We start from the raw sequence: 57,671 nt of genomic DNA, 5'->3' as shown, positions 1-57,671 counted from the left end.
GAGGGGCTCTGCCGGGTCGCCCTGGCGAGGTCGACGGCATAGGCCAGAACATCCACCGTCGCGCCGACGCGCGCCACGGCCGCCTGCGCCTCGTGCAGCTGGGCCGCGCCGAGCACAGCCGTCACGCCGGCACCGCCGAGGTCCCGCGGGTTGAAGCCCGCCGCGTGTCGCGCCAGCACGGCGATCTCGACGTCGCGCTCCGGAATGTCGAGCGTCAACTTGAGCAGAAACCGGTCGAGCTGCGCCTCGGGCAGCATGTACGTGCCCTCGTACTCGATCGGGTTCATCGTCGCCGCCACGAGGAACGGGTCGGGCAGCTGGCGGCTCACCCCGTCGACGCTCACCTGGCGCTCCTCCATCGCCTCGAGCAGCGCCGACTGCGTCTTGGGAGGTGTGCGGTTGATCTCGTCGGCGAGCAGGATGTTCGTGAACACCGGCCCCTCACGAAACTCGAATTCGCCCGAACGCCCGTCGTAGACCAGCGAACCGGTGACGTCGCCCGGCATCAGGTCGGGGGTGAACTGCACCCGCTTCGTGTCGAGGCTGAGCGCCGAGGCGAGCGAGCGCACGAGGAGTGTCTTGGCGACACCGGGAACGCCTTCGAGCAGCACGTGCCCGCGGGCCAGCAGCGCCACCAGCAGACCGGTGACGGCTCCGTCCTGCCCGACGACGGCCTTGCCGACCTCAGTGCGCACTCGAGAGAGCGCGAGACGCAGCTCATCGTTGGTGCTCGCCGGTGCACTGGCCGGAGCTTGAGCTTGAGCCGGAGCGCTCATCGGTTCTGGCACCGGATAGGTCTCAGTCATCAGAGTTTCCCTTGTTCGATTACGTGTGTGCCTGTTCGTGTGTGGCAGTCGTCTGGATCGGAGTGCATCACGACGGCCCTCCGAGCCCGAGCGACGCGCGTACGGCCCGCTCGAGCCCCGCGAGGCGCTGGGCGAGTTCGACGAGATCGCCCTCAGAGCCCGGCACCTGGTTCACGAGTGTGGCAGCAACCTCGGTCGCCGGTATGCCCGTGACCGCCGAGCACTGCGTGATGATCAGTTCGAGCGGTGCCGTCCGAGGCAATCCGAGCATCACGGCCAGGCGCGTACTCGAGCCGATGCGGAGGGCATCGAGCGCGTGTGTGCTGTCACCCGAGCGCGCGTAGAGTCTCGCGCGCCCACCGATGGTCTCGCTGGCCCGAACGATCACCGGCAGGTTCTCCACAACCACCGGCCCGAGTCGTCGCCCACGCCACACAGCCCCTGCCACGAAGACGAGCACGAGCAGACTGAGTGCCGGCGTGACCCAGCCCGGAGTCAGGGCGCCGAGAGAGGGCGGCCCGTTCGCCGTGACATCGGCCGCCGACGGGGTGTACCAGACGACGCTGTTGCTCGTGCCCAGGAGACCAAGCGCGAGGGCTGCATTCCCTGCGAGCGTGATGTGCCCGTTGTCGAGCACTTCGGGAGCACCCAGCACCGTCACCGATCCGGCCCGTACGAGAGAATACGAGGTGCCGAACGACGGAAAGCAGGATTCCGTCACGACTGACTCCCCAACGGAGCGGTACGTCGTCCCAGAGACACTGATCGTGCCGGCAGACCGGGCAGCGGGCAACTCGCACTGGGCACTCAGCGTTGCGCTGTCTGAGCCCGACGACTCGGGTGCACCCGCAGCGGCGATCGTGGGTGCGAGCGCTTCGAGCTCGAACACATCGGGCTCGACCAGCACGAGCCGGCTACCGAGGGCTGCGGCCTCGGTATAGCGGTCACCGGGCAGCAGCTGGTCGGGGTCGTAGATGAGCACCGTCGAATCGGCAGAAACTGCCGCCTGCGCCTCGGCCAGCGAGTGCGCCGCCGTCACGGTCACGCCATGCTGCCGCAGCACCTCGGCCAGCGCCCTGCTCCCCGCCGGTGCCGGGCTGTCGATCGACAGGGGCGCAGCGCTCGCCGTCCCCGAAACACCTTTCACGAGCAGCAGAACGACGCTGGCGACGAGCACCAGGATGCCGGCGACGATCCAGAATCCCGAGCGTCGCAGCGAGGCACGGATGCCCGACGAAACCACGACGGCCCCGCCGTTGTTGCCTGTCGAGGTGTCGGGCGCACCGCGAGTGGTGCCGTCGGGGCCGCCGACAGGGGGAACTCCGCCCGGCGGCGGGCCGCCCACAGCTGCGCCGTCGGTCGCGGAGGGCCGAGCATCCGTCGTCGTCACTGCAGCACCCGCTCCAGCACCGGCTGCCGGGTGACAGGTGGCCGATCACGGAGCTCCCTCTCGAGCGCGACCAGCTGCAGGTAGGCCTCGCGTGTCGCCGCCCCACCGAGGTATCGCACGTCGTCGAAGGTGCGTGCTGCCTGCTCAAGCCCCGGGGCGTGGGCCGGGTAACACTCCGAGGCCTGGGCTGCGAAGCCGTGGGCCGTCGTGCCGGGGGTGAGCCGCACGATCGTGCGTTCCGCCTGGCGGCGGGCCAGGGCGCGGTAGAGCTCCTCGAGTGCGGTGCGGTAGTCGCCGGCGTCGGCGGCGGCCGCAGCCGACGCGCGCAGTTGCGCCGAGGATCGCAGGTCGCGCGACCCGAAGAGCGCGGCCTGGTCGGCCGCGACCTTTCGCGCCAGCCTGGGCCGGCCGAACACGATGAACGCGATGACCACGAGCGCGATCACAATGACGAGCACGACGGCAGGGAGAAACCCGCCGAGGTTGCCGTCGGATGGCACGACAAGCGACGACAGCCAGTTCAGAAAATCTTCGGATGCCCGGTCGAGCCAGCTCGGTTTGGCGGCCTCGTATTCCGGCTTGGCGAGCTCGGTGAGCAGCCACTGCCGTGCGTCAGGAGCGCTCGGGCCCAGCGGTTCGAATGTCAACACGCCCACGGTCACCGACGCTCGGTCACCAGGAACGGGTCATCGCTCGCGGTCGCCCGCCCGGCCTGCCGCGCCTCCACGAACCGGATGAGCTCGAGGTCGAGGCCCTCCTTGCGGATGCGCAGGTCGATGTACACCAACGAGACCGCAGCAGCCTGCACCACCGCGGTGATCGCGCCCACGACGAGTTGCACGACGCCGAGCACCAGGTACGTGATGACGATGTTTGTGAGTTCCGCACCCGAGAGGCCGGCGGTCGAGGTGCCCGTGGAGGTGCTGGCACCGTTGGGGTCGACCAGGTTGAGACCGAGGCCGAGCAGCAGCCCGACCGGTGTGGAGACGAGCTGGGCCGCGAAGTACATGATCACGTTGACGAGCGCGAGCACCCCGAACGTCTTCCAGAACGAGCGCGACGTGAGGCGCCACGAACGCACCATCGCCTGGCGCACGGTCATTCTCTCGAGCACGATCGCACACGGTACGAGAGCGAACTTCGTTCCGAGCCACACCGCGAGGGCCAGGAGCCCGAAGAAGCCAACGATTCCGACGACCACCGACAGCACGATCCCCACGGTTCCGAGGCTCGCCAGCAGCACGATCACGCCGATGACCACGACGAGCACCACTACGATCGCTGCACCTTCGAGCAGGGTCCAGAGCAGCAGCGGCCACACGCGCTTGCCGGCCGCGCGCCACAGTTCGCCGAGCCGGCGTTTCTCGCCGAGCACCTCGCGCGAGACCTCGATCACCAGGATGCCCTGCAGCAGTGCGCTCGCGACCAGCCCAACGGCCAGGGGGATGAGGGCCGAAAGCAGAATGATCACCGTCGACCCGGCGGTGATCGCGTCCTGGTCGCTCGCCGAGGCCTGGTTGATCCTCGTGACGGCCAGCAGCACGGCGCCGCCGATGATCACTCCCGTGACCAGGTAGATGATGAACTGGATGATCAGGGCACTCCCGACCGTCGGCCCCGTGTTGCGCCGCAGCACCTGGAACGGCGACCCGAGCAGTGTGCCGAAGCCCAAGGGTCGCAAGGGGACCAGCCCGGGCTTGGGCGGTGGCGCCCATTGCTGGCCGGGCTGCGGCGCGGCAGGTTGCCCATACGCAGCTTGCCCGTACGCCGGCTGCCCGTAGATCGGTGGGGCGCCGTAGACCGGCGGTGCGCCAGAGGCGGGGGGAGAGCCATAGGCCGGGGGTGCATACTGCCCGTACGCCGGCGGGGGCGTGGTGGGCTGCCCGTATGGCGGCGGGGGAGCGTACTGCCCGTACGCCGATGGTGCTGGCGGAGCGGGTGGCCCCGGGGGAGCCTGCGGCGGCGCGTACTGCCCGTACGTCGGCTGCACGGGCGCAACGGGGCGAGTGGGCGGAACCGGAGCTGCCGGTTGGATGGGCGGCACAGGCGCCGCCGGGTTCTCGCCCTGGGGCACGCCGCTCGGGGGGTTCTCGCTCACCGGTGGATCCTCACGTTTCTGGCGTCCGGTTGCGCACAACCCCAGCCCTTCGCATCATGCTCGCACAATCCGACCACACACATCACGACCGCAACACCAGCTGAGTTTAGCTCAACTGAATGGTGTCCGTGAATGCCCCGCCGATCATCCATCGGCGTGCAGGATGCTTTCGGCAACCCTCCAGTACTCTTACACCCATGGATGCTCGCATACTGGTGGTCGACGACGATCCCGCGCTCGCCGAGATGATCGGCATCGTGCTGCGAACGGAGAACTTCGAACCGGTGTTCTGCGCCGACGGCTCTGAGGCGTTCGCGGCCTTCACCTCGTCGAAACCCGACCTCGTGTTGCTCGACCTGATGCTCCCCGGCATGGACGGCATCGAGGTGTGCACGCAGATCCGCGCCGAATCGGGCATTCCGATCATCATGCTCACGGCCAAGTCCGACACGACAGACGTGGTCAAGGGGCTCGAGTCGGGCGCGGACGACTACATCGTGAAACCCTTCAACCCGAAGGAGCTGGTGGCGCGCATCCGCACCCGGCTTCGCCAGACACCCCAGCCGTCGAGCAGCGACTCGCTGCGCATCGGCGACCTGGAGCTCGACGTGCAGGGCCACGAAGTCAGGCGAGGCGCCGAGCGCATCAACCTCACGCCCCTCGAGTTCGACCTGCTGCACGCCCTCGCAGCGAAGCCCCAGCAGGTCTTCACGCGGGAGATGCTGCTCGAGCAGGTGTGGGGCTATCACTACAAGGCAGACACCCGACTCGTGAATGTGCACGTGCAACGGCTCCGTGCGAAGGTCGAAGAAGATCCAGACAACCCGGCGATCGTCATGACGGTGCGTGGCATCGGCTATCGCGCGGGCGCTGTGGTGTGACGACGACCCGCCCCTCGCTGCAGCTGGCGAGGCGCAGCCACATCGGGCCGTTCCTCGCGCGGGAGTGGCGCGCCTGGCCCCGGCAGCTTGCGGGCGCGTGGCGCAGTTCGCTGCAGTTCCGCACGATCATCATCACCATCACTCTCACCACGGTGGCGCTCCTGGGTGCGGGAATCTACACCTCGGTCAGTATCGGCAACGATCTGTTCCAGTCGAGGCTGAGCCAGGTGCTTCTCGACTCGAACCGGGCGGCGACCGCGGCACAGTCGATCTTCGATGCGGCCGACTCCACGAACGAGTCCTCCGCGAGCACGCTCCTCGACTCGGCCCAGACCAGTATCAGGGCGTCGTCGTCGTCGCGGCTCATCGCGATCTACGCAGCCCCGGGTCAAGATCAGAGTGCGACGACCTTCCTACCGTTCGCGAGCCCTGCTCTCACCGTCGACGGGGTCATCACGGCTGAGCTCCGGCGCGAAGTGACCGACGGTGCCGGCACACAGACCCAGTACTGGCAGTCGGTTGCGCTCGACAACGGCACCGGTGGCACGGAGCCCGGCATCATCGTCGGAACCCCGCTCACGATCCCGGGCGCGGGGCAGTACCAGCTCTATCTCGGCTACAACCTCGCCGACTCCGACCAGACCCTCCGCTTCGTGCAGCAGACCCTCTGGATCGCGGGCCTCCTGCTCACCCTGCTGATCGCCCTCGTGGCCTGGGTCATCGTGCGCCTGGTGATCGACCCCATCCGTGTTGCCGCCGAGACCAGCGAGAAGCTCGCCGCCGGGCAGCTCGAAGTGCGCATCCCGGAGAAGGGCGAGGACATCATCGCCACCCTCGCGCGTTCGTTCAACGGAATGGCCGACAGCATGCAGGGCCAGATCACCCAGCTGGCCGAGCTCTCGCAGCTGCAGCAACGGTTCGTCTCCGATGTCTCCCATGAGCTGCGCACACCCCTCACCACCATCCGTCTGGCCGGTGACGTGCTCTTCGACCACCGCGAATCATTCGAACCGGCGATCGGGCGCACGGCGGAGCTCCTGCACACCCAGACTGTTCGCTTCGAATCGCTGTTGAACGACCTGCTCGAGATCAGCCGTTTCGACGCCGGCTCGGCTGACCTCAACATCGAACCGACGAGCCTTGTGCACCTCACCGAAGACACGATCGAGCAGATGCGCCCCCTCGCCGACTCCACCGGAACGCCCATCCGGCTCGAGACGCCGGGCGGGTACGTCGACGTCGATCTCGATGCCCGCCGCATCCGCCGCATCATCGGCAACCTTCTCGGCAACGCGATCGAGCACGGTGAAGGCCGGCCGATCGACGTCTCGATCGACAGCACTGCCTCGGCGATCGCCCTGTCCGTCCGCGACCACGGCATCGGGATGACCGCGGCCGACGCCGAGCGGGTCTTCGAACGTTTCTGGCGCGCAGACCCGTCGCGCAAACGAACGATCGGCGGCACCGGGCTGGGACTGGCCATCTCGCTCGAAGATGCCGCGCTGCACAACGGCTGGCTCGAGGTGTGGTCGCAGCCGGGGGAGGGCAGCATGTTCCGACTCACGCTGCCGCGCGTGCGCGGGGAGCGCCTCGAGAGCTCGCCGATCCCGATGCCCACAGGCCGCGCCGATGCGGAGGGGAGCCATGATGAAGTCTGAAGAACGAAGAAGACCGCGCCGGGGCGTGAGGGTGGGCAGACTCCGGCTATCCGTTGCCGCGGTCACCATGGTGGCGGGTGTTCTCGCGCTGGCGGGCTGCACGGGCATCCCGGACAACGGCAGCGTGCACGCCCAGGAGGTCAGCGCAACGCCCAATGACAATGACGTGATCCTCCTCCCGGCCGGGCCCGCGCCGGGGGCGAACCAGGTTCAGATCCTGAACGGATTCCTGCAGGCCGCCGCGAGCCCGCAGAAGGACTACGAGATCGCCCGCGAGTACCTCACCGCCGATCTCTCCAAGCAGTGGGACCCCGACGCCGGGGTTCTCATCACCTCGAACCAGCCCGTGCTGACCCCGAGCTCCGACACCAGCATGTCGGTCACCGTGAGCCCGAAAGCGGAGGTCGACCAGACCGGCGAGTACAAGGAGAGCGTCTCGGCCGCATCGGTGACGCTCCCCTTCACCTTCGTGCAGGAGAACGGGCAGTGGCGTATCAGCACCGCCAACCCCGGCATCATTCTCGAGCAGCTCCGCTTCAGCCAGGTCTTCAGCTCGCACCCGTTGTACTTCTACGACCCGACGTACACCTATCTCGTACCCGACGTTCGGTGGTTCGCCAAAGACACCACCACGAGCACGCGGGTCGTGCGAGCGCTCCTCGGGGGCCCTTCGCCGTGGCTCGGGCAGGGCGCCGTGGTCACCGCCTTCCCCGACGGAACGGAGGCGTCTCCGGTGGTCGTCGAATCCGGCACAGCGAACGTTCCGCTCTCGAGCCAGGTGCTCTCGCAGTCGCAGGTGTCGTTGCAGCGCATGCAGTACCAGCTCGACGAGAGCCTCGGCAGCGTGGCCTCGGTCGCGAGCGTGTCGATCTCGGTGAACCAGAACCCCGTGACGGTCGTTCCCGGTACCCCGCCGATCAGCACCCCACTGGTGGACAACAAGGCCCTGGTGCAGCTCTCCGGGGCATTCGGCTACCTGTCGAACAACGCTGTGGTGCCCATCGGTTCGGTCAACGACAAGATCCAGGCGCTCGGCCCGTTGTCGGCGACCTCGTCGTCGGGAGTCTTCGCGGTGGGTACCGCTGCCGGCGTATACGCGGTGCAACCCGGTGGCAACGACCCTGTGCTGGTGGATGCCCGGCCGGGCCTCATCGCGCCGTCGCTCGACCCCGCGGGGTATGTCTGGTCGGTTCCCGCTGGCAGCCCGAACGCCGTGCAGGCCTATGGCAAGGATGGCTCGACCCACTCCGTCGTCGTCAACTGGAACGGCGCATCGGACATCGTCTCCCTCGATGTCTCGCGCGACGGAACGCGGGTGCTCGCCTTCACCGTGGCAGACGGTATGCCGAGCCTTCTTGTTGCCGCGATCATCCGCGACAAAGACGGCGTCCCCCAGCGGCTCGGTGACCCCCTGGTGCTCGCGTCGGGCCCGGGGGCACCGGTCGATGCCACCTGGGTCGACCAGACCGACGTCGCTTCGCTCACCGTGTCGCCCAGCGGCGACGATCGGGTTGTGGCACAGCAGATCGGAGGCATCTCAAGCAATCTCGGGGTACCGAGCAACGCCACCACCCTGAGCGGCGGCAACAGTCTCGACGGGCTCTGGCTGCTCACCTCGGCAGGGGATCTGCAACAGCAGCGCGGCAGCGGCTGGCAGACGATCTCGAAGGGAATCTCCTTCCTCGCCACGCAGACCTGAGGTATGCAGACCTGAGGCATGCGCGTCCGTCGTCCACAATCCGGAATCTTCGTCAGTCTTCCCCCGAATTGTGGCGTGGGAACGGATCGAGTGTTCGAGCGGCCGAGAATACCGGCATGACCGTTCTCCGACACCTCACCCACACATTCTCCGAAGCACTGGCCGCGGCTCTTGCACTCGTGCTGCCCGTCGCCTGCGCTGGCTGCGGCGCTCCCGACCGCTCCGTGTGCAGAGCGTGTATGACCGCGCTCGCAGGCGGAGAAGGCGACGTGGTCCACCTCAGCGTCGACGAACCGGGCTCAGACCCCTTGGAGGTCTGGTCTGCCGTCCCGTACCACGGAGTCGTATCGAGCCTGCTCTCCGGGCTGAAGGAATCGGGTCGCACCGATGTGGTGGGTGTCTTGGCAGAGACGCTCACACCGGCACTCCGGAGTGCATACACCCAGACCCGTGCGAGGCTCCCGCCGGGCGAGCCACTTCACCTCACCGTGGCTCCCTCGTCACGGGCGGCGTACCGAAAGCGTGGGTACAACCCCGTCGAACTACTCGCAGCCCGCGCGCGCAAGGGCGGCACCTTCTGCAAAGACGAAGCCGCGCCGCTGTCAACCACACTGCGTGTACGCGCCGTCATCGCCGACCAGGCCGGGCTCGGGGTTGCCGCCCGTCGCGACAATCTGCAGGGCGCGCTTGGGCTTCGCAGGCGTTTCTCAGGAGGCACCCTCGAGGGGCGGCACTTTCTGCTGGTCGATGACGTGATTACCAGCGGAGCGACGCTGCTCGAGTGTCGAAGGGCGCTGCAGGCGGCGGGCGCTTCGGTCTGGGGGGCGGTGACGCTCGCGCACACAGAAAGCCGCAGCGGACTCTCGGCGGTTCGTCATGTTCACGACGGGTGAACGGCAGGAATACGGCAATCTGGATCGCGCGGGCAAACCCACGGGTGACAGATGCGTGCAGACGCGACTACGGTGGGGGAAAAGGCGCGGAAGAACTCGCTTTGACCCCAGGGCGGCGCGTCTTTTCAGACTAGGAGATCGCCATGGAGATCAACATCACGGGCCGCAACCTAGGAATCACCGATCGGTTTCGCAGTTACGCAACTGAGAAGGCCGAGAAGGTCGAACACCTTGCGGATCGTGCTCTCGCGCTTGAAGTCAAAGTCTGCCGCCACAGCTCGGCGAACACCTCCGGTGGCGACGACCGGGTGGAACTCACTCTCATCGGCCCGGGACCGATTGTGAGGGCCGAGAGCGCCGGCTCAGACAAGTACGTTGCCTTCGATCTGGCGATCGCCAAGCTGCTCGAGCGATTGCGCCGCGCGAAAGATCGAAAGAAGACCCACCGCGGCCAACACCGGCCTGTGTCACTCCGCGAAGCCAGCGCAGCTGATTTCAGTGGCATCGACGTGGTTCCCGCCGAAGCCGAGGTCCTGCTGAGGGCGACGACCGGCGCAGTGCCGGTGCAGCCGGCCAACGCAGAGGCGGAGGAGACAGAAGAGGCGTGGTCGCCGGTGGTGATCCGCAAGAAGGTCTTCGCTGCGGCCCCGATGACCGTCGACGATGCTCTCTATCTGATGGAGCTCGTCGGGCACGACTTCTATCTCTTCATCGACGCCGAGACGCAGCGCCCGAGCGTGGTCTACCGCAGAAAGGGCTGGGATTACGGAGTCATCGGGCTCGACGACAGTGCAGCTGTTGACTCGCCGGCCGAAAGCCGCCAGGCCGAACGGGTCTTCTCCTAGGGCCGGTTCGCTCGACCCTGAATGAAGGGTCGCCACCGAACGCCTGGGGGCACAGCGACACGGTTGCTGTGCCCCCAGTGCTCTGCCGTCCCGTGGGCGTTCAGCTACGACAACTAGTATTGCTATGATTACCGGCTGGATCATGGCTGGTTCGGTAGGAGATTTATTGTGGCTTCAGTTCTGGAAAAGGTTCTCCGGGTCGGTGAGGGTCGGGTACTCCGTCGCCTCGAGAACTACGCAAAGGCAATCAATGCGCTGGAAGAAGACTTCACTCACCTGAGCGACGACGAGCTCAGAGAAGAGACCCCTCGGCTGAGAGAGAGGTTCGCAGAGGGCGAGAGCCTCGACCACCTGCTGCCAGAAGCGTTTGCGGCAGTACGAGAGGCTTCGCGGCGAACGTTGGGACTCCGGCACTTCGACGTGCAACTCATGGGTGGGGCGGCCCTGCACCTCGGCAACATCGCCGAGATGAAGACCGGTGAGGGCAAGACCCTGGTCGCGACGCTTCCGGCCTACCTGAACGCCATTGCCGGCGAGGGTGTGCATATCGTCACCGTCAACGACTACCTTGCCAACTACCAGAGTGAACTCATGGGCCGCGTGTTCCGCGCGCTCGGCATGACCACGGGTGTCATCCTCAGTGGCCAGACACCCGCAGAGCGCCGCGAACAGTACGCCTCTGACATCACCTACGGCACGAACAACGAGTTCGGCTTCGACTACCTGCGAGACAACATGGCCTGGCAGGCCTCCGACATGGTTCAGCGTGGCCACTACTTCGCCATCGTCGACGAGGTCGACAGCATCCTGATCGATGAGGCCCGCACGCCTCTCATCATCTCGGGGCCGGCCTCAGGCGAAGCGAACCGATGGTTCACTGAGTTCGCCTCGATCGCGACCCGCCTCGTGGCCGATGAGGACTACGAGATCGATGAGAAGAAGCGCACGGTCGGTATTCTCGAGCCGGGGATCGAGAAGGTCGAGGACTACCTCGGCATCGACAACCTCTACGAGTCGGCCAACACTCCGCTCATCTCGTTTCTGAACAACTCGCTCAAGGCATCTGCGCTCTTCAAGAAAGACAAGGACTACGTCGTGATGAACGGCGAAGTGCTCATCGTCGACGAGCACACCGGCCGAATTCTGGCCGGCCGGCGGTACAACGAAGGAATCCACCAGGCGATCGAGGCCAAAGAGGGCGTCGTCGTCAAGGCAGAGAACCAGACCCTCGCCACGGTGACGCTGCAGAACTACTTCCGTCTCTACGACAAGCTCGCCGGCATGACCGGTACGGCCGAGACCGAAGCCGCAGAGTTCAACGGAACGTACAAGCTCGGCGTCGTGGCCATCCCGACCAACCGGCCCATGCAGCGCAAAGACCAGCCCGACCTCGTGTACAAGAACGAGCAGGCGAAGTTCGAGCAGGTCGTCGAAGACATCGTCAAGCGTCACGAGACCGGCCAGCCCGTACTTGTCGGCACGACCAGTGTCGAGAAGAGCGAGTACCTCTCGCGGCTGCTGGCGAAGAAGGGCGTGCGTCACGAAGTGCTGAACGCGAAGAACCACGCCCGTGAGGCCGCGATCATCGCCCAGGCAGGCCGCCTCGGCGCGGTGACCGTTGCGACGAACATGGCGGGGCGTGGCACAGACATCATGCTCGGTGGCAACACCGAGTTCCTCGCTGTCGCCCAGATGAACGCGCGTGGACTCAGTCCGATCGACACCCCAGAGGAATATGAGCTGGCCTGGGACGACGTCTTTGCCGAGGTCAAGGCCGGGGTCGAGGAGGAGGCAGAGAAGGTCGTCGAAGCAGGCGGCCTCTACGTGCTCGGCACCGAGCGGCACGAGTCTCGTCGGATCGACAACCAGCTCAGAGGCCGCAGCGGTCGCCAGGGAGACCCGGGCGAGAGCCGCTTCTACCTCTCCCTGACCGACGACCTCATGCGTCTGTTCAATGCTGGTGCAGCGGAGAGCCTGATGGGCCGCGGCAATGTGCCAGACGACCTGGCCATCGAGTCCAAGGTCGTTTCGCGCGCCATCCGAAGCGCCCAGTCACAGGTCGAGGGCCGCAACGCGGAGATCCGCAAGAACGTGCTGAAGTACGATGATGTGCTCAACAGGCAGCGCGAAGCCATCTACAGCGACCGCCGGCACATCCTCGAGGGTGACGACCTGCATGAGCGGGCACAGAAATTCCTGCAAGACGTGGTCGACGACGTGCTCGAGACCCACGCGGGCGAGGGAAATGGGGACGACTGGGACTTCGACGCGATGTGGACCGAGCTGAAGACGCTCTATCCCGTCTCCATCTCCATCGACGAGGTCATCGCCGAGGCGGGCAGCCGGGGCAAGATCAGCCGTGAGTTCGTCGGCCGCGAGATTCTCTCCGATGCCAAACTCGCCTACCAGAAGCGTGAAGAGACGCTGGGCGAGGCTGCGATGCGTGAACTGGAGCGCCGCGTCGTGCTCACCGTCATCGACCGCCGCTGGCGTGATCACCTCTACGAGATGGACTACCTGAAAGACGGCATCGGTCTGCGGGCGATGGCCCAGCGTGACCCACTCGTCGAGTACCAGCGCGAGGGTTACCTGCTCTTCCAGCAGATGATGGGCCAGATCCGCGAGGAGGCAGTCGGATTCCTCTTCAACCTCGAAGTCGAAGTCAACACGCCTGCGGGTTCGGTCGACGCGCCGAGCGTCCAGGCCAAGGGGCTGGAGACGGGCAGTGCAGAAGAGACCGGCCTGAGCTACACCGCTCCGAGCGACTCCGGCGGAGTCGAAGTGCGAAACCAGCGCGGCCAGCTCGAACAGGCCGCCACCGCGCTTGCCCAGCGAGCGCAACAGGATGCCTCACCGGCAGCTTCTGACCTGTCGGCTTCGGCGGCCCAGGGTCGGGGCTCTGCCCCCACCACGCAGCCTTCGCGGCCAGCACCCACCACAACGGGAGCATTCGGCCAGAAGACACCTGCAAATGCCGCTCCAGCAGTGAACCGCGCCGACAGGCGAGCCCAGACCAAGAAGAAGTAGCCGCCTCCTCGCGCGGAGCGCCTGTCCGGTACACCTGGGCCGGCGCTCCGCTCCGAGAGGCTCGTTCCTTCAGTGAGAGTGCGCCTCGCCCAGCAGTCTCACAGCACAGTGATAGCGCTGGCGCGCCAGCGAGGACCGAGTCGTTCAATGCGCAGTGCGACCGCGCGGCTCCGGGCCTTGCCGTGCACAATGACGACACCCTCGATCACCCCGGGGCACGGTTCGGAGAGCAGGGTCCGCCCGATGGTGAATGTCGGGCGGATCGACCGCTGGCCCTTGAGTTGCCTGGCCCGTGTCGACAGCACGACGCGTTTTGACAGGTGCCGGTAGACGTCATCGGAGACCCACCTCGCGAGCTGGTCGAGATCGCGTACGCCCGCCAGGACTTCGAGGACGCACCGCGTGAGGTTCTCGATGAATTCGCGCGGATTCTGGTTCCGACCGATGGGGTGCGGTGCGTTCGGCGGTATCGCGTGCGCCACGGGCATCGGCGTGGGCGTGCGTTCGACGGGCAGTGCTTGGCTCATTGTGTGCTTTCGAGATGTGGCCGTGTCGTAGTGAGGTGCGCTGGGTGGGTGCGCCTCTGGACAGGGTATGGTGTGATGAGAGATCCTCGATTCTGCGGGTGAAGCAACTCAATCAGGTGCGTGTGCCGGTGTAAAGCGTCAGGCATACGCTGTGGATAGATTCCGAGACTCTCGCAGATGTGTGCGGGTAGATCGAGCCTGACCGCCAGGGCCGTATTCTAGGAACTGTGTCCACACTCAGCGATCTCGTCCTGGCGCAGGGCAACTCCACCGAAGCAGACATCGAATGGCTCCATCTCCTGGTCGGGGACTGGCAGCTGCTCGCCGACCTGGCTTTCGCCGACATCGTTCTGTGGGTGCCGTCGAACGACGGCAGTTTTGTTGCCGTCGCTCATGCCCGCCCCTCCAGTTCGGCGACCCTCTTCTATCGGGACTTCGTCGGCCAGGTCGTCAAGGCGGAGTGGCGCAAACAGGTCACTGACGCGTTCGAGAGTGCCCAGATCGTCGACACCGCCGCGCCGGACTGGTATGAGGAGACGCCCACCCGCGTGCGTGCCGTGCCTGTTCTCCGCCGTCTCACGCCCAGCGAGACCGCCACGACCGACAAGCCGATCGCGGTGGTCACCCGGCACACGAACCTGAGTGAGGCCAGGACTCCGAGCCGCCAGGAACTCACCTTCAACGAGTGTGCGAACGATCTCTTCGCCATGATCGCCGCGGGAGACTTTCCTGACCTCGGGGCGCCCACGGGTCCGCGACGAGGCGCGCCCCGGGCATCCGATGGTCTGATCCGCCTCGATGTCGATGGAGTTGTGACGTTTGCGAGCCCGAACGGACTCTCTGCTTTCAACCGCATGGGTTTCGGTGAAGAGCTCGAGGGGCAGTCTCTCGCCGAGGTCACGACGGGGCTGCTCAGTGGAACCCTCGTGGTTGACGAGTCGCTCCCCCTGGTCGTCACCGGCCGCGCACCCTGGCGCACCGATGTCGAAGCCAGGGGGGTCACCGTCTCGCTTCGTGCGATTCCCCTGCGAACCAAGGGCCAGCGTTTCGGTGCGATCGTTCTCTGCCGTGATGTCACCGAACTGCGTCACGACGAGCGCGAACTGATCACCAAAGACGCGACGATCCGCGAGATCCACCATCGGGTCAAGAACAACCTGCAGACCGTCGCGTCGCTGCTTCGCATCCAGGCACGACGTACGCACTCAGACGACGCGAAAGATGCCCTGTCGCAGGCCATGCGACGAGTGGCAGCCATCGCCGTGGTGCACGACACTCTCTCGGAGGGTCTCAGCCAGAAGGTCGACTTCGACGTGGTCTTCGCTCGCGTGCTCATGCTCGTGACCGAGGTTGCTTCGGCTCACAACACCACCGTGCATCCGAAGTTCAGCGGCAGCTTCGGAGTGCTGCCGAGTGAATACGCGACTCCGCTCGCGCTCGCTCTGACTGAGCTTGTGACGAACGCCGTCGAGCACGGCCTCGCCGGCCAGGAAGGCGAGGTCGAGATCGTCGCCAGCCGTTCGGAGGAGACCCTCACGGTCGAGGTTCGCGACACGGGTTCAGGGCTGCCTGAAGGCAAAGTCGGGTCGGGTCTCGGCACCCAGATCGTGCGCACGCTCATTCAGGGTGAACTCGGCGGGATCATCGATTGGCACACGATGGTGGGCAGTGGAACCGTCGTGACCATCGAGATCCCGTTCCGCTGGATCAAGAAGCGCTGACGCACCCACGCGGAGCCGTGGTGTCCACAAAATGGACGAACCTCAGCCTGACCGGCGAGCTATTCGCGTCGGATCGTCTGAGGTTCGTCGGAATGCGGTGCGATGCCGGCGCATCGTCGTGCCACAGGGCACGACAGGCTGGCGGAGGTGACGAGACTAGGAGGCGCGGCGGGCCCGGGCAGCGCGGCGCTTGAGTGCGCGGCGCTCGTCTTCGCTGAGGCCGCCCCAGACGCCGGAATCCTGGCCGGTCTCGAGCGCGTACTGCAGGCAGATCTCGGTGACCGAGCATCGGGCGCACACAGATTTTGCCTTGTCGATCTGGTCGACGGCAGGGCCGGTGTTGCCGACGGGAAAGAAGAGCTCAGGGTCTGCTGTCAAGCAGGCGGCTTTGTCGCGCCAGTCCATGGGGGGTACTCCTTGGTATTGCGGGGTGCTTCGGTCGAGCAGACCTCAGGTTCGGGTTTTTCGTTCGACCGCTCTTCTGCTTGACTTGCCACTACGCGATGCTGCAGGTCGGGTAAGAACCAGCATGTTCGCGTTGTGACCGAATCTCAGACTCGACCGGCGCACCTCAGAAAGATGCGTCTGTAAAGACCAGCATTTGGGTGCTTGGGATAATTCTCACGTCGCACCCCCACGACATTGTGAGCAACAATCGACCTCGAACATCGTCGCATACTGGTAGTGGCAAATCAAGAGTTTTTCGAAGGTGTAGGGCGATGACTGAGCAAGAGAGCATGCCGAATGGGCCCGGATCCGGGCATCCGGAACCCGCTGTGAGGCGACCAGTGCTGCTGCTGGTGCTCACCCTCCTGCTGTTTGCCGAGGCCGTGGCGGCGCTCGGCGTGGGTGTCTGGTCGCTGGTGCAGCTGGTCAGTTCGCCGCCGGCGTCGTATGCGACGGCCATCGCACTCCTGGTGCTGATCTTCGCCGCCGGAGTCTGGCTCCTCGCCATCGCTGTGAGCACGTACCGCATGCGCCCGTGGATTCGCGGTGCCGGAATCACCTGGCAGGCCCTGCAGATCGTGGTCGCTGTGGCGTGCTTCCAGGGAGTGCTGGGTGAACCGGACGACGGCTGGCCACTGCTCATCGTCGCGGTTGTGTGTATCGCCCTGCTGCTGTCGCCCAGTGTGGTCGCTGTGACTCGTCGCGAGGTCTGAGGAGTCGACACGCCCGAGTGGTCGACATACCTGAGGAGTCGACATGCCCGGCGGTCCCAGCCCGAGCGTCGACCATCCTGTCGTTCGACGCCTACGAGTCGATGCCGAGCTTCTTGCGGAGCGATGCCACGTGCCCGGTGGCCTTCACGTTATAGAGGGCCAGGGTCACGACGCCGGACTCGTCGAGAACGAACGTCGAGCGCAGGACTCCGGTGACCGTCTTCCCGTACAGCGACTTCTCGCCGTAGGCGGCGTAGGCGCGGTGAACCTCGAGGTCCACGTCGGAGAGCAACGGGAAGTTCAGTCCCTGCTCCGCGGTGAACTTCGCGAGAGCGGCTGGTTCGTCTTTCGACACGCCGAGCACCTGGTAGCCCGCGCTCTTCAGTGAGTTGATGTTGTCGCGAAAGTCACAGGCCTGTGTGGTGCAGCCCGGTGTTCCCGCTGCAGGGTAGAAGTACACGACGACGTTGGATCCGCGGAAATCGGCGAGAGAGACAGGTGAGCCGTTCTCGTCCGGCAGGGTGAAATCGGGAGCCTGAACGCCGGCAACCAGGCGTTCGGAGGTGTCTGTCACAGTGATTCTCTTTCGTCTCGGCCAGCAGTTCGCAGGCCTTCTGATCTCATGCTAGTGTTTATCCCCGGCTCGGCTTTCACAAAAGTAGCGCTGCGCACCTCTAGCTCAATTGGCAGAGCAACTGACTCTTAATCAGTGGGTTCCCGGTTCAAGTCCGGGGGGGTGCACTTTCCGTCACTGCCTGAGCACGATCTTGTGAGCACCATCTGACCGGTCAAAGGAGACCGCTATGACCCAGAGCCACATCACTGAATCCGACCCGCGCGCGGGCATCAAGAGAGTCTTCACGGCCACGGGGCTGAGTATTCTCACTGCGATCACGGCGGTCCTCGTCGTCGTCGCGGTGCTGCACTAGGCCGACACTGTCAGTCGCCCAGCAGCGGCCAGCCACATGGGAGAGAGCGTGTGGCCCGTCGCCAGCGGGTACCCGGTTCACGTCTGGGTCTGCGCCGATCGCCGCGATTGCACGCGACGAGAGTTGACGGCAGTGAGCGCGAGCATGATGGCGATGATGCCGCCACACGCTGCGACCACCGCCTCAGCATGAACCTCTGCCGAGAGTAATGGCAGCACCCAGGGCAGCAGGATGCCCGCGGGCCCCCAGAGAATGACGTCGCTGCGTGGGGCGCCGTAACGGAGTGACTCGGCTGTGCTGGCCACGAAGAACAGACTGATGCCGGCGCTGAGGCAGACCGCGGCTCCTGCTGGTAGTTGGTGCCCGGCCTCGGCAACCGCTGTGCCGAGAGCGGATGCGAAAAGCGTGACGCCGGCGATGAGCAGGAACGGCAGATACATCACCGTGTCGCGAAGTCCTCCGATGCTCCCGCGCAATTGCAGTTGTCGCAGACCGCGCTCGACGGCGGAGGTCGCGTAGCCGAAGTAGATCCAGGCCAGCATCGCGACGGCTGCAAAACCGAGCACGGCGGCCAGGCCCGACAGCGCAGTCCAATGCGTGTCCAGTTCGGCGATGATGCTCAGGATCGATTCGCCGAAGACGATCACGACGAGCAGGCCCACCCGTTCTGCGAGGTGATCGACATCGAGGGCCGATTGCAGCCACGCCTGCTGGCCACTGAGAAAGCTGAGCAGCACAATCTCGATCGCCACGGCCAGTGCCCATAGTGCGTACTGCCACGGTGGCGCGACCCAGATCGAAGCCAACCACAATGACGCCGGAACAACGCTGTAGAGCACCGGTCGCCACCAGGGCACACCGATCTTTCGTCGATTCGCGAACCACGGCACGGCCCAGATCAAACGGATCACGGCATTACCAACCGCGAACGCGGCTGCCCGTTCCCCGAGCGCGTCCGGAACCGCAGCAGCCATCACACCGATTGCGATCATTGCGATCGTCACCGACAACCAGATCGACGGCGTGATGCGCACTCCGAACAGGTTCATGGTGACGGTGGCGTTCACCCACGCCCACCAGGCCGCGGCCAGGAATGCGACGAATGCGACGGCGTCAAGCCAGGAGGGGTCCCCGTGCATGGTGTGGGCGATCTGGCCGATGTAGGCAGCCATGACCAGGTCGAAGAAGAGTTCGAGCCAGTGCACCCGTCGACCCGGGTGTGTTGCCGCCGATGTGGTCGAGATGGCGAGAACCTCCTGTGCGAGCATCCGGTGAAGGAGCGGTCAGGGGAATCGTATACCGAGCCTTCTATGCACGAGTACGCCACGTCGCCTCGGACTGGTCGGCCGGCTACGGGCTGCGCGGTCAGACGGAGCGATAGTTTCACCACTACGGCGATCGACGGCCACCCAGCGGAGTGTGTGGGCCCCCAGCAGCTCGAGATCCACGTTCTGATTACACTCGACGCACCTGACCATTGGCGCAATGATGTGATGGGGAAGGGAGACGGGTGTTCACCTGGTTCGATTTTGCCTGGCCCTGGATCGGCCTGGGATTCGCGGCAGTCCTCGCCGCCCTCCTCGCTACGGATCTGTTGCGGGGTGATCATTCCCTCCCCCGGTGGCGAGACCTCCGCTGGCTCTCCTTCCTCGCTGTCGTGGTGTACCTGGTTCACAACGTCGAGGAGTACGCAATCGCGGCCAACGGGGTGCCGCACGCGTTCCCTGACTCGCTCTGTGTCTTGCTGGGTCAGCCGAGCTTCCCGGCCTGCGGTATCCCGCCAGCCTTCTTCCTTGCCGTCAACATTCCCCTGGTGTGGGTTGCGGGCCCCCTCGCGGCGTTGCTCTCCACCCGCTTCAGGCTTGCGGGCCTCACGCTGTGGGGAGTGATCGGGGTCAACGCAGTCGTTCACGTCGTGCCCGCCCTCGCGCAGCGGGCCTATGACCCCGGGCTGCTCACCGCGGTCATCGTCTTCATGCCCTTGACTGTCATGGTGGCGGTTGCCACCGTTGGTCGGCGCGGCCCCTACCGTCGACGAGCAGGCGCGCTGCTGTTTGCGGTCGGTGCACTGATGCACGTCGTGCTCGCAGCCAGCGCGATCCTGTTCCTGAGGGGGCTGATCCCCGAATGGTTGCTGCTCGTGGCCCAGCCTGCCGTGATCGCCGCCGGTTACTTCATCGTGGCGGCGTGTGACCAACGATTGCGCAAGTCCGCGTACGTCTGGCCGGGCTCTGTGACTGGCCCGGCGCACCCGTGATCCGGCCGGATGCTCGCCCCACCCTATAGGGTCAACTCATGTCTCCTGGTGCCGACCACTTCGCCCGAACAAGTGCGAGCAGCGGCACCACCGAAGAACTCCGGCGAAGCAATCTCGCCCGCATCCTCACGCTGATCCACCGGGGTGGAGCCCTCTCCCGCGCCGAGCTCACCCGTCTCACCGGCCTGAATCGTTCGACGATCGGCGGACTTGTGGCGGAGCTTCGCGAACTGGGTCTCGCCTTCGAGACCATGCCCGGCAGCGGCGAGGGCAACAGGGCCGGCCGGCCGAGTCCGGTCGTGCATCCATCGCAGTCTGTCGTGGCGATCGCCGTGAACCCTGAGGTCGACGCGATCCACATCGGCCTCGTCGCGCTCGGTGGGCGCGTGCTGAAGCGGATCAGGCTCGAGACCGAGGCTGCGCCGACGTCACGCGAGGTCGTCGAGATGACGCGGGCAGCGATCGCCGGCCTCGTCGCCGGATCGGAACAGGAATTGACGATCGTCGGCATCGGCCTCGCCGTTCCGGGCCTCGTGCGACGCAGCGATGGCCAGGTGCGCATTGCCGACCACCTCGACTGGATCGACGAGCCCCTGACCGAGATGATGTCCGCGGCCACCGGGCATCGATCGGTGGCGGCCAATGCGGCACAGCTCGGCATGCGCGCCGAGAGTCTCTTCGGCGCCGGCAGGGGAGTGGATGACCTGGTCTACCTCATCGGGGGCGCGAGTGGCATCGGCGGCGGGGTGGTGATGGGTGGTCACCTGCTCACCGGCGCCGACGGCTATGCCGCGGAGTTCGGCCACACGTTCGTGACGTCGAACGGGGCCGACTGCACCTGCGGCTCGCAGGGGTGCCTGGAGGCAGAGGTGACACAGTCTGAGCTTCTGGATGCCGTGGGCCTCAGTACAGCGCAGGCCGAACTGCTCGCCGGGCTGCTCGAGGCATCGGACGACCCGGCTGTTGCGGCACTGGTCGCCAGGGATGTCGCGCTGGTGCGAGTGGCCGTGCGGAACGCCGTGAACCTGTTCAACCCGAGGTTGATCATCGTTGGCGGGTTCCTGACCGCGCTGTTTCCGACCGGTGACGGGCTCGCGGCTGAAGCTCTGACCACTCCGCGTGAAGAGCTCACGGTGGCACTGGCGGAGCTGGGCGCTGACCAGCTCCTGATCGGGGCCGGCGAGCTGGTCTTCTCCCAGCTCCTGCTCGATCCGGCATCATCGATGGGCGTCGAGCTCCCTTTGGTAGCAATGTAACCGCTCTCTTTGCCCCGCGATTTACGATTGTTTATGTAACAAACTTATATCGGGCATGATGCTCTTTTCCCTGTGAATCCCTGATAATTCGGGCTTCATGACCACTTTTGTCTCACTACCGCCTCGAGCGCGGGGAAGATTCGACTTGCGCGCGGCCCAGTCCTCTGCGTATGTTGTGGATATCAACAAACGGCATCGGAGTGGCTGCCCAGCACACGCAGCATCCACTCCTTTTTACAAGGAGGTATGTGATGCGAAGAAGACTTCTCGCGACAGGCGCCATTCTGGCGGCCAGCGCTCTACTGCTCGCCGGCTGCTCTGGGGCAGCCAGCAGCGGCTCCAGCAGCGACACGGTGAACACCAGCCCCGACGGCAAGGGCAAGACCCTGACCCTGTGGGACTACGAAGACGACACCAGCGCGATGGGTATGGCCTGGAAGGCCTCCATCGCTGAGTTCGAGAAGGAGACCGGCGCCACAGTGACGTTCGAGGCAAAGAGCTTCGAAGGAATCCGTTCGACCGCGAGCCAGGTGCTGAACTCCGACGCCGCCCCCGACATCCTCGAGTACAACAAGGGCAACGCCACGGCCGGCCTGCTCGCCAGCCAGGGCCTCCTGTCGAACCTCGACGCGGCCGTCGCCGCCTACGGCTGGGACAAGAAACTCGCCCCGTCACTGCAGACCACGGCGAAGTATGACGAGAAGGGCATCATGGGCTCGGGGAGCTACTACGGTATTCCCAACTATGGCGAGTTCGTCGACGTCTACTACAACAAAGACATGTTCGCGAAGTACAACCTCGCGGTTCCCACCACCTTCGCCGAGTTCGAGACCGCGCTGAAGACCTTCAAGGACGCCGGCATCACCCCGCTCGCAGAGTCGGCGGCCGAGTACCCCCTCGGCCAGCTCTTCTACCAGCTGGCCCTGTCGAGCGCCACGCGCCAGTGGGTCACCGACTACCAGACGTACACCGGCACGGTCGACTTCCAGGACAAGGACTTCACCTTCGCCGCCAACACGATCAAGGACTGGGTCGACAAGGGCTACATCTCCTCCAGCGCCACCGGCCTCAAGGCTGAAGACGCCGGAACCGCCTTCGAGGCGGGCACCAACCCGATCTTCTACTCCGGCTCCTGGTGGTACGGCCGCTTCGTGAAGGAGATCACGAACTTCCAGTGGTCGTCGTTCCTCTTCCCCGGTTCCACCATGGCTCCGGGCTCCAGCGGAAACCTCTGGGTCGTCCCCGAGAACTCGAAGAACAAGGACCTCGCGTACAAGTTCATCGACATCACCATGAGCGCTCCGATGCAGGCCCTGATCGGCAACAACGGCGGCATCCCCGTGGCCGCGACCGCGAGTGACATCACCGACCCGAAGAGCAAAGAGCTGATCGACAACTTCAACACGCTCACCGCTCGCGACGGTCTCGCGTTCTACCCCGACTGGCCCACCCCGACCTTCTACGACCAGCTGAACGCCGGCCTGCAGGAGCTCGTCAACGGCACCAAGAGCCCGACCGACTTCCTCACCGAGATCGGCACCGAGTACCAGGCGGGCGTCGACACCATCACCAAGGGCTGACGCCAGCGGGTTTCGATACGCGGCTTCGCCGCTACTCAACCAGCGCCGGCACGAGTCTCCGCCGGTTGAGTAGCCACGCGGAGCGTGGCGTATCGAAACCCTCCAGACCCCCGATCATCCATTCGTTTGAAAAGAAGGTAGAGCCATGGCGACACTCACCGCGACAGGCAAGCTGCCGCGAGCGAAGAAGGAGCGGGTTCGGGAAGAACCCCTGCTGCCGAACAGCGGCAAGGGCGGCGGTGGGTTCTGGCTCTACCTGATCCCGGGGTTCGTGTTGCTCACCGCCATCGTGATCGTGCCGCTGGTGTGGAACATCTACCTGAGCTTCACCTCGTACCGCGGCATCAAGCCGCCGAAGTTCATCGGGCTCGACAACTGGGTCGAGCTGATGGGCGACACGAAGTTCTGGACGAGCTTCGGCAACAGCATCGCCATGATCGTGGCCATGGTGATCATCCCGACGCTCGTCGGCCTGGTGCTTGCAGCGATGCTGTTCGACCTGGTCGGCAAGAAGTTCGGCGGGCGGGTGGCCAGCTTCCTGCGGGCGACCTACTACCTGCCGCAGATTCTGCCCGTCGCCATCGCGGCGGTCGTGATCGGCTGGATCCTCCGGCCCGACAACGGGGCCCTCAACGAGGTGCTCGCGGCAATCGGCCTCGGTGACCTGCAGCACAACTGGCTCGGCAGCCCCGACACCGCGCTGCTCAGCATCATGTTCGTGATGGTGTGGGTGCAGCTGGGGTACCCGGTCGTGATCTTCATGGCCGCGCTGCAGCGGGTCGACCCTGAGCTCTACGAGGCTGCGGAGCTCGACGGGGCGAACTGGCTCCAGCGGTTCCGCTCGATCACCGTCACGATCATCCGGCCCGAGATCTTCGTGGTGACCCTGACCAGCACGATCGCCGCACTCAAGGTGTTCGGGCCGATCTACACGCTGACGCGCGGTGGCCCCGGTACCTCGACGATCGTGCCGAGCTACTACTCGTACAGCGAGTTCTTCCAGAGCCAGCAGGTCGGCTACGGCGCGACCATCGCGACGGCGCTCACCATTGTCACCATCGTGGTGGCCGTGTTCTTCATCAAGGCCCAGAACCGGGCAGAGCGAGCGGAGAGTGGGCGCTGATGGCGAGCATCATCACTGACCAGGCGTCAGACGGCCGAAGCGGTCGGGGCTACGACGGCAGGCGTTCGGCTGCGGCGAAGGCTGGGGTTGCCGATGGCGGCAGCGGCGCTGGCGGCAAGACCGGTTCGCCCTCGAATGTGAAGTACGTGCCGCGTAAGAAGAAGTCGAAGCGCAGCGCGGGTGACTGGGCACTGCTCGCCGCGGCGATCCTGATCGGCATCGCCATCGCGATCCCGTTCTACCTGATCCTCATCAACTCGTTCAAGTCGCCCGCCGACTACGCCTCGGGTGGCCCGCTGCAGTGGCCGACAGCGCTGAACTTCGACGGCCTGGCCAAGTTCTGGAACCGGGTGAACTTCCCCGAGAAGCTCTGGAACAGCTTCTTCATCTCGGGCCTCGTGGCGATCTTCGCCGTCATCGTCTCGGTGCTGAACGCCTACGCGATCGGCATCGGCCGGGTTCGCGGCCGCACCTGGATCGTGGTGCTCTTCCTGCTGGCGAACGTTCTGCCGCAGGAGGCGCTTCTCTACCCGCTGTACTTCATGTTCAAGCAGGTCGGGCTGTACGACAACGTCTGGAGTGTGATCATCATCTTCACGGTCATCCAGAGCGCCTTCGGCACGTACCTGCTGTCAAGTGTCTACGGAACCTTCCCGAAGGAGATCCTCGAGGCAGCCGCGCTCGACGGGGCCAGTCGCTGGACCATCCTGTGGCGCGTGATCGTGCCGATCAGCCGCCCAACGCTCGCCGTCATCCTGATCTTCTTCTTCATCTGGACCTGGAACGAGTTCCTGATTCCGCTGACGTTCCTGGTGAGCAACGCGAACCAGACCGTGCCGGTCGCGATCGCCGTGCTGCAGGGCGACCGGCTGATGGATGTCACGACGACGAGCGCGTCGGCCCTGCTCGGCCTGATTCCGACGCTCGTGTTCTTCCTCCTCTTCCAGCGCACACTGACCCGCGGCATCACCGCCGGCGCCGTCAAATAGTTCGACTCCCCAACGTAAGGATCCACCCGCTCATGAAGTTCACCGACGGTTTCTGGCAGACCAGGCCCGGGGTCACGCCCCTGTACGCGCAGGAGGCCTTCGACATCGTCGCCGGCGAGAACTCGCTCGTCGTCTCAGCGCCCACCAGGGTGATCGCCACCCGCGGCGACACGCTCAACAGGCCGCTGCTCACTGTCACCCTCAGTTCGCCCCTGCCCGACATCGTCGGGGTGAAAATCGAGCACTTCCAGGGCGGGCTCGACCAGCCGGGTTTCGAGCTGGTCGGTGCTGAGTCGGGCCACGGCGAGGTGACGGTGGTGGATGATCGGGGCTCCCTCACCTCGGGATCCCTCACCGCGACCGTCACCCGCGGCGCCCCCTGGGACCTGACATTCTCGGCCGACGGCCGCGTGCTCACGTCGAGCGGAGCCAAGTCGGTCGGGTACATGGAGCTTTCGGGCGACGCCCAGGTCAGCACGGGGCTCGTCGGATATGCCCGGATCGGTGCGGCCACGGGCATCCGGTCACCCGTTTCGGCGCAGCCCACCTACGTGCACGAACAGCTCTCACTCGGTGTGGGGGAGCTCGTCTACGGGCTCGGCGAGCGCTTCGGGCCTGTCGTGAAGAATGGCCAGGTCGTCGACATCTGGAACGCCGACGGCGGAACGTCGAGCGAGCAGGCCTACAAGAACGTGCCGTTCTACCTGACGAACCGTGGATATGGTGTCTTCGTCAACTATCAGGGTCACGTCTCGTACGAGGTCGGCTCCGAGTCGGTCGAGCGTGTGCAGTTCTCGGTGCCGGGGGAGAGCCTCGAGTACTTCGTGATCTACGGCGCCACGCCGAAGGAGATTCTCGAGCGCTACACCGCGCTCACGGGGCGCCCGGCTCAGGTTCCGGCTTGGTCGTATGGTTTGTGGTTGACCACCTCATTCACGACGAACTACGACGAAGAGACGGTGACCGGTTTCATCGACGCGATGGCCGAACGCGAGTTGCCGCTCAGCGTCTTCCACTTCGACTGCTTCTGGATGCGCGAGTTCAACTGGAGCGATTTCGAATGGGACACGCGGGTCTTCCCCGACCCCGAGGGCATGCTGGCCCGCCTGCACGAGAAGAACCTGCACGTCTGCGTCTGGATCAACCCCTACATCGCGCAGCGCTCGCAGCTCTTCGCCGAGGGCAAGGCGCTCGGCTACTTCGTGATGCGGCCCGACGGCAGCGTCTGGCAGTGGGATCTCTGGCAGGCCGGCATGGCTCTTGTCGACTTCACGAATCCCGACGCGACCGCCTGGTACCAGTCGAAGCTGCGAGTGCTGCTCGACCAGGGCGTCGACGCGTTCAAGACCGACTTCGGTGAGCGCATTCCGCTCGAGGTCGACTACTTCGACGGGTCAGCGCCCGAACGCATGCACAACCACTACACGCACCTCTACAACCAGGCCGTGTTCGAGGTGCTGCAGGATGCCCGGGGCGAAGGTGACGCGGTACTGTTCGCTCGCTCGGCCACCGCGGGCGGGCAGCAGATGCCCGTGCACTGGGGCGGCGACTCGACCTCGAGCTACGAATCGATGGCCGAGACCCTGCGTGGCGGCCTCTCGCTGGCGTTCAGCGGGTTCGGGTTCTGGAGTCACGACATCGGGGGGTTCGAGGGTACGCCAGACGCCGGCGTGTTCAAGCGCTGGACGGCGTTCGGCCTGCTGTCGTCGCACAGCCGCTTCCACGGCTCGGATTCGTATCGGGTGCCGTGGGTCTTCGACGAAGAGGCGGTCGACGTCACCCGCGTCTTCACGAAGCTGAAACTCGCGCTCATGCCCTACCTGTACGCCGCAGGCCTCGAGGCGACAGCCGTCGGTACCCCGGTGCTTCGGCCCACCCAGCTGGAGTTCCCGTCGGACCCCGGCACCGGCCACCTCGAAGCGCAGTACCTTCTCGGTGCGGAACTACTCGTGGCCCCGGTGTTCACGGCAGGCGGTTCCGTCGAGTTCTACCTGCCGGCGGGCACCTGGACGAACTATTTCACCGGAGAGACCGTGGCCGGGCCCGTCTGGCGTTCGGAGCAGCATGGGTACCTGACCCTGCCGCTGTATGTGCGTGATGGTGCCGTGTTGCCGGTGGGCGCCCGCACCGATCGGCCCGACTACGACTACCTCGACAGGCTCACCCTCGAGCTCTACCCCTCCTCGAGCGCGGAGCAGGCGACTCGTGAATTGGTGGTGACGAACCCCGACGGTACAACTGCACAGTTCCTGATCGAGCGAAGTTCTGAACAGCTTCGCGTGACCTCTTCGTCAGATCGCCCGTGGAGCATTAAAGTCGTAGAGCACGGTCAGGTTATCGAGGCCGTCAACGGAGAGGCAGTGTTTTCGCTATGACGTCAGGTACGCCCGGTACAGGGACTACGGCAACAGGCAACGCAGACTACCGTGACGGTGGGCTGGAGTTCCCCGCATCGTTCATCTTCGGTTCGGCGACGGCGTCGTACCAGATCGAGGGTGCAGTGAACGAAGACGGGCGTGGCCCCTCGATCTGGGACACCTTCAGCCACACGCCAGGGCTCGTCGTCAACGGCAACACCGGCGATGTGGCCGACGATCACTACCACCGGCTCGAAGAAGACCTCGACCTGATGAAATCCCTGAACCTGCAGGCGTACCGCTTCTCGATCGCGTGGCCACGCATCCAGCCGACGGGTCGCGGCCCCGCGAACCCGGCCGGGCTCGACTTCTACTCGCGGCTGATCGACGGGCTGATCGCCCGCGGAATCAGACCTGTGGCGACCCTCTACCACTGGGACCTCCCGCAGGCTCTCGAAGATGAAGGCGGCTGGCGTGTGCGGTCGACGGCCGAGGCCTTCGGCGACTACGCACGCATCGTCGGTGAGGCCTTCGGCGACCGCATCCACACCTGGACCACGCTCAACGAGCCGTGGTGCTCCGCGTACCTCGGCTACGGTTCCGGGGCGCACGCTCCGGGTGTCACCGACCCCGAGTCGGCGCTCCGTGCCGTGCACCACCTCAATCTGGCCCACGGGCTGGCCATCATGGCCATCCGCGAAGTGGCGAGCAACAACCCGCAGTTCTCGGTCACCCTCAACCTCCACGTCGTGCGGCCGGCGACAGGCTCAGACGAAGACGCCGACGCCGTGCGGCAGATCGAGGCCCTCGGCAACCGTGCCTTTACCGGCCCGATGCTGCTCGGGGCGTACCCCGCCGACCTGTTCGAAGACACCAAAGAGATCACCGATTGGTCGTTCGTCTTCAGCAACGACCTGCACATCATCAACCAGCCGCTTGACGTTCTCGGTGTGAACTACTACTCGACGAACCTCGTGCGCGTGTGGCCCGGCGATGGCCCCAAGCAGAACGCCGACGGTCACAAAGACGTCGGTGGCTCGCCGTGGCCGGGGGCCGGGCGCGTCGAGTTCCTGGCACAGCCCGGGCCGTACACGGAGATGGGATGGAACATCGAGCCTTCCGGGCTTGAAGAACTGCTGGTGTCGCTGCATGGCCAGTTCCCCGGCCAGCCGATGATGATCACCGAGAACGGTGCGGCGTTCGACGACGTCGTCGAAGACGGCGCCATCCACGACGTCGATCGCATCGACTACCTGAGGAGACACCTGACGGCAGCCCACCGCGCCGTTCAGCAGGGGGTCGACCTCCGCGGCTACTTCGTCTGGTCGCTGATGGACAACTTCGAGTGGAGCTACGGCTACTCGAAGCGCTTCGGCATCGTGCGGGTGGACTATGACACGCTGGTGCGCACCAGGAAAGACAGTGCGCTCTGGTATGCCGAGCTGGCTGCCTCGAACCGGCTGCCCGACTGACTCGTTCCGGGTGCGCGGCTCGGTAGGGTGATCACATGAGTCAATTGATCGGCACCCTCATCATTCTCGGTGCCAGTGGAGACCTGTCGGCGCGGCTGCTTCTTCCAGGCCTGGCGCAGCTTCTGACCGCCGATCCCGAGCGGAAGATGGTGCTCATCGGCGCGGGTGCCGAGGAGTGGGACGACACGAAGTGGCACGAGGTCGTGACCACCTCGTTCGCTGAAGTGAATGCTTCGGGTGATACCGTCGCGGGCATCCTCGAGGGGTCTCACTACTTCCAGGTCGACGTCACCAAGCCCGACGACCTCGCGAAACTGATCGGCGCATGCGAAGGAGTGCCGGCGATCTACTTCGCACTACCTCCCGCTGTCGCGGCTCTGGCCTGCGCGGCACTGCAGAAAGTGACCCTGCCCGCCGGAACGACGCTTGCCCTCGAGAAGCCCTTCGGCACCGACGAGCAGAGCGCCGTCGCCCTCAACGAGCTGCTGCTGAAACTGGTACCAGAGGAGCAGATCCACCGGGTCGACCATTTTCTGGGCCGGTCGACCGTACTCAACCTCCTCGGGTTGCGTTTCGCCAACCGTATCTTCGAACCGGTCTGGAATGCCGAGCACGTCGAGAAGATCGAGATCATCTACGACGAACAGCTCGCTCTCGAAGGTCGAGCGCGCTACTACGACAAAGCGGGTGCGCTGGTCGACATGATCCAGAGCCACCTGCTGCAGGTCATGGCGGTCGTCGCCATGGAACCACCGTCGACCCTCGGCTCGCGTGATCTGCGCGACGCCAAACAACTCGTGCTGCGGGCCACCCAGGTGTGGCAGGGCGACCCGATCGCCGCGAGCCGTCGTGCCCGGTACACGGCAGGCGAGGTGCAGGGCCGCGAGCTGCCGTCGTACGTCGACGAACCGGGTGTCGACCCGGCCCACGAGACCGAGACGCTTGCCGAGGTGACCTTCGAGATCAACACCTGGCGGTGGGCCGGGGTGCCGTTCACGCTGCGCTCGGGTAAGGCGCTCGCCGAACGCCGGCGCGAGATCGTCATCACCTTCCGCCCGGCGAGGCAGCTGCCGGTCGGGCTCAAGGGTCACAACGACCCCACCGTGCTGCGGGTCTTCCTCGCCCCCGACGAGATGTCGCTCGAGATCAACATCAACGGACCTGGTGACCCCTACGAACTCGAGCGCATCAGCCTCGACGCCCACTTCGGTGACGGGCAACTGCTGGCCTACCGCGAAGTGTTGGCGGGCATCCTCGACGGCGACTCGTCACTGTCGGTGCGCGGCGACTCCGCGGTGGAGGGCTGGCGAATCGTCGGCCCGGTGGTGAAGGCCTGGCATGAGCACGAGGTGCCGATCGACGATTATCCCGCTGGCAGCGCGGGCCCGACTCTCTGGCCGCGCATCTGAACCGTCGCTGCCCAGCTGGGCTGATGGTTCAGTTCGCGATGCTGAGGTCGGGAGCGCCGTCGGAGACCGCTTCGTCTTCTGAGTAGGCCGATTCCGCGTGCGCCAGACCAGCCAGAACAAGGTCGGCGTGAGTCCGGCCGGGCAGTTCGGCCTCGAAGCCGGATTCGACGCGCGCGGCCCCGGCGATCATCTCGTCGGCTCGCGACGCGGACTCGTCGTGCCCGGGCTCGCCGGGGATCGTCACAGTGGCGAGGGTGATCGCCACGTGCCTGACGTGCACATCGCGGCCCAGCGAGAGCTCAGAGACGGCCGCAGCGAGGTCTGGCGGCACTGGTACGACGTCGATCGGCGCGAGCGAAAACGGTGCATATGACGACGGGCGCGGCGGAGCGGGTTTCGGCGCACTCGGCTTCGGTGCGGTCGGCTGCGCCACGTCGGCGGCCGCGGGGAGTGCTGCGTCTGCCACGATGACGACCTTGTGCTCGATCAGGCTCGACACGATGTTGCGGGCGACAGAGGAGGCGAGCATGGTGTGGAAGATGTCATCGCAGTCACTGGCGGACCGGCGCGCGATGGCGTACGACCCGAGGGGCCCGAAGTTGCTGAGCAGCGCCTGGTTCACCAGGTCGTGGAGACGCTCGGAGCTGATCACGTTCTCGCGCTCGGCTTTGGCTTTACGACGCCAACTGAACATGATGAGCACCTCTCACAGCGTTACATTTGTATCAGTTTGCGCCGACTCCGCCCGGAACCTCGGTGACACGCCGCAGCGTTACCCGACCGAACGCTGCGCTCACGCGCGTGGATGCCCGCTGGAGTCGAGGTCCTCGGCGATGATCTCCGCCTCGATGGCGCCGCCGTACCCGTCGATTTCGGGGTCGCCGTGGAGCCCGCCGCTCAGGGCGTACTCCTCTTCGGGCGACAGAACGAGGCGGTGGCGGCCGACGAGCGCGAAGATGATGAGACCGATCACGAAAATCACGATGAACGTGATCACGGCGAGCTGGAAGGTCGCATTCGCCAGGATTCCTATGAGCGCTGCGACAGCGATCAGACCCGCGACAACGGCCCCCGCGACACCGGTGGGGCTCGTGTACGGCCGCTTCGCGTTCGGGAACTTGCGACGCAGCACGACGAAGCTGACCATCTGCATCACATACGAGATCACCGCTCCGAAGACCGCGATGAACAGAATGACACCGGTCGCAGCGCCAGCCGCATCGGGGTTCACCTCGGGGATTATCTTGGCCACCACGATCAGGATGACGAACCCGATCACCCCGCCGACGAGTAGTGACACCCACGGCGTCTGGTGCTTCTTGCCGGTGAGCGAGAGGAATTTCGGGTAGTAGCCGGCCCGTGAGAGCGAGTACATGTTTCGGCCATAGGCGAACATGATGCCCTGGAGAGACGCCAGTAGACCGATCAGCGCGAAGAGTGCGAGCAACGCCGCAACGTTGTCGGGAAGGAATGCGCGGAAGCCGGCGAGCAGCGGCTCGTCACCGTCTCCTGGCGAGACGGTCAGTGCCTGTGAACCCGTGACCGCGGGGTTCAGAAAGAGAATCAGCAGGCCAAAGAATGCGAGGCTGATGATGCCCCAGACGCCCGCTTTCGGTATGTCCTTCGTTGGGTTGTGAGCCTCCTCCGCCGCCAGCGGAAGTTCTTCGATTCCCAGGAAGAACCAGATAGCGAACGGCAGCGAGAACAGAATTCCGACGGCACCGAACGGCAGGAAAGTCGAGTTGCCGTCGGCGGGCGCGATGTCGAGGAGCCGCGAGAAGTCGACAGCATTATTTGCGAACGCCAGCACTGCGAACAGCAGGATGACGCCCATCGAGATGATCGCAACGATGAGCGCGAAGCGGAATCCGACGGCTGCGCCGAGGGAATTCAGCCCGATGAAAACGGCGTACAAAACGATCCACCACACCCAGGCGAAACCGTCTCCTGCCAGGTCGAAACCGAGTAGCTCGGAGACGATCGAGTTGAGGTATGAGGCCGAGAACAGTACGACGACCGCGGTCGTCACAACGTATTCGATCGTTTCGGCGATTCCGGTGACAAAACCTCCCCACGGGCCCATCGCTGCGCGCGAGAAGGAGTAGGCGCCCCCTGTGTGCGGCATTGCCGCCGACATCTCGCCGATCGAGAAGATCATGGTGAAGTACATGATGATGATGATGATCGTGGCGATCAGCAGGCCGCCCCATCCTGTGGTGCTGAGGCCGACGTTCCATCCCGAGAAGTCGCCGGAGATGACGGCGGCGATGCCCATTCCCCAGATGCCCCAGAACCCGGCGGTTCGCTTCAGGCTTCGCTTTTCGAAATACCCTGCGCTCGCCTGTGTGTACGTGACACCCGAAACGCTGCTTGAATCAGTCATGGCCATACAGTAGCGGTCTATAGGTATGCTGAGTCTACCTTTGGATGTAAATTGCTCGTTAACTCGAGCTCGGCAAATCTGCGCACAGTCCGTGCGCGGCGACAGGAGCACAATGTCATCGGGTGCAGGAAATCTCACGATGGAGTCGCTCTCCGATCTGGTGGCCGCGAAAGAGATCGACACGGTGATCGTCGCGTTCACCGACATGCAGGGCCGTCTGGTCGGCAAGCGGGTGTCTGCCAGGCTCTTCGTCGAAGACGTGGCCTCGCACGGCGCAGAGTGCTGCAACTACCTGCTCGCCGTCGACGTGGAGATGAATACCGTCGACGGCTACGCCATCTCCAGTTGGGAGCGCGGCTACGGTGACATGGCGATGATTCCGGATTTCTCGACACTTCGACTCGCGCCGTGGCTGGCGGGCACGGCTCTGGTGACGGCCGATCTGCACTGGCTCGATGAGACCCCGGTCATCCAGTCGCCTCGCCAGATTCTGAAGGACCAGCTGGCGCGCCTCGCCGAACGGGGATTGGGTGCGTTCGTCGGCACCGAACTCGAGTTCATCGTGTTCGACGACAGCTATCGTGACGCGTGGGCGAAGGGCTACGTCGGCCTCACGCCGGCCAGCGACTACAACATCGACTATGCGCTGCTGGCGAGTACTCGCATGGAACCCCTTCTGCGTGACATCCGGGTGTCGATGGATGGCGCAGGCATGTACTGCGAGGGTGTGAAGGGCGAGTGCAACCTCGGCCAGCAGGAGATCGCTTTCCGGTACGCCGACGCGCTCGTCACGTGTGACAACCACTCGATCTACAAGAACGGTGCGAAAGAGATCGCCGACAAGCACGGAAAATCGCTCACATTCATGGCGAAGTTCAATGAGCGCGAGGGCAATTCGTGCCACATCCACATCAGCCTGCGGGGCTCGGACGGGTTGGCGGTGTTCGCCGACAAGGAACGCCCCAATGGTATGTCGAAGCTCTTCGAACACTTTCTGGCCGGCCAGCTGAAGACGATGCGCGAGCTCACACTGCTCTTCGCGCCCAACATCAACTCGTACAAGCGGTACGTCGACGGCAGCTTCGCCCCCACGGCGGTGGCGTGGGGGCTCGACAACCGCACATGCTCGCTCCGGGTCGTGGGTCACGGGCTCGGTATGCGCGTTGAGAACCGTGTGCCGGGGGGAGACGTCAACCAGTATCTCGCCGTCGCTGCCCTCATCGCAGGCGGGCTTTACGGGATGGAGAACGAGCTCGAACTCGAGCCACTCACCTCTGGGAATGCGTATACCGGCCAGGCTCCGCGGGTACCGACGACGCTTCGTGAGGCGGTGGCGCTCTTCGCCGAATCGGCGATCGCTCGCGCTGCGTTCGGTGACGAGGTCGTCGACCACTACGTGAACAATGCCCGCGTGGAGATCGCCGCCTACGACGCCGCGGTGACCGACTGGGAGAGAGTGCGCGGTTTTGAAAGACTCTAGTTCCACCCTTGAGAACAGTTTCGGCGGCGAAGTGGGTGATCGCAGCCGGGTCAGCGCGCCCATCATCGGCCTCACCACGTACCTCGAGCAGGCACGGACCGGGGTGTGGGACGTACAGGCGGCCTTCCTGCCCAAGGTCTACTTCGACGCAGTGAACCGGGCTGGCGGCATCGCCGTGCTACTGCCGCCGCAACCGGCCTCTGCGACGATCGCCGGCCGGGTGCTCGACACGCTCGACGGGCTCATCATCACTGGAGGAAAAGATATCGACCCAGCGCTGTATGGGCAGCAGGCGCATCCATCGACCGATTCACCCCGTCGTGACCGCGATGCCTGGGAGCAGGCCCTCGTCCTGGGCGCTCTCGAACGCGAGTTGCCCTTTCTCGGCATCTGTCGCGGGGCGCAGGTGCTGAACGTCGCCCTCGGCGGCACGCTCAACCAGCACCTGCCCGACCTGGTCGGCAGCTCGAGGTATCAACTGGGTGGAGGCAAATTCACCACCGTGCCCGTCGACATCGATCCCACCTCGAAACTCGCCAGTATGCTGCCCGATGCCGCGTCGCTCGAGGTGCCGGTCTATCACCACCAGTCGATCGACAGGGTGGGTGATGGCCTGCGAGTCACGGCGGCAACCGATGACGGCGTCGTCGAGGCCGTCGAGCTCGAGGGCTCATCGTTCGCCGTCGCTGTGCAATGGCACCCCGAAGAGTCGCCCGATGATCTGCGGCTCTTCGCCGGGCTCGTCGACGCAGCGCGTGACTACCGCGACGCTATCTCGACCCAGGAAGCCCCATGACCGCTTTCACCCTTCTCAACCCCGCCGACGAGACTGTGGTGCAGTCGGTTGAGCAGCTCGAGATCGAGCAGGTGGATGAAGCCATCGACCGCGCGCGGCATGCCCAGCGCCGATGGGCGAGGCTCGCGCCGGTCGAGCGGGCGGCCGCTCTCCGGGCTTTTGCGGCCACCGTCGACGCCGACGCCGAGAACCTGGCTCAGCTTGAGACACGCAACTCCGGGCATCCGATCGCTCTCTCGCGGTGGGAGGCGGGACACGTGCGCGACGTGCTGAACTACTACGCGGGCGCGCCCGAACGGCTCTTCGGCTCACAGATTCCGGTGGCCGGCGGCATCGACATCACCTTCGCAGAGCCTCTTGGCGTCGTCGGCGTCATCACCCCGTGGAACTACCCGATGACGATCGCGTCGTGGGGGTTCGCTCCCGCCCTCGCGGCAGGCAACGCCGTGGTTCTGAAGCCGGCCGAATGGACCCCGCTCACCTCGATGCGCCTGGCAGAGCTCGGTGTGCAGTCAGGGCTGCCAGAAGGCCTGTTCCAGGTGCTCCCGGGCAGAGGTACTGTCGTCGGCAACCGGTTCGTCACCCACGAAGCGGTCCGCAAGGTGATGTTCACGGGCTCGACTGCTGTCGGCAAGCGCATCATGGCCGGATGCTCGGAGCAGGTCAAGCGTGTCACCCTCGAACTCGGGGGTAAGAGCGCGAACATCGTCTTCGCCGACTCCGACCTCGAAAGAGCCGCAGCTTCGGCCCCGGGTGCCGTGTTCGAGAACTCGGGCCAGGACTGCTGCGCCCGAAGCCGGATCCTTGTCGAGCGTGGTGTCTATGACCGCTTCCTCGAGTTGCTCGAACCGGCCGTCGCGGCCGTCGCAGTCGGCGACCCGACGTCTGAGAGCACCGATATGGGGCCCTTGGTCTCTGCGGAGCATCTGGCGAAGGTCGAGAGCTACCTGCCCGACGATTCCACACTGGCGTTTCGCGGGTCGGCCCCGGCAGGCGCGGGGTTCTGGTTCGCGCCCACCGTGCTCACCCCCGAACGCAACTCTCGGGCGGCGACGGAGGAGATCTTCGGCCCCGTGGTCTCAGTTCTCCCCTTCGACGACGAGGCCGACGCGATCGAACTCGCCAACGCGAGCGAGTATGGGCTGAGTGGCTCGATCTGGACGCGTGACGTCAGCCGCGCCATCCGGGTCTCCCGCGCTGTGGAGTCGGGCAATCTCTCGGTCAACTCGAATTCGTCAGTTCGGTATTCCACCCCGTTCGGCGGCTTCAAACAGTCAGGCCTCGGCCGCGAGCTTGGGCCGGATGCCGCGCTCGCCTTCACCGAGACGAAGAACGTGTTCCTGGCCGTCGATGACCTCTGAGACCCGCCCCCGCTGGTTGAGTAGCTCCCCAGGAGCGTATCGAAACCCGCCTCCGACCCTGATCCAGTGCCTGTTTTCCTCTTTCGCCCCTCAACTCCTCAAGGAGAATCCATGACCCGGATCACACCCATCGATCTCACCCAGCGACTCGCCGGCAAGATCGCCGTCATCACCGGCGGTGCAAGCGGAATCGGCCTTGCGACCGCACGCCGGTTCGCAGCTGAAGGAGCCACCGTGGTAATCGCCGACCGCGATGAGGTCGCAGGCCCGGCGGCTGCTGCGGAAGTCGGTGGACTGTTCCTGCGGGTCGATGTCACCGACGAAGCGGAGGTCAACCACCTCTTCGACACCACCAACCAGACCTACGGTTCCGTCGACATCGCCTTCAACAACGCCGGGATCTCGCCGCCCGACGACGATTCGATCGAGACCACGGAACTTCCGGCGTGGGAGAAGGTGCAAGACGTGAACCTCAAATCGGTGTACCTGTGCTCGCGAGCGGCACTTCGCCACATGGTCGCCCAACAGAGCGGCTCGATCATCAACACCGCGTCATTCGTGGCCGTGCTCGGGTCGGCGACCTCGCAGATCTCCTACACGGCATCGAAGGGTGGCGTGCTCGCCATGACCCGCGAGCTCGGTGTGCAATTCGCCCGTCAAGGGATCCGCGTCAATGCCCTGTGCCCGGGGCCGGTGAACACGCCGCTGTTGCAGGAGCTCTTCGCGAAGGACCCGGAGCGCGCGGCCCGGCGACTGGTGCACGTTCCGACCGGGCGGTTCGCCGAACCAGACGAACTCGCGGCAGCGGTCGCGTTCCTCGCCAGCGACGACGCCTCGTTCATCACCGCCTCGACGTTCATGGTCGACGGCGGTATCAGCGCTGCGTATGTCACACCGATCTAGGGCCAGACCGTGTCAGAGCCAAACGATGGGCCGGATGCCCTGCCGAGCTCTGCTGAATCCGAAGACCTCGGAGTGCCTGAGTCGTCAGTCGTCCCGGTCGATCTCGTCGAGTTCGCAATGCTGCGCCCGGTGCGCCCGGGCAATGCCTTCGAGGAGACGGTTTCGCGGCTGCTCCAGACGATCCGGCTGGGAGTGATCGCTCCGGGTGGCCAGCTGCCGCCGGAGCGCGAGCTGGCCGCACTGCTCGACGTGAGCCGCGACACTGTCCGCGACGCGATCCGGTCCCTCAGCACGGCCGGGTACCTCGTCTCGAAAAGAGGTCGCTATGGCGGAACGTTCGTGCGCGAGGTCGTGCCGAGCGGGCCGATCGACAGTGAGCTCACCCGCAGACCCCCGACGGCAGCGGAGATCAACGACGTGCTGGTTCTGCGAGAGATCCTCGAGGTCGGTGCCGTACGGGCTGCTGCCGCAATGACTCTTTCGGCTCCCGAACGAGTCGAACTCTGGGCGCAGCTCCAAGCCGTCACGACTGCTGACCCTGCAGACTACCGGCGTCTCGACTCCCGTTTCCACCTCACGGTCGGGGAGCTGGTGGGCTCGCCCTCGTTGGTCACATTGCTGGCCGACAGCCGCACGCAGGTCAACACGCTGCTCAACCAGATTCCGCTATTCGAGCGCAACATCCGTCATTCGAACGAGCAGCATGAGCGCATCGCCATTGCGATTCTGACGGCGGATGCTGAATCAGCCGCACGAGAGATGAGAGAGCACCTCGAAGGAACCGCGTCCCTGTTGCGCGCGTTCCTCGCTTAGCGTGTGGTCCGGACGGACAGTACGTTCGCCATCACACCTCAGCCGGGAAGCTGTGGGTGCTCAGCTGTTCAGCTCGAGGGCATCTCTGTCGTCTTGCAGGACGCTGCCGACCGCGAGCGCGACCGTGAGCCCCCAGCTGATCCACATGAGAACGAGGCGCCAGTCGCGCGGGCCCTTGCGGGAAGTCTGGATGACCGCAAAACCGCTCGCAACGGCACCGATGATGCTGGTGTTGAAAATGAACTTACGCATGGCGAGCCTTTCGTTGTGACCGTCGAAGAACAACGTTATCCAATCAGCGCGATGACCGCTGATCCTGCAGGCGGGGGTTTCGCTTCGGGCAGCCTTCAGGCAGACTGGCCGGCCCGGCGTGCCTGCTTGTGCGCCTTCTTCACCGCTTTGGCGCGCCGTTTCTCCCGTTTCTCCTCAGACCTGGCGCTCGTGTCATCGCCTTCGGCCTTCGTGCCGTGATTCTTGACGCCCGAGTCGACCTGCAGCTTCGAGGCTGCACGGGCCGCCTTCTTCTGGCTCCGCTTCTTCTGCGTGTGCTTCGTTCCGTCGGCCGCATCGGCGTTCGGCCACTCTTCACCGCGACCGAACGCGGCGGTCTCGCGCAGGAGCTCGAGCCGATCATCCTCGGTCTTCGCCTTTCGGGTATTGACCTCGGCGACGATGTTGCCCGACCAGCCGCTGCTGTGGAGGAACTGGAGCACTTCGCGCACGGGCTGGCTGCCGTAGCCCGGCAGCAGGTGTTCGTCGAAGATGCGACCCTCGTCGAGCGAGGCAGAGCCGTCGCAGAGGTGCACATGCCGCAACCTGGAACCAAGCGCCTCAGCCATCTCGAGCGAATCCCGACCAGAGAGCGCTGCGTGCGAGAAGTCGAGGGTGACCGCGTCGCAGTCCATGACAACAGGGTCCCAACCGGGCGAGTAGGCCTTCACGCTGGTGTTCTTGACCTTCCACGGGAACATGTTCTCGACGGCGATCTCGACGCCGAAGGTCTCGGTCGTCTCACGCACGATGCGCAGGAAGTTCTCGGCGTACCCGGCCTGCCAGCGGAACGGTGGATGCACGACCACCGCTGTGGCGCCGACCGACTTGGCCAGCTCGGCCGACTTCTCGAGTTTGATCTGCGGGTCCCTGCCCCACACGAAGTGGGTCAGCAGCAGCACAGGCGCATGGATCGAGAGAATCGGCATGCCGTACTTCTCCGAGAGCGCGAGAAGCGTGTCGGGTGACTGTGTCACCTCATCCCGGGTGACCATCACTTCGACCCCGTCAAACCCCGCAAGACTGGCGTGCCGAAAACCCTCTTCGACCCCCAGTGGGTAGACGCACGACGTACTCATCCCTACACGAATCATCGTGTGAAGCCTAAACCTCAGGGGCTGGCAGAAGACAGGGATGTTGGAATATTCACTGCCCTGACACCGTCTGTTGGGTGCCTGATACCGTGGAGGGACAACTTTCGAACCCCAAAGGACGCTCCTCATCACTTCAGCCGCCCCCCAGCAGACAGTCGACCACTTTGACTTCGTCGTCGTCTCCAACAGGCTGCCCGTCGACAAGGTGGTCGCCGACGATGGCACGAGTTCGTGGCGTGCGTCGCCCGGGGGATTGGTGACCGCACTGGAGCCGGTCATGAAGGCCAGCGAAGGTGCCTGGGTGGGGTGGACGGGAGTTCCCGACGACGACTCGGAGCCCTTCGAACACGATGGCATCTCGATCGTTCCGGTCGCCCTCAGCCACGACGACGTCGAGCTCTATTACGAGGGGTTCTCCAACGACACTCTGTGGCCGCTCTATCACGACGTGATCGCGCCCCCCACGTATCACCGCGACTGGTGGGAATCGTACCTGGCGGTCAACCAGCGCTTCGCCGATGCTGCCGCGGCCGTCGCCTCCCACGGGGCCACTGTCTGGGTGCAGGACTACCAGCTGCAGCTTGTACCGAAGATGCTGCGCCAGCTGCGGCCCGACCTGGTGATCGGCTTCTTCAATCACATTCCATTTCCGGCATATGGAATCTTCTCCCAGCTCCCGTGGCGCACGCAGATCATCGAGGGCCTGCTCGGCGCCGACGTGATCGGGTTCCAGCGCGTGGCTGACGCGGGCAACTTCTCGCGTGCCGTGCGACGTCTGCTGGGTCATACCAGCAAAGGCACCAACATCGACGTGCCGATCGACGACGAAGCAGAGGTGCAGGGCAACCCGGCCAGGGCGAAAGTGTCGCGCCGGGGCATCCGGGTTCGCACCGTCGTCGCACGCGCGTTTCCGATCTCGATCGACGCGGCGAGCTTCGAAGATCTGGCGCGGAGCCCGGAGATCCAGGCGAGGGCCCGGGAGATCAGGCACGACCTGGGCGACCCCGACGTCGTGCTGCTGGGCGTCGACCGCCTCGACTACACGAAGGGCATCGGCCACCGGCTCAAAGCCTATGGCGAGCTTCTCGAAGACGGCAATCTCAGCGCCGAAGACACCAGCCTGATCCAGGTGGCCAGCCCGAGTCGCGAACGGGTCAAGACCTACATGATGCTCCGCGACGAGATCGAACTCACCGTGGGCCGCATCAACGGTGACTTCTCGACCATCAGCCACGCGGCGATCAGCTACCTGCACCAGGGTTTTCCCCGTGAAGAGATGGTGGCCCTCTACCTGGCTGCCGACGTCATGCTCGTCACCGCGCTCCGCGACGGCATGAACCTCGTTGCCAAGGAATACGTCGCGAGCCGGTTCGACAATGACGGCGTGCTGGTGCTGAGCGAGTTCGCCGGTGCCGCTGACGAGCTGAAGGCCGCACTACTGGTCAACCCGCATGACATCGAGGGCCTGAAGGAAGCGATCCTGAAGGCGATCGCGATGCCCCGCCATGAGCGCTCGCGCCGAATGCGCAGTATGCGCCGACGTGTGATCGAATTCGATGTCGCCCGCTGGTCGAAGTCGTTCCTCGATGCCCTGGCCGCGCAGACACTCGCCCAGAGTGCCGCCGACGCGGCGGCAGAGGCGGCCGACGCCGAGAACGACGAGCATGCCCGACGGGTTGGCGGCGAGGGCGGCGAGGTCGATTCGAGTCGCACCTCTGACCTGCAGGGCGCTGACCAGTGACGGTATCGGCGGCCCTTGCCCAGAGACTGACTGAACTCGCGGCGACTCCGCGACTGCTGGTCGCCCTGGACTTCGACGGCACGCTGGCACCCGAAGTGGATGACCCCGAGAACGCCCGCGCACTGCCAGAGGCCCGCGCGGCCATCCTGCGCCTGGTCGCCCGGCCTGACACGCGCGTCGCGCTCGTGTCAGGCCGGGCCATGGCCAGCCTTCAGCACGTCGCCGAGGCACCCGACTCTGTGCTGCTCGTCGGTTCGCACGGAGTCGAGTTCCGACTGGATTCACCGGACGTCACCCTCGACCAGAGCGAGGACGAACGCAAGCAGGTCGGCAGGCTCGGCGACGTACTCGAAGCCGTTGCGGCCCGCTTCGACCAGGTCTGGGTCGAGATCAAGCCCGCCGGTTTCGCGTTGCACACCCGGCTGGCGTCAGACGAAGACAGCCGTGCCACGCACGAGGCGGCGCTCGCAGAGACGGCCCACATCGACGGCCTCACGGTTCGCGAGGGCAAGAATGTGATCGAGTTCTCGCTGCGTAGTGCCACCAAGGGCGACGCGCTCCGGCACCTCGCAGAGTTCACCGGCGCAACGGCGGTCTTCTATGCAGGCGATGACGTGACAGACGAAGACGCCTTCCGGGTGCTCGGGCCCGCGGACCTCGGCCTGAAGTGCGGTCTGGGAGCCACCGCTGCAGGATTCAGCGTGGCGAATCCCGGCGAGGTGGCCGGGGTGCTCGCCGACCTCGCGTCGCTTCGGGAGGAACAGGCGATTCTGCCCTCCTGAGCAGACATGATGCTGCCCTCGCGCGTTCTAGACTCGTAACATGCCCGAAATAGACATGAAGCCGCGCAGTCGCGTCGTCACCGATGGAATCGAAGCCACCACCTCACGCGGAATGCTCCGTGCCGTGGGCATGGGTGACGCCGACTGGGACAAGCCGCAGATCGGCATCGCGAGCTCGTGGAACGAGATCACCCCGTGCAATCTCTCCCTCGACCGTCTGGCGCAGGCCTCGAAAGAGGGTGTGCACTCCGGCGGCGGCTACCCGCTGCAGTTCGGCACGATCTCGGTCTCTGACGGCATCTCGATGGGCCACGAGGGCATGCACTTCTCGCTCGTCTCACGCGAGGTCATCGCCGACAGCGTCGAGACCGTCATGCAGGCCGAGCGCCTCGATGGCTCCATTCTTCTGGCGGGCTGTGACAAGTCGCTACCCGGAATGCTCATGGCAGCGGCCCGGCTCGACCTCGCGAGCGTGTTCCTCTACGCGGGCTCGATCGCTCCGGGCTGGGTGAAGCTCAGCGACGGCACCGAGAAGGACATCACGATCATCGACTCGTTCGAGGCGGTCGGCGGCGTCAAGGCCGGCACCATGAGCGAGGCCGACGCCAAGCGCATCGAGTGCGCCTTCGCCCCGGGCGAGGGCGCCTGTGGCGGAATGTACACGGCCAACACGATGGCGAGCGTCGCAGAAGCACTCGGCATGAGCCTTCCCGGCTCGGCCTCGCCCGCCAGTGCCGACCGCCGCCGCGACTACTACGCCCACCGCTCCGGTGAGGCCGTCGTCAACATGCTGCGCCTCGGCATCACGACCCGTGACATTCTCACCAAACACGCCTTCGAGAACGCCATCGCCGTCGCCATGGCGCTCGGGGGCTCGACCAACGTCATCCTCCACCTGCTCGCGATCGCCTACGAGGCAGAGGTCGACCTCACCATCGATGACTTCAACCGCATCGGCGACACCATCCCGCACCTCGCCGACATGAAGCCGTTCGGCCAGTACGTCATGAACGACCTCGACCGCCGTGGCGGACTGCCGGTTCTCATGAAGGCCCTGCTGGATGCTGGGCTGCTGCACGGCGACGCACTCACCGTCACGGGCAAGACCCTGGCCGAGAACCTCGCCGAGATCGACATCCCCCCGCTCGACGGCAAGGTGTTGCGCATGCTCGACAACCCGATCCACGCGACGGGGGGGCTCACCGTGCTCAAGGGGTCGCTGGCGCCCGAGGGCGGCGTGGTCAAGACGGCCGGGTTCGACGCATCCGTCTTCGAGGGCCCCGCAAAGGTGTTCGAGCGGGAACGCGCCGCCATGGATGCCCTGACGAACGGCGAGATCAAGCACGGTGATGTGGTGATCATCCGGTACGAAGGCCCGAAGGGCGGCCCCGGCATGCGCGAGATGCTCGCGATCACCGCCGCCATCAAGGGTGCAGGGCTCGGCAAAGATGTACTACTCTTGACAGACGGCAGATTCTCAGGCGGCACAACCGGACTGTGTATCGGCCACATAGCACCCGAAGCAGTCGATGCAGGTCCGATTGCCTTCGTGCGCGATGGTGATCTAATACGGGTCGATATCGCAGCTCGCTCGCTTGACCTACTGGTTGAGCCCTCAGAGCTTGCAGCCCGCCGAGACGGCTGGGCTCCGCTTCCTCCGCGCTATACCCGTGGCGTTCTGGCCAAGTACTCGAAACTCGTGCATTCTGCAGCAGAAGGCGCGATCACCGGGTAACGAAGCCCCTCACCAGGTTGCGTCGGTGCGTGTGCACCGGGCAACACTTCGCTTGCAAGTAATAGGACCCCTCACTATGTCCACGGAATCACTCCCCGTGCCGTCGAATTCCGCGCATCCCGGTGCCCGACCGACGGCCAGGCCGGCTGCTCCGAAGCTGGAGCCAGAAGTACTCACCGGGTCGGGCGCGATCCTGCGCTCGCTCGAGATCCTCGGCGTCACCGACGTCTTCGGCCTCCCGGGCGGTGCGATCATCCCGTTCTACGACGAGCTGATGGCCTCGTCGACGATCAGGCACATCCTCGTGCGCCACGAGCAGGGTGCCGGGCACGCTGCCGAGGGGTACGCGTCATCGACGGGCAAGGTGGGGGTCGCCATCGCGACCTCGGGCCCGGGAGCGACGAACCTCGTCACCGCGATCGCCGATGCCTACATGGACTCGGTGCCGCTCCTGTGCATCACCGGACAGATCTTCTCGCACCTGATGGGAACGGACGGTTTCCAGGAGGTCGACATCGTCGGCATCACGATGCCCATCACGAAGCACTCGTTCCTGGTCACCAAGCCCGAAGACATCCCCGCAACGCTCGCTGCGGCGTATCTCATCGCGTCGACCGGCCGACCGGGGCCCGTTCTCGTCGACATCACCAAGGATGCCCAGCAGAACAAGGCGCCCTTCGTCTGGCCGGCCAAGGTCGAGCTGCCGGGGTATCGTCCCGTCGTCAAGGCGCACGGAAAGCAGATCCAGGCCGCGGCACAGCTGCTGGTCGAAGCCAGGCGGCCAGTGTTCTACGTGGGTGGCGGTGTCATCCGCGCGGCGGCATCGGCCGAACTGCTGGCTCTTGCCGAGCTCACCGGTGTGCCTGTCGTCACGACGCTGATGGCCCGCGGCGCATTCCCCGATTCGCACCCGCAGGCCCTCGGCATGCCGGGCATGCACGGCACGGTTCCCGCTGTGCTCGCGCTGCAGGAGAGCGACCTGCTCATCTCTCTCGGCGCGCGTTTCGACGACCGGGTCACGGGCAAGGTCAGCGAGTTCGCTCCTGATGCGAAGGTCGTGCACGTCGACATCGACCCGGCCGAGATCTCGAAGATCCGTACGGCCGATGTTCCGATCGTGGGTGACGCCAAAGACGTCATCATCGACCTGATCGCCGCCTTCACCGTTGCGGCGGCTGAGGCCGCGGCCGGTGCTGCCAGCGCAGCGGCCGCCGCCGCGGAGGTCGCCGGCCCTGACGATGACACGCTGGCGTCGCCGGCGATCGACGCGGTGCCTGACATCTCCGACTGGTGGGATCGCCTTCGTGAACTGAAGCGCCAGTACCCGCTGGGCTACGACGAGCCTGAAGACGGTCTGCTTTCACCGCAGTATGTCATCGAGCGCATCGGCCAGATCACCGGCCCCGAGGGCGTCTACGCCTCGGGTGTCGGCCAGCACCAGATGTGGGCCGCCCAGTTCATTAAGTACGAGCGACCCAACGCCTGGTTGAACTCGGGAGGCGCGGGCACCATGGGCTACGGCGTTCCTGCAGCCATGGGCGCGAAGGTCGCGAACCCCGACCGCACGGTCTGGGCGATCGACGGCGATGGATGCTTCCAGATGACCAACCAGGAGCTGGCCACCTGCACCATCAACAAGATCCCGATCAAGGTCGCGATCATCAACAACTCCTCGCTCGGCATGGTGCGGCAGTGGCAGACGCTCTTCTACGACGGTCGCCACAGCTTCACCGACCTCAACACCGGCGACGGAACGATCATGATCCCCGACTTCGTGAAGATGGCTGACGCGTATGGCGCGCTGGGCATCCGGGTCACCAAGAAGGAAGACGTCGACGCAGCGATCAAGCTGGCGATCGAGACCAACGATCGCCCTGTCGTCATCGACTTCGTGGTGAGCCGTGACTCGATGGTCTGGCCGATGGTTCCCCAGGGACTCAGCAATTCATCAGTTCAGTACGCGCGCGAGCACGCCCCAGAGTGGGAAGAGGAGTAAAGACCATGAGCCACGTACTCTCCCTGCTTGTCGAAGACAAACCGGGTCTGCTGACCCGCGTCGCCGGCCTGTTCGCCCGTCGCGGCTTCAACATCGAGTCGCTCGCCGTCGGTGCGAGTGAGATCGAGGGCCTCTCGCGCATCACCGTGGTGGTCGACGTCGAAGACGCCCCGCTCGAGCAGGTCACGAAGCAGCTCAACAAGCTCGTCAACGTGATCAAGATCGTCGAACTCGACCAGAGCCAGTCGGTGCAGCGTGAGCACCTGCTGGTGAAGGTCAAAGTCGACAACTCGACACGGTCGCACGTGCTCGAAGCCGTCAACCTGTTTCGTGCCAGGGTCGTCGACGTGTCGAGCGATGCGCTCGTCATCGAGGTGACCGGCGACACGGGTAAGACGAACGCGTTCCTGCGCGTGGTCGAGCCCTACGGAATCAAGGAGCTGGCGCAATCGGGCCTCCTGGCCATCGGGCGCGGCAGCAAGTCGATCACCGAACGCGTCTACAAGAACTGATTCACACCCCCCAGCCGGTTGAGTAGCTCCGCAGGAGCGTATCGAGACCAGCACCCCCGCATACCTGGTTGAGATACGCGGCTCCGCCGCTACTCAACCAGCGAATACTGCACCAGCCCAAACAAGGAGAAGGAAACACAGTGACTGAAATCTTTTATGACGCAGATGCCGATCTGTCGATCATCCAGTCGAAGAAGGTAGCCGTCGTCGGTTACGGGTCCCAGGGACACGCTCACGCACTGAACCTGCGTGACTCCGGTGTCGAGGTCGTCGTTGCCCTCAAGGCTGGCTCGAAGTCGATCCAGAAGGCAGAAGAGGCCGGCTTCACGGTTCTCTCCGTCGCCGAGGCAACCGCCTGGGCCGACGTGATCGTCATCCTCGCACCCGACCAGCACCAGCGCGGCATCTACAAGGACGACATCGCCCCGAACCTCAAGCCCGGTTCGACGCTCGTCTTCGGCCACGGCTTCAACATCCGCTTCGGCTACATCCAGGCGCCAGAGGGCACCGATGTTGTTCTCGTCGCACCCAAGGGCCCGGGCCACACCGTGCGCCGCGAGTTCGAAGCCGGCCGTGGCGTTCCCGTCATCGTCGCTGTCGAAGAAGACGCCTCGGGTTCGGCCTGGGCGCTCGCCTGGTCGTACGCCCGCGCCATCGGCGGCCTCCGCGCCGGCGGAATCAAGACCACGTTCACCGAAGAGACCGAGACCGACCTGTTTGGCGAGCAGGCCGTTCTCTGCGGTGGCACCTCGCAGCTCGTGCAGTACGGTTTCGAGGTTCTCACCGAGGCCGGCTACCAGCCGCAGATCGCCTACTTCGAGGTTCTCCACGAGCTGAAGCTCATCGTTGACCTCATGTGGGAGGGTGGCATCGCCAAGCAGCGCTGGAGTGTCTCCGACACCGCCGAATACGGCGACTATGTCTCGGGCCCGCGCGTCATCACACCCGACGTCAAGGAGAACATGAAGGCCGTTCTGGCCGACATCCAGTCCGGTGCCTTCGCTGAGCGGTTCATCGCCGATCAGGATGCCGGAGCCCCCGAGTTCCTCGCCCTGCGTGAGAAGGGTGCCCAGCACCCGATCGAGGAGACCGGCCGCGAGCTGCGCGCCCTCTTCGCCTGGAAGCAGACCGACGCTGACTACACCGAAGGTAGCGCTGCGCGCTAGACCCTGCCTGAACGCTGGTTGAGTAGGCCCGTCAGGGCTGTATCGAAGCCCCCCGATTGCTGGCGGGGTTTCGGTACGCTCCTCCCGGAGCTATTCAACCGGCGACGCGAAAAACCGACGAACCTCAGCCCGACCTCCTCGCTCTGTGCGAGGGAGGGGCTGAGGTTCGTCGGTTTTTGTCGTTACGGCTCGGGGTACGCTGAAGTCATGCCCCGCGACACTGATGACGACGCCCTCAGCTGGGGTGACGAGAATGACCCGAGCTACGCATTCGACTCCCGCGCGGCCGCGAAGGCCCCCACGGCTCCGGATGCTCCTGCCGTCGTTGCGGCACCCGACACGGTTCCGGCTGCAGAGCCTGCACCGCTCGTCACCCCGCCCTCAGCTGACGCCGCGAAGGCAGCGGCGGCGCTCACCGCCGCCAACGAGGCCGCAGTGGCAGACGCCCGTGTAAAGCAGGCCGAAGCGGCAGAAGACGCCGCTGCAGACGACGAACTGGCTGCCGCTGAGAAAGCCGGCGCCCAGCTGAGCTCGCCCGCACTCATCGCCTTCGGGGTGATCGGCGGTGTCTACCTGCTCTACACCGTGGGCTGGCTCGTCGTCTTCACGCGTACCTGGCTGGCGCCGACCGGCCTCGCCGAGATCGTGCAGGATATGCAGGGTGTGCTGGCCATCGCCGCTCCCTCCCTCTGGTTCCTGGCGACGCTGCTCCTCGGGGCGCGGCGGAGAGTTGCGGTGAGACTGCTGTGGCTGATCATCGGGGTTCTTGTGCTCATCCCCTGGCCGTTCATCACCGGAAGGTAGAAGCGATGACCAATTCTGAGAACCGTGACTCTGGTGCGGCAGCTGCCACGACCGCCCGGAGCGATCCAAGCGCACCCGCGAAACGCGTGCGCGGCCGCGGCGGGTGGATCGTCGCGATCGTCTTCGCCTTCCTGTTCGCCATCGCTGCTTTCGAGGCCCTCTCGAACCTCATCGGCCTCACCCAGTCGTTCGCGTCGGTCGACGTCGCGATGCCCACAAGCGCCCTCTGGGCGCTGGTCGGGCTGATTGCCGCACCGTTCATCGTCTACGGGCTCGTGCTCTGGGGCACTCGCCGGGTCGGTGCCGGCCGGGCCGCGCTCGTGTTCCTCGTCGGCTTCGCCGTCGTTGCCGTCATCACCCTCGACCTGCAGAGCCTCTACCGCGGCATCGTTCCGTTCGTGATTCCTGCCTAAGCGAAGGCCACGAAGAGCAGCACGGCAATGAGCACGACCTGCGCGATCGCACGCGGCACCAGCGGGATGGCCAGGGCGCCGAAGCGGTCCTTGCGGGCAGCCGCATAGGCGTTCGCCGGAAACACAGCCACGAGGAACACTGCGAGAGCGACTGCCGCGATGGGTCGCGTCGCCGGGATGAACAACCCGACTCCGCCGGCGATCTCGCAGAATCCGGTGAAGAGAACGAGGTTCGATGGGCTGAGCATCCCGGCCCGCCTCATTGAGGGCGGGATCATCGCGGCCATCGTCCGGCGCCCCGCCGGCAGGAAGTGATTGATGCCCATTCCGACAAAAGCGATGCCGAGCACGATGGCCGCGCCGAGTTGCACGGCCGTCACGGTTTCTGGGTTCATACTCCCATTCTGCGGTGTACCCCACCCGGCCGAGCGTTCTGTCACAGTGCGACCCGCCGGGGCGGCAGGCACTAAAGTTGAGGGGTCACGCCCCCGTGCCGCGTGTATCCAGCGCCGCAGCCCGGCGCACCCACCGTAAGGAACCCACTCTCGTGTCAAAACCGATCGTGTTGATCGCAGAAGAACTTTCGCCCGCCACCGTCGACGCGCTCGGCCCCGACTTCGAGGTCGTCACCGTCGACGGCACCGACCGACCGGCCCTGCTTGCCGCGCTGGCGAATGCCAGTGCCATCCTGGTGCGCTCGGCGACGAAGGTCGACGCCGAAGCAATCGCGGCAGCGCCCCACCTCAAGGTCATCGCCCGCGCAGGTGTCGGTCTTGACAACGTCGACATCAAGGCCGCGACGGTCGCCGGTGTCATGGTCGTCAACGCCCCCACGTCGAACATCATCTCCGCAGCCGAACTCACCGTAGGCCACATCCTGAGCCTCGCCCGCCACATCCCTGCGGCGCACGCGGCCCTCGCCCAGGCCCAGTGGAAGCGCTCGAAGTACACCGGTGTCGAGCTCTACGAGAAGACCCTCGGCATCATCGGCCTGGGCCGCATCGGTGCCCTCATCACCGCCCGCATGCAGGCCTTCGGCGTGAACGTCGTCGCGTACGACCCCTACATCACCTCGGCCCGCGCCCAGCAGCTCGGTGTGACCCTGCTCAGCCTCGAAGAACTGCTTGCCGAGTCGGACTTCATCACCATCCACATGCCGAAGACGCCGGAGACCACCGGAATGATCTCGGATGCCCAGCTCGCCCTCATGAAACCGACAGCCTTCATCGTGAACGTCGCCCGCGGCGGCCTCATCGACGAAGACGCGCTCTACCGGGCCCTCACCACCGGGGTGATCGCAGGCGCAGGACTCGATGTCTTCGTCAGCGAACCGCCGAAGGACGAGAAACTGCTCAGCCTCGAGAACGTTGTCGTCACCCCCCACCTGGGTGCGTCGACCGATGAGGCGCAGGAGAAGGCTGGCGTCTCGGTCGCTCGTTCGGTGCGCCTTGCCCTCTCTGGCGAACTCGTTCCTGACGCGGTCAACGTCGCCGGCGGTGTCATCGATCCGTCGGTGCGCCCCGGTATCGCCCTCATCGAGAAGCTCGGCCAGGTCTTCTCGGGCCTTGCCAAGAGCCCGCTGACGAGCGTCGACGTCGTTGTTCGCGGTGAGATCGCCGCCTTCGACGTCAGTGTGCTCAAGCTCGCAGCACTCAAGGGCATCTTCACGAACGTCGTCAGCGAGAGCGTCTCATACGTCAACGCACCCCTGCTCGCCGATCAGCGCGGAGTGACCGTGCGCCTGATCACCGATCCGGTCAGCGAGGAGTACCGCAACATCCTGACCCTCACCGGCGCTCTGAGCGACGGTTCGCAGCTCTCTGTCTCGGGCACCCTCACCGGCACGAAGCAGATCGAGAAGATCGTCGAGATCAACGGCTACGACGTCGAGGTGCCCTTCGCCGAACACCTGCTCGTGATGATCTACGACGACCGCCCCGGCATCGTCGCCATCTACGGCAAGGAGTTCGGCGACGCATCCATCAACATCGCCGGCATGCAGATCGCGCGCACCAACGCCGGGGGCAAGGCCCTGAGCGTTCTCACGATCGACTCGCCCGCACCAGACGCCCTGCTCGAGCGTGTGCGGGTCGCAATCGACGCCGACGTGCTCACCGAGATCGACATCACCGACTGACCGCGCACGACCTCGTGACGGGCGCTTCCCGTCGAAGAAGTGACGCGATCTGCGCTCCGGATGGGCGGCTAGAGCAGTTCGCGTCACTTTCTTCGTCCGGCGGCCCATCCGCGATGCGTTGCGAGCGATGCGCAGCGCGCACGGCTCCGCTCAGTGCGGTTGCTTTGTGCCCGTGCGGCGCGACGCGACCAGGCCCTCGGCGATCGCAACGAGTTCGTCCATGTTCGCCGTGACCCGGCTCGACGTCTCGGTGAGGGCAGGGGGCAGAAGCGCCGAATTGTAGTACAGCCCATCGCTGATGAGCATGATCGTTCGAGCAACCGCGTCGTCACCCACGGCCGCGGCCAGAACGTCGAACCAGTCGCGCTGCATGGACTTCAGCGCCTCCTGTGCCTTGGGCTGTGAGCCCTGGGCGAGCCGGGTCGCCGAGATGATCGCGCGGTCGAGCGGGCTCTCGATGTTGACCGAACTGCGAATGAAGTAGTCGACGACACCGGCCTCAGCCGTGCGGATGTTCTCCACGTCTTCGGTGACCAGAGCCGACAACCGCTCGATCAGGCCGTCGACAAGGGCCTCCTTCGATCCGAAGTGGTAGAGCAGCCCGCCCTTGCTCACGCCCGCCTCTGCTGCAACGGCGTCGAGCGTCGCTGCACGCTCACCCTGGTTGATGAGAATCGTCTCGAAGGCGTCGAGAACCCGATCACGAGCAGACGGGGCTGAGGTCATCGTCACATCGTACCGACCCGCGCTGTGCGCGTCCGTGGAGTCGACACCTGGAGAGCAGTCTCTCCCGAATGGGCCATACTGTACCGACTAGACGGTATACTAGAGGATGATCAACCCGGGCATCGCCGAGAACACGCCCTGTCCGGGCACCACCCGCATCACCGAAGCAGAACGCACACCAGGTCACCTCATGTCCAGCTCACTCCTCACCTCGAACCCCGTCTCGACCACGATCCCCATCTCCGCGGCGAATTCTGTCTCGGCGCCCACTCGCGCTCGCAGTCTTCCGGCCCAGGGCCAGTCCGTTCGTCGTGCGCGCCCCAACGCGGTCGCATCCGGCCACACGACCGCCTCATCGCACCCCGACCTCCGCGTGGGCCTCCGTGGCTGGCTCGCGCTGGCCGTCCTGATGCTGCCGGTACTCCTCATCTCAGTCGACAACACCGTGCTCAGTTTCGCGCTGCCGGTCATCTCCGAGTCACTGCACCCCAGCGCCACCGCGCAGCTGTGGATCATCGACATGTACCCGCTGGTGCTCGCCGGCCTGCTCGTCTCGATGGGCAGCCTCGGCGACCGCATCGGTCGTCGCAGGCTTCTGCTGATCGGTGCCGTCGGCTTCGGAGTCGTCTCGATCGTCGCTGCGTTCGCGCCAACAGCCGAACTGCTCATCGCCGCCCGCGCCGCCCTGGCCTTCTTCGGCGCGATGCTCATGCCCTCGACGCTCTCGCTGCTGCGCAACATCTTCGCCGACCGCCAGCAACGCCGTCTCGCCATCGCGATCTGGGCCTCCGGCTTCGCGGCGGGCGCGGCCCTCGGCCCGATCGTCGGCGGTCTGCTGCTCGAGCACTTCTGGTGGGGTTCCGTCTTCCTCATCGCCGTGCCGGTGCTGATTCCCCTGCTGATCTTCGCCCCGCTGCTGATTCCCGAATCGCGCGACCCGAACCCGGGCCAGCTCGACCTCGTGAGCATCGGCCTCTCGCTCGTGATGCTCGTGCCGATCGTCTACGCGATCAAGGAGTTTGCCATCGAGGGGTTCAGCTGGGCATCCGTCGGCCTGTTCGCCCTGGGGCTTGCCGCAGGGTACGCCTTCGTCCGTCGCCAGCTCTCACGGGAGAACCCGATGCTCGACATGAGGCTGTTCCGCGTCGGTGCCTTCAGTGGCGCAGTGCTGGTCAATCTGCTCAGCGTCGTCTCGCTGGTCGGCTTTCTCTTCTTCGTCTCGCAGCACCTCCAGCTGGTGCTGGGGCTCCGGCCGCTGGATGCTGCGCTCGCCCTGGTGCCGGGCCTCATCGTAATGGTCGTGGCCGGCCTTGCCGTCGTTCCGCTCGTGCGCCGGGTGAAACCGGGCATCGTGGTTGCCGGCGGGCTGATGCTCTCGGCGACGGCCTACGTGATCGTCATGCTCACCGGCGCCGGAGCGACGGCCGGGACCCTCGCCATTGCCTTCGCGGTGCTCGCCCTCGGGATCGGGGCTGCGGAGACGATCTCTAACGACCTGATCATCTCTGTGGTGCCAGAAGACAAGGCAGGAGCGGCCTCGGCCGTGTCTGAGACCGCCTATGAACTCGGTGCAGTGCTCGGCACGGCCGTGCTCGGCAGCATTCTCACGGCGTTCTACCGTTCGAGCATCGTGCTGCCGCACGGGCTCACGACCGAGCAGGCCACTTCGGCGTCAGAGACGCTGGGCGGAGCGGTCGGTGTTTCGGGCGAGATCCCGTGGAGCCTCGGCACGGTGCTGCTCGAGTCCGCGCGACAGGCCTTCGACAGTGGTGTGGTCACCACCTCGGCCATTGGCGCTGCGCTCATGGTCGCCGCGACCATCCTGGCCCTGGTGACGCTGCGCAAGGCGCGCGCCTGATCACTCGCCCGGGAAGGTCACCGCAGGTGCCAGAAGGCGGCGGGCTGTAATCTGGGGTGAACCTTTTCATTCCAGCGTTGGAGCCAGTCATGCCTCGTGTCATTCGCCTAGCCGTCATCCCCGGAGACGGAATCGGCCCCGAGGTCATCGCCGAGGCACTGAAGGTGCTCGATGCGGCGGTCGGAGCATCCGGTGCCGTGGTGTCCGACGAAGCAGTGACCGTCGAGAAGACGCACTTCTCGCTCGGGGCTGCGCGTTACCTCGAGACCGGTGACGTGCTCACCGACGACGATCTCGCCGCCATCGCCTCGCACGACGCCATTCTGCTCGGTGCGGTCGGTGGGGTGCCGGGCGACCCGCGCCTGAAAGACGCGAACATCGAGCGCGGATTGCTGCTGCGGCTGCGTTTTGCCCTCGACCACTTCGTGAACCTGCGACCCACCACGATCTACCCGGGTGTGACGAGCCCGCTCTCGAATCCCGGCGAGGTCGACTTTGTGGTCGTGCGCGAGGGCACAGAGGGGCCGTACGTCGGCAACGGCGGCGCGATCCGCGTCGGCACGCCGCACGAGATCGCCAACGAGGTCTCGGTCAACACGGCCTACGGCGTCGAACGCGTGGTGCGCTTCGCCTTCGAACTCGCCGCCAGCCGCCCCCGAAAGAAGCTCACGCTCGTGCACAAGACGAACGTGCTGGTCTTCTCGGGCAGCCTCTGGCAGCGCACAGTCAACGCAATCGCAGCCGAGTTCCCCGACGTCTCGGTCGACTACCTGCACGTCGACGCAGCGACCATCTTCTTCGTGACGAACCCTGCTAAGTTCGACGTGATCGTCACAGACAACCTCTTCGGCGACATTCTCACCGACCTGGCCGGCGCAATCAGCGGCGGCATCGGGCTGGCGGCCTCGGGCAACATCAACCCGACCGGCGTCTTCCCCAGCATGTTCGAGCCCGTGCACGGTTCTGCCCCCGACATCGCAGGCCAGCAGATCGCCGACCCGACCGCCGCGATCCTGTCGGTGGCACTCCTGCTCGACCAGCAGGGGCTTCCTGAGGCAGCGGCCCGCGTTCGGGATGCTGTGACCGGCGACCTTGCGAGTCGGGCTCGTGCAGCATCCGGAGCCTCGGGTGCAGACGCACTGCCTGCACGAAGCACCGCAGAGGTGGGTGACGCGATCGTGGCGGCGCTCGGCTCGCTTGCGGTCGCCGCGCACTGACCCTGATCGGCGCACACCCAGCCAGCCCTACCGGCGCTGCACCACCCCTCGAACTCCATCTCCTGACCTGAGGACACACTCCATGACGACCACCGCTTCGACACCAGCCCCCACAGCCGGCGAATCGGCAACCGAATTCCCGCTCGCCTTCCAGCTGACTCCGTCGACGGATGCCCGGGCAGAAGCCGAGCGCGAGGCCATCCTTGCCGACCCCGGCTTCGGCAAGCACTTCACCGACCACATGGTGTCGATCGAATGGACCATCGAAGACGGCTGGCACAACGCCGAGGTGATCCCCTACGGGCCGATCTCGCTCGACCCTGCGGCCTCGGTGCTGCACTACGCGCAGGAGATCTTCGAGGGGCTGAAGGCCTACCGCCACGCCGACGGGTCGATCCACACCTTCCGGCCCGAGGCGAATGCGGCACGGCTGCAGCGGTCTGCGGCCCGGCTCGCGCTGCCCCAGCTCTCCACCGCGGACTTCGTCGAGTCGCTCAAGCAGCTCGTGGCCGTCGACGGCTCGTGGGTTCCCGATGCCCCGGAGACCAGCCTGTACCTCCGGCCGTTCATGTTCGCCACCGAGAGCTTTCTCGGCGTGCGTGCAGCTCGCAAGGTCGGCTTCTACGTGATCGCGAGCCCGGCGGGCACCTACTTCACCGGGGGAGTTGCCCCCGTGAACATCTGGCTGTCGAAGGAGTTCAACCGTGCCGGTCGCGGGGGAATGGGTGCGGCGAAGACCGGCGGCAACTACGCCTCCTCGCTGCTGCCTCAGGAACTCGCGTACGAGAAGGGCTGCGCCCAGGTTCTCTTTCTCGACTCGCAGGAGGGCAAGTACCTCGAAGAGCTCGGCGGAATGAACCTCTTTCTCGTCTACAAAGACGGCACGCTCGTCACGCCTGCGTCGTCGAGCATCCTCGAGGGCATCACGCGTGACAGCATCATGCAGCTCGCGCGGGATCGTGGCCACACCGTCGAGATCCGACAGGTCGAGATCGAGGAGTGGAAGGCTGGCTCGGCGTCGGGCGACATCGTCGAGGTGTTCGCCTGCGGTACGGCAGCGGTGATCGCGCCCGTCGCGCAGCTGCTCGCCGACGACTTCGCTCTCGGCACCGCTGGGGCTCCGGCAGGCGAGCTGACGATGTCGCTGCGCCAGGAGCTCACCGACATCCAGTACGGCCGCATCCCCGATCGCCACGGCTGGCTGACGCGGCTCGACACATAAGCGAGCGCGGCGGGCGCCCTGAACGGGCGCTCGCTCTAAGCGCGGCGCGTCTCGCGCGGCGGGCGCCTTGAATGGGCGTTCGCTCTAAGTGGGGCGCGTCTCGCGCGGCGGGCGCCCTGAACGGGCGCTCGCTCTAAGCGCGGCGCGTCTCGCGCGGCGGGCGCCTTGAATGGGCGTTCGCTCTAAGTGGGGCGCGTCTCGCGCGGCGGGCGCCCTGAACGGGCGCTCGCTCCAAGCGCGGCGCGTTGCTGGCCCGCGCAGGGCTCGCCTCCTCTGGGTCACCCAGTACTTGGGGCGGAGCAGGGGCGCTATGGGCGCGCAGGGAGGCGTATGTTAGCTCAGCTCCGCCCGAAGTCCCCGGTGGATGCACGGGGATAGGCTGAACGGGTGAAGATTGTGCGATTCAGTGCGGGCGACGACCCGCGGTACGGCATCCTCGACAGCGGCCCCGACGGCGACGACCTCGTGGTGCTCGTCGGCGACCCGATGTTCCAGGGGTTCGAGACCACGGGGGAGCGGGTGCCGCTTGCGGGCGTGAAACTCCTGGCCCCGGTCATCCCGAGGTCGAAGGTGGTCGCCGTGGGCAAGAACTACGCGGACCACGCCAAAGAGATGGGCGGGGAGGTGCCCGATCATCCGATCATCTTTCTGAAGCCCAACACCTCGGTGATCGGTACCGGCGATGCGATCGTGCTGCCGCCCGACAGCAAGCAGGTCGAGCACGAGGCGGAACTCGCGATTGTGATCGGCAGCGTGGCCAAGAACGTGCGCGCCGAAGACTACGCCTCGGTGGTGTTCGGGTACACGGTGGCGAACGACGTGACGGCGCGCGACATCCAGAAGCTCGACGGCCAGTGGGCCAGGGCGAAGAGCTATGACACGTTCTGCCCCCTCGGCCCGGTGATCGAGACCGAATTCGACTTCACGGATGCTCGGATCGAAGCCCGCGTCGACGGAGTTGTGAAGCAGCAGGGCACCACAGCAGACATGATCTTCGGCATCCCCGAGATCGTGGCCTTCGTGTCGCGCGTGTTCACGCTGCTGCCGGGCGACGTGATCCTCACCGGAACTCCCGCAGGGGTCGGGCCGATCATCAGCGGCCAGGTTGTCGACGTCACCGTTGCGGGAATCGGCACACTGTCGAACCCCGTGCGTTAACCCTTGCCATTCGAGTTCACACCCCCGCGTTTGCGCTCAGCTTCTCCCTCACAGCCGACTGAACTGAACTCTTTTCGAACAGCTTCGGTCGGGCATCCGCTCGTGCCGGTGGCATCAGTACGCTGGGCTCCACCAACTCTTCCGAAAGCAGAAGCGCTCCATGACCTACCTGGCAGACCCCACCCGTTACGACGACATGCAGTACCGCAGGGTTGGCCGCAGCGGTCTCAAGCTCCCGGCGCTCTCGCTCGGGCTCTGGCACAACTTCGGCCACACCAAGCCGCTCGACGTGCAGCGCGCCATCGTGCGCCGGGCATTCGACCTCGGAATCACCCACTTCGACCTCGCGAACAACTACGGGCCGCCCTACGGTTCGGCAGAGGCGAACTTCGGCCATCTGTTCGCCGAAGACCTGAAGTCGTACCGCGACGAGCTCATCATCTCGTCGAAGGCCGGTTACGACATGTGGCCGGGCCCCTATGGCGACTTCGGCTCACGCAAGTATGTTCTCTCGTCACTCGACCAGAGCCTCGGCCGCCTCGGTCTCGACTACGTCGATATCTTCTACTCCCACCGGCCCGACCCAGTGACCCCCATCGAAGAGACCATGGGTGCGCTCGCCACGGCCGTGCACCAGGGCAAGGCTCTCTATGTCGGGGTGTCGAACTATTCGCCCGAGCAGACCCTCGCAGCCAAGGCTGCCCTCGCCGAGCACAAGGTGCCGCTGCTGATCCACCAGCCCCGGTACTCGATGCTCGACCGCCGCCCCGAAGAGTCTGGCCTGCTCGACACCGTGCGTGCTGAAGGCATCGGCGCGATCGTGTTCTCTCCGCTCGAGCAGGGGTTGCTCACGGGCCGCTACCTCGACGGCAACATTCCCGAGTCGTCGCGAGCAGCGGTGGGGCACTTCCTCACCCCTGAAAAGGTGCAGAGTTACCTCAGCAAGGCCCGCGCGCTGAACGAGATCGCGGATGCCCGGGGCCAGACCCTCGCCCAGCTCGCCCTGCTCTGGGTGCTGCGGCAGCAG

At 65.4% G+C, this 57,671-nt stretch carries 50 protein-coding genes and 1 tRNA gene (2 of these 51 cut by a window edge); 37 read left to right on the top strand and 14 right to left on the bottom strand.

Annotated features, from left to right (window positions below):
* The 4 genes from JOE66_RS14500 to JOE66_RS14485 all read right to left on the bottom strand — a co-directional run.
* A protein-coding gene (locus JOE66_RS14500) for an AAA family ATPase (RefSeq protein WP_239518831.1) crosses the window boundary here: on the bottom strand, nucleotides 1-776 show its 5' portion. Its footprint begins 226 nt before the window's first position; the window shows 776 of its 1,002 coding nt (coding positions 1-776); it begins with the start codon at nucleotides 774-776; its stop codon lies off the left edge, out of view.
* A 97-nt stretch (nucleotides 777-873) separates the two neighbouring features.
* Nucleotides 874-2,196 (bottom strand): DUF4350 domain-containing protein, encoded by a 1,323-nt coding sequence (locus JOE66_RS14495; protein WP_205110567.1) that lies wholly within the window; start codon nucleotides 2,194-2,196, stop codon nucleotides 874-876.
* A complete protein-coding gene (locus JOE66_RS14490) occupies nucleotides 2,193-2,843 on the bottom strand; it encodes a DUF4129 domain-containing protein (RefSeq protein WP_239518323.1) in 651 nt (216 codons plus the stop codon). Before JOE66_RS14490 ends, JOE66_RS14495 begins: the two co-directional genes overlap by 4 nt.
* An 11-nt stretch (nucleotides 2,844-2,854) precedes the next feature.
* Nucleotides 2,855-4,294: a DUF7847 domain-containing protein gene (locus tag JOE66_RS14485; RefSeq protein WP_205110563.1), complete on the bottom strand. Its 1,440-nt coding sequence runs from the start codon at nucleotides 4,292-4,294 to the stop codon at nucleotides 2,855-2,857.
* Between the two features lie 197 nt (nucleotides 4,295-4,491).
* On the opposite strand from JOE66_RS14485, the gene mtrA reads away from it, so the two are divergent.
* From mtrA to secA, 6 genes are all read left to right on the top strand, one after another.
* Nucleotides 4,492-5,175: an MtrAB system response regulator MtrA gene (gene mtrA / locus JOE66_RS14480; RefSeq protein ID WP_205110561.1), complete on the top strand. Its 684-nt coding sequence runs from the start codon at nucleotides 4,492-4,494 to the stop codon at nucleotides 5,173-5,175.
* Complete coding sequence (gene mtrB / locus JOE66_RS14475) at nucleotides 5,172-6,833, top strand: MtrAB system histidine kinase MtrB (RefSeq protein ID WP_307827223.1); 1,662 nt, start codon at nucleotides 5,172-5,174, stop codon at nucleotides 6,831-6,833. The genes mtrA and mtrB overlap by 4 nt, the downstream gene beginning before the upstream one ends.
* A gap of 25 nt (nucleotides 6,834-6,858) precedes the next feature.
* Entirely contained in the window at nucleotides 6,859-8,532 is a 1,674-nt protein-coding gene (locus JOE66_RS14470; protein WP_205110559.1) for an LpqB family beta-propeller domain-containing protein, read from the top strand.
* Between the two features lie 116 nt (nucleotides 8,533-8,648).
* The gene (locus tag JOE66_RS14465) at nucleotides 8,649-9,425 is read left to right on the top strand and encodes a ComF family protein (protein ID WP_205110556.1); all 777 of its coding nucleotides are present in this window, start codon (nucleotides 8,649-8,651) and stop codon (nucleotides 9,423-9,425) included.
* A gap of 143 nt (nucleotides 9,426-9,568) precedes the next feature.
* Nucleotides 9,569-10,270, top strand: coding sequence for a ribosome hibernation-promoting factor, HPF/YfiA family (hpf, locus tag JOE66_RS14460; RefSeq protein ID WP_205110554.1), 702 nt, complete (start codon nucleotides 9,569-9,571; stop codon nucleotides 10,268-10,270).
* 168 nt (nucleotides 10,271-10,438) lie between these two features.
* Nucleotides 10,439-13,297: a preprotein translocase subunit SecA gene (gene secA, locus JOE66_RS14455; RefSeq protein ID WP_205110552.1), complete on the top strand. Its 2,859-nt coding sequence runs from the start codon at nucleotides 10,439-10,441 to the stop codon at nucleotides 13,295-13,297.
* Nucleotides 13,298-13,395: 98 nt separating this feature from the next.
* Here the strand turns inward: secA and JOE66_RS14450 are convergent, their stop codons facing one another.
* The gene (locus JOE66_RS14450; protein WP_205110550.1) at nucleotides 13,396-13,824 is read right to left on the bottom strand and encodes an Rv3235 family protein; all 429 of its coding nucleotides are present in this window, start codon (nucleotides 13,822-13,824) and stop codon (nucleotides 13,396-13,398) included.
* A 227-nt stretch (nucleotides 13,825-14,051) separates the two neighbouring features.
* Here JOE66_RS14450 and JOE66_RS14445 point away from each other — a divergent pair, with 227 nt between their 5' ends.
* Nucleotides 14,052-15,545, top strand: a complete 1,494-nt coding sequence (locus tag JOE66_RS14445; protein ID WP_205110548.1) for a sensor histidine kinase — start codon at nucleotides 14,052-14,054, stop codon at nucleotides 15,543-15,545.
* Between the two features lie 156 nt (nucleotides 15,546-15,701).
* On the opposite strand, the gene JOE66_RS14440 is transcribed toward JOE66_RS14445, so the two are convergent.
* On the bottom strand, nucleotides 15,702-15,950 hold the full coding sequence (locus JOE66_RS14440) for a WhiB family transcriptional regulator (RefSeq protein WP_085020097.1): 249 nt from the start codon (nucleotides 15,948-15,950) through the stop codon (nucleotides 15,702-15,704).
* Between the two features lie 314 nt (nucleotides 15,951-16,264).
* On the opposite strand from JOE66_RS14440, the gene JOE66_RS14435 reads away from it, so the two are divergent.
* Complete coding sequence (locus tag JOE66_RS14435) at nucleotides 16,265-16,705, top strand: hypothetical protein (RefSeq protein ID WP_205110546.1); 441 nt, start codon at nucleotides 16,265-16,267, stop codon at nucleotides 16,703-16,705.
* A gap of 91 nt (nucleotides 16,706-16,796) precedes the next feature.
* Here the strand turns inward: JOE66_RS14435 and bcp are convergent, their stop codons facing one another.
* Nucleotides 16,797-17,279 (bottom strand): thioredoxin-dependent thiol peroxidase, encoded by a 483-nt coding sequence (gene bcp / locus JOE66_RS14430; RefSeq protein WP_205110544.1) that lies wholly within the window; start codon nucleotides 17,277-17,279, stop codon nucleotides 16,797-16,799.
* Nucleotides 17,280-17,373: 94 nt separating this feature from the next.
* Here bcp and JOE66_RS14425 point away from each other — a divergent pair.
* Together JOE66_RS14425 and JOE66_RS17495 are read left to right on the top strand one after the other, a co-directional pair.
* Nucleotides 17,374-17,446: transfer RNA gene (locus JOE66_RS14425), tRNA-Lys, on the top strand.
* Nucleotides 17,447-17,508: 62 nt separating this feature from the next.
* Nucleotides 17,509-17,634, top strand: a complete 126-nt coding sequence (locus JOE66_RS17495) for a hypothetical protein (RefSeq protein WP_275576822.1) — start codon at nucleotides 17,509-17,511, stop codon at nucleotides 17,632-17,634.
* Nucleotides 17,635-17,711: 77 nt separating this feature from the next.
* Here JOE66_RS17495 and JOE66_RS14420 read toward each other — a convergent pair whose 3' ends face one another.
* Nucleotides 17,712-18,902: a low temperature requirement protein A gene (locus JOE66_RS14420; protein ID WP_205110542.1), complete on the bottom strand. Its 1,191-nt coding sequence runs from the start codon at nucleotides 18,900-18,902 to the stop codon at nucleotides 17,712-17,714.
* Between the two features lie 242 nt (nucleotides 18,903-19,144).
* Here JOE66_RS14420 and JOE66_RS14415 point away from each other — a divergent pair, with 242 nt between their 5' ends.
* From JOE66_RS14415 to JOE66_RS14380, 8 genes are all read left to right on the top strand, one after another.
* On the top strand, nucleotides 19,145-19,891 hold the full coding sequence (locus JOE66_RS14415; RefSeq protein ID WP_205110540.1) for an HXXEE domain-containing protein: 747 nt from the start codon (nucleotides 19,145-19,147) through the stop codon (nucleotides 19,889-19,891).
* A gap of 38 nt (nucleotides 19,892-19,929) precedes the next feature.
* Complete coding sequence (locus JOE66_RS14410; protein ID WP_205110538.1) at nucleotides 19,930-21,147, top strand: ROK family transcriptional regulator; 1,218 nt, start codon at nucleotides 19,930-19,932, stop codon at nucleotides 21,145-21,147.
* A gap of 251 nt (nucleotides 21,148-21,398) precedes the next feature.
* On the top strand, nucleotides 21,399-22,727 hold the full coding sequence (locus JOE66_RS14405) for an ABC transporter substrate-binding protein (protein ID WP_205110536.1): 1,329 nt from the start codon (nucleotides 21,399-21,401) through the stop codon (nucleotides 22,725-22,727).
* A 145-nt stretch (nucleotides 22,728-22,872) separates the two neighbouring features.
* Nucleotides 22,873-23,850: a carbohydrate ABC transporter permease gene (locus JOE66_RS14400; protein WP_205110534.1), complete on the top strand. Its 978-nt coding sequence runs from the start codon at nucleotides 22,873-22,875 to the stop codon at nucleotides 23,848-23,850.
* On the top strand, nucleotides 23,850-24,839 hold the full coding sequence (locus JOE66_RS14395; RefSeq protein WP_205110532.1) for a carbohydrate ABC transporter permease: 990 nt from the start codon (nucleotides 23,850-23,852) through the stop codon (nucleotides 24,837-24,839). The genes JOE66_RS14400 and JOE66_RS14395 overlap by 1 nt, the downstream gene beginning before the upstream one ends.
* A gap of 32 nt (nucleotides 24,840-24,871) precedes the next feature.
* Entirely contained in the window at nucleotides 24,872-27,214 is a 2,343-nt protein-coding gene (gene yicI / locus JOE66_RS14390) for an alpha-xylosidase (protein WP_205110530.1), read from the top strand.
* Nucleotides 27,211-28,668, top strand: a complete 1,458-nt coding sequence (locus JOE66_RS14385) for a GH1 family beta-glucosidase (protein ID WP_205110527.1) — start codon at nucleotides 27,211-27,213, stop codon at nucleotides 28,666-28,668. Before yicI ends, JOE66_RS14385 begins: the two co-directional genes overlap by 4 nt.
* 35 nt (nucleotides 28,669-28,703) lie before the next feature.
* On the top strand, nucleotides 28,704-30,077 hold the full coding sequence (locus tag JOE66_RS14380; RefSeq protein ID WP_205110524.1) for a glucose-6-phosphate dehydrogenase: 1,374 nt from the start codon (nucleotides 28,704-28,706) through the stop codon (nucleotides 30,075-30,077).
* A 28-nt stretch (nucleotides 30,078-30,105) separates the two neighbouring features.
* On the opposite strand, the gene JOE66_RS14375 is transcribed toward JOE66_RS14380, so the two are convergent.
* Both JOE66_RS14375 and JOE66_RS14370 read right to left on the bottom strand, forming a co-directional pair.
* The gene (locus JOE66_RS14375) at nucleotides 30,106-30,771 is read right to left on the bottom strand and encodes a hypothetical protein (protein ID WP_205110522.1); all 666 of its coding nucleotides are present in this window, start codon (nucleotides 30,769-30,771) and stop codon (nucleotides 30,106-30,108) included.
* Between the two features lie 99 nt (nucleotides 30,772-30,870).
* Nucleotides 30,871-32,460 (bottom strand): amino acid permease, encoded by a 1,590-nt coding sequence (locus JOE66_RS14370; RefSeq protein WP_205110520.1) that lies wholly within the window; start codon nucleotides 32,458-32,460, stop codon nucleotides 30,871-30,873.
* A 112-nt stretch (nucleotides 32,461-32,572) separates the two neighbouring features.
* Here JOE66_RS14370 and JOE66_RS14365 point away from each other — a divergent pair, with 112 nt between their 5' ends.
* The 5 genes from JOE66_RS14365 to JOE66_RS14345 all read left to right on the top strand — a co-directional run bounded on the left by JOE66_RS14365 (nucleotide 32,573) and on the right by JOE66_RS14345 (nucleotide 37,813).
* Nucleotides 32,573-33,940, top strand: a complete 1,368-nt coding sequence (locus JOE66_RS14365) for a glutamine synthetase family protein (protein WP_205110518.1) — start codon at nucleotides 32,573-32,575, stop codon at nucleotides 33,938-33,940.
* Nucleotides 33,941-33,971: 31 nt separating this feature from the next.
* Nucleotides 33,972-34,736 carry a gamma-glutamyl-gamma-aminobutyrate hydrolase family protein gene (locus JOE66_RS14360; protein ID WP_205110516.1) on the top strand — a complete coding sequence of 255 codons (765 nt, stop codon included), beginning with the start codon at nucleotides 33,972-33,974 and terminating at the stop codon, nucleotides 34,734-34,736.
* On the top strand, nucleotides 34,733-36,097 hold the full coding sequence (locus JOE66_RS14355) for an aldehyde dehydrogenase family protein (protein WP_205110514.1): 1,365 nt from the start codon (nucleotides 34,733-34,735) through the stop codon (nucleotides 36,095-36,097). The genes JOE66_RS14360 and JOE66_RS14355 overlap by 4 nt, the downstream gene beginning before the upstream one ends.
* 111 nt (nucleotides 36,098-36,208) lie before the next feature.
* Complete coding sequence (locus JOE66_RS14350; protein WP_205110512.1) at nucleotides 36,209-37,000, top strand: 3-oxoacyl-ACP reductase; 792 nt, start codon at nucleotides 36,209-36,211, stop codon at nucleotides 36,998-37,000.
* A 9-nt stretch (nucleotides 37,001-37,009) separates the two neighbouring features.
* On the top strand, nucleotides 37,010-37,813 hold the full coding sequence (locus tag JOE66_RS14345; protein WP_307827221.1) for a FadR/GntR family transcriptional regulator: 804 nt from the start codon (nucleotides 37,010-37,012) through the stop codon (nucleotides 37,811-37,813).
* Between the two features lie 60 nt (nucleotides 37,814-37,873).
* On the opposite strand, the gene JOE66_RS14340 is transcribed toward JOE66_RS14345, so the two are convergent.
* Together JOE66_RS14340 and JOE66_RS14335 are read right to left on the bottom strand one after the other, a co-directional pair.
* Nucleotides 37,874-38,065, bottom strand: coding sequence for a hypothetical protein (locus tag JOE66_RS14340; protein WP_205110510.1), 192 nt, complete (start codon nucleotides 38,063-38,065; stop codon nucleotides 37,874-37,876).
* A gap of 95 nt (nucleotides 38,066-38,160) precedes the next feature.
* Nucleotides 38,161-39,177 (bottom strand): sugar phosphate isomerase/epimerase family protein, encoded by a 1,017-nt coding sequence (locus JOE66_RS14335; RefSeq protein ID WP_205110508.1) that lies wholly within the window; start codon nucleotides 39,175-39,177, stop codon nucleotides 38,161-38,163.
* A 127-nt stretch (nucleotides 39,178-39,304) separates the two neighbouring features.
* On the opposite strand from JOE66_RS14335, the gene JOE66_RS14330 reads away from it, so the two are divergent.
* The 8 genes from JOE66_RS14330 to JOE66_RS14295 all read left to right on the top strand — a co-directional run bounded on the left by JOE66_RS14330 (nucleotide 39,305) and on the right by JOE66_RS14295 (nucleotide 48,326).
* Nucleotides 39,305-40,918, top strand: coding sequence for an alpha,alpha-trehalose-phosphate synthase (UDP-forming) (locus JOE66_RS14330; protein WP_205112030.1), 1,614 nt, complete (start codon nucleotides 39,305-39,307; stop codon nucleotides 40,916-40,918).
* Nucleotides 40,915-41,700 (top strand): trehalose-phosphatase, encoded by a 786-nt coding sequence (gene otsB, locus JOE66_RS14325; protein WP_205110506.1) that lies wholly within the window; start codon nucleotides 40,915-40,917, stop codon nucleotides 41,698-41,700. Before JOE66_RS14330 ends, otsB begins: the two co-directional genes overlap by 4 nt.
* A gap of 40 nt (nucleotides 41,701-41,740) precedes the next feature.
* Nucleotides 41,741-43,435 (top strand): dihydroxy-acid dehydratase, encoded by a 1,695-nt coding sequence (ilvD, locus tag JOE66_RS14320; protein ID WP_205110504.1) that lies wholly within the window; start codon nucleotides 41,741-41,743, stop codon nucleotides 43,433-43,435.
* 76 nt (nucleotides 43,436-43,511) lie between these two features.
* Nucleotides 43,512-45,431, top strand: coding sequence for an acetolactate synthase large subunit (locus JOE66_RS14315; RefSeq protein ID WP_205110502.1), 1,920 nt, complete (start codon nucleotides 43,512-43,514; stop codon nucleotides 45,429-45,431).
* Nucleotides 45,432-45,436: 5 nt separating this feature from the next.
* A complete protein-coding gene (gene ilvN / locus JOE66_RS14310) occupies nucleotides 45,437-45,943 on the top strand; it encodes an acetolactate synthase small subunit (RefSeq protein ID WP_205110499.1) in 507 nt (168 codons plus the stop codon).
* A gap of 140 nt (nucleotides 45,944-46,083) precedes the next feature.
* Nucleotides 46,084-47,109: a ketol-acid reductoisomerase gene (ilvC, locus tag JOE66_RS14305; RefSeq protein WP_205110497.1), complete on the top strand. Its 1,026-nt coding sequence runs from the start codon at nucleotides 46,084-46,086 to the stop codon at nucleotides 47,107-47,109.
* Between the two features lie 207 nt (nucleotides 47,110-47,316).
* Nucleotides 47,317-47,913 (top strand): hypothetical protein, encoded by a 597-nt coding sequence (locus JOE66_RS14300; RefSeq protein ID WP_205110495.1) that lies wholly within the window; start codon nucleotides 47,317-47,319, stop codon nucleotides 47,911-47,913.
* A gap of 5 nt (nucleotides 47,914-47,918) precedes the next feature.
* Complete coding sequence (locus JOE66_RS14295; protein ID WP_205110493.1) at nucleotides 47,919-48,326, top strand: hypothetical protein; 408 nt, start codon at nucleotides 47,919-47,921, stop codon at nucleotides 48,324-48,326.
* Here the strand turns inward: JOE66_RS14295 and JOE66_RS14290 are convergent.
* Nucleotides 48,323-48,721: a DoxX family protein gene (locus JOE66_RS14290; RefSeq protein WP_205110492.1), complete on the bottom strand. Its 399-nt coding sequence runs from the start codon at nucleotides 48,719-48,721 to the stop codon at nucleotides 48,323-48,325. The two genes, JOE66_RS14295 and JOE66_RS14290, sit on opposite strands and share 4 nt — an antisense overlap.
* A gap of 152 nt (nucleotides 48,722-48,873) precedes the next feature.
* Here JOE66_RS14290 and serA point away from each other — a divergent pair, with 152 nt between their 5' ends.
* Entirely contained in the window at nucleotides 48,874-50,463 is a 1,590-nt protein-coding gene (gene serA / locus JOE66_RS14285) for a phosphoglycerate dehydrogenase (RefSeq protein ID WP_205110491.1), read from the top strand.
* A gap of 150 nt (nucleotides 50,464-50,613) precedes the next feature.
* Here the strand turns inward: serA and JOE66_RS14280 are convergent, their stop codons facing one another.
* Nucleotides 50,614-51,189: a TetR/AcrR family transcriptional regulator gene (locus tag JOE66_RS14280; RefSeq protein ID WP_205110490.1), complete on the bottom strand. Its 576-nt coding sequence runs from the start codon at nucleotides 51,187-51,189 to the stop codon at nucleotides 50,614-50,616.
* Between the two features lie 106 nt (nucleotides 51,190-51,295).
* On the opposite strand from JOE66_RS14280, the gene JOE66_RS14275 reads away from it, so the two are divergent.
* From JOE66_RS14275 to mgrA, 5 genes are all read left to right on the top strand, one after another.
* Entirely contained in the window at nucleotides 51,296-53,047 is a 1,752-nt protein-coding gene (locus tag JOE66_RS14275; RefSeq protein WP_239518322.1) for an MFS transporter, read from the top strand.
* 89 nt (nucleotides 53,048-53,136) lie between these two features.
* On the top strand, nucleotides 53,137-54,264 hold the full coding sequence (locus tag JOE66_RS14270) for a 3-isopropylmalate dehydrogenase (protein ID WP_205110489.1): 1,128 nt from the start codon (nucleotides 53,137-53,139) through the stop codon (nucleotides 54,262-54,264).
* Nucleotides 54,265-54,346: 82 nt separating this feature from the next.
* Nucleotides 54,347-55,486, top strand: coding sequence for a branched-chain amino acid aminotransferase (locus JOE66_RS14265; protein WP_205110488.1), 1,140 nt, complete (start codon nucleotides 54,347-54,349; stop codon nucleotides 55,484-55,486).
* A 387-nt stretch (nucleotides 55,487-55,873) separates the two neighbouring features.
* The gene (locus JOE66_RS14260; RefSeq protein ID WP_205110487.1) at nucleotides 55,874-56,644 is read left to right on the top strand and encodes a fumarylacetoacetate hydrolase family protein; all 771 of its coding nucleotides are present in this window, start codon (nucleotides 55,874-55,876) and stop codon (nucleotides 56,642-56,644) included.
* A 160-nt stretch (nucleotides 56,645-56,804) separates the two neighbouring features.
* Nucleotides 56,805-57,671 carry the 5' portion of an L-glyceraldehyde 3-phosphate reductase gene (gene mgrA, locus JOE66_RS14255; RefSeq protein WP_205110486.1) on the top strand. It continues 138 nt past the right edge of the window, so only the first 867 of its 1,005 coding nucleotides appear in the window; the start codon lies at nucleotides 56,805-56,807; the stop codon falls past the right edge of the window.

Origin of the sequence: Subtercola frigoramans, from assembly GCF_016907385.1 — a bacterium.
Taxonomy (GTDB): Bacteria; Actinomycetota; Actinomycetes; order Actinomycetales; family Microbacteriaceae; genus Subtercola; species Subtercola frigoramans.
The sequence above is the reverse complement of the archived record's forward strand: the minus strand, read 5'-3'. Positions and strand labels throughout refer to the sequence as shown.

Bases quoted from the DNA above. Each gene is read 5' to 3' on its own strand.
- mtrA (WP_205110561.1), top strand. From the start codon at position 4,492: ATGGATGCTCGCATACTGGTGGTCGACGACGATCCCGCGCTCGCCGAG.
- JOE66_RS14465 (WP_205110556.1), top strand. From the start codon at position 8,649: ATGACCGTTCTCCGACACCTCACCCACACATTCTCCGAAGCACTGGCC.
- hpf (WP_205110554.1), top strand. From the start codon at position 9,569: ATGGAGATCAACATCACGGGCCGCAACCTAGGAATCACCGATCGGTTT.
- JOE66_RS14450 (WP_205110550.1), bottom strand. From the start codon at position 13,824: ATGAGCCAAGCACTGCCCGTCGAACGCACGCCCACGCCGATGCCCGTG.
- JOE66_RS14440 (WP_085020097.1), bottom strand. From the start codon at position 15,950: ATGGACTGGCGCGACAAAGCCGCCTGCTTGACAGCAGACCCTGAGCTC.
- JOE66_RS14435 (WP_205110546.1), top strand. From the start codon at position 16,265: ATGACTGAGCAAGAGAGCATGCCGAATGGGCCCGGATCCGGGCATCCG.
- JOE66_RS17495 (WP_275576822.1), top strand. From the start codon at position 17,509: ATGACCCAGAGCCACATCACTGAATCCGACCCGCGCGCGGGCATCAAG.
- JOE66_RS14420 (WP_205110542.1), bottom strand. From the start codon at position 18,902: ATGCTCGCACAGGAGGTTCTCGCCATCTCGACCACATCGGCGGCAACA.
- JOE66_RS14410 (WP_205110538.1), top strand. From the start codon at position 19,930: ATGTCTCCTGGTGCCGACCACTTCGCCCGAACAAGTGCGAGCAGCGGC.
- JOE66_RS14405 (WP_205110536.1), top strand. From the start codon at position 21,399: ATGCGAAGAAGACTTCTCGCGACAGGCGCCATTCTGGCGGCCAGCGCT.
- JOE66_RS14400 (WP_205110534.1), top strand. From the start codon at position 22,873: ATGGCGACACTCACCGCGACAGGCAAGCTGCCGCGAGCGAAGAAGGAG.
- JOE66_RS14395 (WP_205110532.1), top strand. From the start codon at position 23,850: ATGGCGAGCATCATCACTGACCAGGCGTCAGACGGCCGAAGCGGTCGG.
- yicI (WP_205110530.1), top strand. From the start codon at position 24,872: ATGAAGTTCACCGACGGTTTCTGGCAGACCAGGCCCGGGGTCACGCCC.
- JOE66_RS14385 (WP_205110527.1), top strand. From the start codon at position 27,211: ATGACGTCAGGTACGCCCGGTACAGGGACTACGGCAACAGGCAACGCA.
- JOE66_RS14380 (WP_205110524.1), top strand. From the start codon at position 28,704: ATGAGTCAATTGATCGGCACCCTCATCATTCTCGGTGCCAGTGGAGAC.
- JOE66_RS14375 (WP_205110522.1), bottom strand. From the start codon at position 30,771: ATGTTCAGTTGGCGTCGTAAAGCCAAAGCCGAGCGCGAGAACGTGATC.
- JOE66_RS14370 (WP_205110520.1), bottom strand. From the start codon at position 32,460: ATGACTGATTCAAGCAGCGTTTCGGGTGTCACGTACACACAGGCGAGC.
- JOE66_RS14365 (WP_205110518.1), top strand. From the start codon at position 32,573: ATGTCATCGGGTGCAGGAAATCTCACGATGGAGTCGCTCTCCGATCTG.
- JOE66_RS14355 (WP_205110514.1), top strand. From the start codon at position 34,733: ATGACCGCTTTCACCCTTCTCAACCCCGCCGACGAGACTGTGGTGCAG.
- JOE66_RS14350 (WP_205110512.1), top strand. From the start codon at position 36,209: ATGACCCGGATCACACCCATCGATCTCACCCAGCGACTCGCCGGCAAG.
- JOE66_RS14340 (WP_205110510.1), bottom strand. From the start codon at position 38,065: ATGCGTAAGTTCATTTTCAACACCAGCATCATCGGTGCCGTTGCGAGC.
- JOE66_RS14335 (WP_205110508.1), bottom strand. From the start codon at position 39,177: ATGATTCGTGTAGGGATGAGTACGTCGTGCGTCTACCCACTGGGGGTC.
- ilvD (WP_205110504.1), top strand. From the start codon at position 41,741: ATGCCCGAAATAGACATGAAGCCGCGCAGTCGCGTCGTCACCGATGGA.
- JOE66_RS14315 (WP_205110502.1), top strand. From the start codon at position 43,512: ATGTCCACGGAATCACTCCCCGTGCCGTCGAATTCCGCGCATCCCGGT.
- ilvN (WP_205110499.1), top strand. From the start codon at position 45,437: ATGAGCCACGTACTCTCCCTGCTTGTCGAAGACAAACCGGGTCTGCTG.
- JOE66_RS14300 (WP_205110495.1), top strand. From the start codon at position 47,317: ATGCCCCGCGACACTGATGACGACGCCCTCAGCTGGGGTGACGAGAAT.
- JOE66_RS14295 (WP_205110493.1), top strand. From the start codon at position 47,919: ATGACCAATTCTGAGAACCGTGACTCTGGTGCGGCAGCTGCCACGACC.
- JOE66_RS14290 (WP_205110492.1), bottom strand. From the start codon at position 48,721: ATGAACCCAGAAACCGTGACGGCCGTGCAACTCGGCGCGGCCATCGTG.
- JOE66_RS14280 (WP_205110490.1), bottom strand. From the start codon at position 51,189: ATGACCTCAGCCCCGTCTGCTCGTGATCGGGTTCTCGACGCCTTCGAG.
- JOE66_RS14275 (WP_239518322.1), top strand. From the start codon at position 51,296: ATGATCAACCCGGGCATCGCCGAGAACACGCCCTGTCCGGGCACCACC.
- JOE66_RS14270 (WP_205110489.1), top strand. From the start codon at position 53,137: ATGCCTCGTGTCATTCGCCTAGCCGTCATCCCCGGAGACGGAATCGGC.
- JOE66_RS14265 (WP_205110488.1), top strand. From the start codon at position 54,347: ATGACGACCACCGCTTCGACACCAGCCCCCACAGCCGGCGAATCGGCA.